Source organism: Liquorilactobacillus sicerae, assembly GCF_029916425.1.
Lineage (GTDB): Bacteria > Bacillota > Bacilli > Lactobacillales > Lactobacillaceae > Liquorilactobacillus > Liquorilactobacillus sicerae.
Genome location: NZ_JAHAVQ010000002.1, coordinates 57,672 through 115,342 on the forward strand (window position 1 = coordinate 57,672; position 57,671 = coordinate 115,342).

General features: G+C 38.5%; 51 protein-coding genes, 1 tRNA gene and 2 other annotated features (2 of these 54 cut by a window edge). Of the genes, 13 read left to right on the top strand and 39 right to left on the bottom strand.

Annotated elements, in window-relative coordinates; translation table 11 throughout:
* From KH893_RS01460 to KH893_RS01470, 3 genes are all read left to right on the top strand, one after another.
* Window positions 1–258, top strand: partial view of an ABC transporter ATP-binding protein gene (locus KH893_RS01460; protein ID WP_281164397.1) — the final stretch only. The gene continues 1,587 nt to the left of window position 1, outside the view; the window shows 258 of its 1,845 coding nt (coding positions 1,588–1,845); its start codon lies beyond the left edge, outside the window; it ends in the stop codon at window positions 256–258.
* A gap of 146 nt (window positions 259–404) precedes the next feature.
* Window positions 405–477 (top strand) — tRNA-Ala (locus KH893_RS01465).
* A 278-nt stretch (window positions 478–755) separates the two neighbouring features.
* A complete protein-coding gene (locus tag KH893_RS01470; RefSeq protein ID WP_281164398.1) occupies window positions 756–2,021 on the top strand; it encodes a type II restriction endonuclease in 1,266 nt (421 codons plus the stop codon).
* Between the two features lie 320 nt (window positions 2,022–2,341).
* On the opposite strand, the gene KH893_RS01475 is transcribed toward KH893_RS01470, so the two are convergent.
* Entirely contained in the window at window positions 2,342–2,653 is a 312-nt protein-coding gene (locus tag KH893_RS01475; RefSeq protein WP_281164399.1) for a hypothetical protein, read from the bottom strand.
* A gap of 636 nt (window positions 2,654–3,289) precedes the next feature.
* On the opposite strand from KH893_RS01475, the gene KH893_RS01480 reads away from it, so the two are divergent.
* The 3 genes from KH893_RS01480 (at window position 3,290) to KH893_RS01490 (ending at window position 5,904) form a co-directional block, all read left to right on the top strand.
* The gene (locus KH893_RS01480; RefSeq protein WP_281164400.1) at window positions 3,290–3,553 is read left to right on the top strand and encodes a hypothetical protein; all 264 of its coding nucleotides are present in this window, start codon (window positions 3,290–3,292) and stop codon (window positions 3,551–3,553) included.
* A gap of 88 nt (window positions 3,554–3,641) precedes the next feature.
* Complete coding sequence (locus KH893_RS01485) at window positions 3,642–3,989, top strand: hypothetical protein (RefSeq protein WP_281164401.1); 348 nt, start codon at window positions 3,642–3,644, stop codon at window positions 3,987–3,989.
* Between the two features lie 160 nt (window positions 3,990–4,149).
* Entirely contained in the window at window positions 4,150–5,904 is a 1,755-nt protein-coding gene (locus KH893_RS01490; protein ID WP_281164402.1) for a thiamine pyrophosphate-dependent enzyme, read from the top strand.
* Window positions 5,905–5,935: 31 nt separating this feature from the next.
* Here the strand turns inward: KH893_RS01490 and KH893_RS01495 are convergent, their stop codons facing one another.
* Both KH893_RS01495 and KH893_RS01500 read right to left on the bottom strand, forming a co-directional pair.
* Entirely contained in the window at window positions 5,936–8,551 is a 2,616-nt protein-coding gene (locus KH893_RS01495) for an AAA family ATPase (RefSeq protein WP_281164403.1), read from the bottom strand.
* Window positions 8,542–9,660: a metallophosphoesterase family protein gene (locus KH893_RS01500; protein ID WP_281164404.1), complete on the bottom strand. Its 1,119-nt coding sequence runs from the start codon at window positions 9,658–9,660 to the stop codon at window positions 8,542–8,544. The genes KH893_RS01495 and KH893_RS01500 overlap by 10 nt, the downstream gene beginning before the upstream one ends.
* A gap of 285 nt (window positions 9,661–9,945) precedes the next feature.
* Here KH893_RS01500 and KH893_RS01505 point away from each other — a divergent pair, with 285 nt between their 5' ends.
* A complete protein-coding gene (locus KH893_RS01505) occupies window positions 9,946–11,568 on the top strand; it encodes a peptide ABC transporter substrate-binding protein (RefSeq protein ID WP_281164405.1) in 1,623 nt (540 codons plus the stop codon).
* 108 nt (window positions 11,569–11,676) lie between these two features.
* Here the strand turns inward: KH893_RS01505 and KH893_RS01510 are convergent, their stop codons facing one another.
* The 26 genes from KH893_RS01510 to KH893_RS01635 all read right to left on the bottom strand — a co-directional run bounded on the left by KH893_RS01510 (window position 11,677) and on the right by KH893_RS01635 (window position 39,868).
* The gene (locus KH893_RS01510; RefSeq protein ID WP_345803721.1) at window positions 11,677–13,794 is read right to left on the bottom strand and encodes a heavy metal translocating P-type ATPase; all 2,118 of its coding nucleotides are present in this window, start codon (window positions 13,792–13,794) and stop codon (window positions 11,677–11,679) included.
* 182 nt (window positions 13,795–13,976) lie between these two features.
* A complete protein-coding gene (locus KH893_RS01515; RefSeq protein WP_281164539.1) occupies window positions 13,977–14,126 on the bottom strand; it encodes a hypothetical protein in 150 nt (49 codons plus the stop codon).
* A gap of 291 nt (window positions 14,127–14,417) precedes the next feature.
* A complete protein-coding gene (gene trpA, locus KH893_RS01520) occupies window positions 14,418–15,209 on the bottom strand; it encodes a tryptophan synthase subunit alpha (RefSeq protein ID WP_281164406.1) in 792 nt (263 codons plus the stop codon).
* Complete coding sequence (gene trpB, locus KH893_RS01525) at window positions 15,202–16,413, bottom strand: tryptophan synthase subunit beta (RefSeq protein ID WP_281164407.1); 1,212 nt, start codon at window positions 16,411–16,413, stop codon at window positions 15,202–15,204. The genes trpA and trpB overlap by 8 nt, the downstream gene beginning before the upstream one ends.
* Window positions 16,394–16,984, bottom strand: coding sequence for a phosphoribosylanthranilate isomerase (locus tag KH893_RS01530; RefSeq protein WP_281164408.1), 591 nt, complete (start codon window positions 16,982–16,984; stop codon window positions 16,394–16,396). Before KH893_RS01530 ends, trpB begins: the two co-directional genes overlap by 20 nt.
* Window positions 16,977–17,771 (bottom strand): indole-3-glycerol phosphate synthase TrpC, encoded by a 795-nt coding sequence (gene trpC, locus KH893_RS01535; RefSeq protein WP_281164409.1) that lies wholly within the window; start codon window positions 17,769–17,771, stop codon window positions 16,977–16,979. Before trpC ends, KH893_RS01530 begins: the two co-directional genes overlap by 8 nt.
* Window positions 17,768–18,793 (bottom strand): anthranilate phosphoribosyltransferase, encoded by a 1,026-nt coding sequence (gene trpD / locus KH893_RS01540; RefSeq protein ID WP_281164534.1) that lies wholly within the window; start codon window positions 18,791–18,793, stop codon window positions 17,768–17,770. Before trpD ends, trpC begins: the two co-directional genes overlap by 4 nt.
* 462 nt (window positions 18,794–19,255) lie before the next feature.
* Window positions 19,256–19,831: an anthranilate synthase component II gene (locus tag KH893_RS01545; protein WP_281164410.1), complete on the bottom strand. Its 576-nt coding sequence runs from the start codon at window positions 19,829–19,831 to the stop codon at window positions 19,256–19,258.
* A complete protein-coding gene (locus KH893_RS01550) occupies window positions 19,815–21,293 on the bottom strand; it encodes an anthranilate synthase component I family protein (RefSeq protein ID WP_281164411.1) in 1,479 nt (492 codons plus the stop codon). The genes KH893_RS01545 and KH893_RS01550 overlap by 17 nt, the downstream gene beginning before the upstream one ends.
* 561 nt (window positions 21,294–21,854) lie before the next feature.
* Window positions 21,855–23,156: an O-acetylhomoserine aminocarboxypropyltransferase/cysteine synthase family protein gene (locus KH893_RS01555; RefSeq protein ID WP_281164412.1), complete on the bottom strand. Its 1,302-nt coding sequence runs from the start codon at window positions 23,154–23,156 to the stop codon at window positions 21,855–21,857.
* Between the two features lie 33 nt (window positions 23,157–23,189).
* Window positions 23,190–24,347, bottom strand: coding sequence for a trans-sulfuration enzyme family protein (locus KH893_RS01560; RefSeq protein ID WP_281164413.1), 1,158 nt, complete (start codon window positions 24,345–24,347; stop codon window positions 23,190–23,192).
* Between the two features lie 315 nt (window positions 24,348–24,662).
* Window positions 24,663–25,541 (bottom strand): polyphosphate kinase 2 family protein, encoded by an 879-nt coding sequence (locus tag KH893_RS01565; protein WP_281164414.1) that lies wholly within the window; start codon window positions 25,539–25,541, stop codon window positions 24,663–24,665.
* Window positions 25,542–25,671: 130 nt separating this feature from the next.
* Window positions 25,672–26,820 (bottom strand): ArgE/DapE family deacylase, encoded by a 1,149-nt coding sequence (locus KH893_RS01570; protein ID WP_281164415.1) that lies wholly within the window; start codon window positions 26,818–26,820, stop codon window positions 25,672–25,674.
* Window positions 26,821–26,841: 21 nt separating this feature from the next.
* Window positions 26,842–27,546: a methionine ABC transporter permease gene (locus KH893_RS01575; protein WP_281164416.1), complete on the bottom strand. Its 705-nt coding sequence runs from the start codon at window positions 27,544–27,546 to the stop codon at window positions 26,842–26,844.
* Window positions 27,539–28,630: a methionine ABC transporter ATP-binding protein gene (locus KH893_RS01580; RefSeq protein WP_281164417.1), complete on the bottom strand. Its 1,092-nt coding sequence runs from the start codon at window positions 28,628–28,630 to the stop codon at window positions 27,539–27,541. Before KH893_RS01580 ends, KH893_RS01575 begins: the two co-directional genes overlap by 8 nt.
* A gap of 36 nt (window positions 28,631–28,666) precedes the next feature.
* Window positions 28,667–29,512 carry a MetQ/NlpA family ABC transporter substrate-binding protein gene (locus KH893_RS01585; protein WP_281164418.1) on the bottom strand — a complete coding sequence of 282 codons (846 nt, stop codon included), beginning with the start codon at window positions 29,510–29,512 and terminating at the stop codon, window positions 28,667–28,669.
* 132 nt (window positions 29,513–29,644) lie between these two features.
* Window positions 29,645–29,879 (bottom strand) — a binding site (T-box leader).
* 55 nt (window positions 29,880–29,934) lie between these two features.
* Window positions 29,935–30,465 (bottom strand): histidine phosphatase family protein, encoded by a 531-nt coding sequence (locus KH893_RS01590; protein ID WP_281164419.1) that lies wholly within the window; start codon window positions 30,463–30,465, stop codon window positions 29,935–29,937.
* Window positions 30,466–30,819: 354 nt separating this feature from the next.
* Window positions 30,820–31,479, bottom strand: a complete 660-nt coding sequence (locus tag KH893_RS01595) for an ABC transporter permease (RefSeq protein WP_281164420.1) — start codon at window positions 31,477–31,479, stop codon at window positions 30,820–30,822.
* Window positions 31,479–32,414, bottom strand: a complete 936-nt coding sequence (locus KH893_RS01600; RefSeq protein WP_281164421.1) for an osmoprotectant ABC transporter substrate-binding protein — start codon at window positions 32,412–32,414, stop codon at window positions 31,479–31,481. Before KH893_RS01600 ends, KH893_RS01595 begins: the two co-directional genes overlap by 1 nt.
* Complete coding sequence (locus KH893_RS01605) at window positions 32,411–33,055, bottom strand: ABC transporter permease (protein ID WP_281164422.1); 645 nt, start codon at window positions 33,053–33,055, stop codon at window positions 32,411–32,413. Before KH893_RS01605 ends, KH893_RS01600 begins: the two co-directional genes overlap by 4 nt.
* Window positions 33,055–34,230, bottom strand: a complete 1,176-nt coding sequence (locus KH893_RS01610) for a betaine/proline/choline family ABC transporter ATP-binding protein (RefSeq protein ID WP_281164423.1) — start codon at window positions 34,228–34,230, stop codon at window positions 33,055–33,057. Before KH893_RS01610 ends, KH893_RS01605 begins: the two co-directional genes overlap by 1 nt.
* Window positions 34,231–34,464: 234 nt before the next feature.
* The gene (locus KH893_RS01615; protein ID WP_281164424.1) at window positions 34,465–35,406 is read right to left on the bottom strand and encodes a hypothetical protein; all 942 of its coding nucleotides are present in this window, start codon (window positions 35,404–35,406) and stop codon (window positions 34,465–34,467) included.
* 184 nt (window positions 35,407–35,590) lie between these two features.
* Window positions 35,591–35,746, bottom strand: a complete 156-nt coding sequence (locus KH893_RS01620) for a hypothetical protein (RefSeq protein ID WP_281164425.1) — start codon at window positions 35,744–35,746, stop codon at window positions 35,591–35,593.
* Window positions 35,747–35,876: 130 nt separating this feature from the next.
* Window positions 35,877–37,013, bottom strand: coding sequence for a vitamin B12 independent methionine synthase (locus KH893_RS01625; protein ID WP_281164426.1), 1,137 nt, complete (start codon window positions 37,011–37,013; stop codon window positions 35,877–35,879).
* 48 nt (window positions 37,014–37,061) lie between these two features.
* Window positions 37,062–37,300: a binding site (T-box leader), on the bottom strand.
* A 76-nt stretch (window positions 37,301–37,376) separates the two neighbouring features.
* Entirely contained in the window at window positions 37,377–38,588 is a 1,212-nt protein-coding gene (locus KH893_RS01630; protein ID WP_281164427.1) for an NAD(P)/FAD-dependent oxidoreductase, read from the bottom strand.
* 92 nt (window positions 38,589–38,680) lie between these two features.
* Window positions 38,681–39,868 carry an MFS transporter gene (locus tag KH893_RS01635; RefSeq protein ID WP_281164428.1) on the bottom strand — a complete coding sequence of 396 codons (1,188 nt, stop codon included), beginning with the start codon at window positions 39,866–39,868 and terminating at the stop codon, window positions 38,681–38,683.
* A 322-nt stretch (window positions 39,869–40,190) separates the two neighbouring features.
* Here KH893_RS01635 and KH893_RS01640 point away from each other — a divergent pair, with 322 nt between their 5' ends.
* Entirely contained in the window at window positions 40,191–41,036 is an 846-nt protein-coding gene (locus KH893_RS01640; RefSeq protein ID WP_281164429.1) for a DUF72 domain-containing protein, read from the top strand.
* 151 nt (window positions 41,037–41,187) lie between these two features.
* Here the strand turns inward: KH893_RS01640 and KH893_RS01645 are convergent, their stop codons facing one another.
* The 4 genes from KH893_RS01645 to KH893_RS01660 form a co-directional block, all read right to left on the bottom strand.
* Window positions 41,188–41,400 (bottom strand): hypothetical protein, encoded by a 213-nt coding sequence (locus KH893_RS01645; protein ID WP_281164430.1) that lies wholly within the window; start codon window positions 41,398–41,400, stop codon window positions 41,188–41,190.
* 122 nt (window positions 41,401–41,522) lie between these two features.
* On the bottom strand, window positions 41,523–42,488 hold the full coding sequence (locus tag KH893_RS01650; RefSeq protein WP_281164431.1) for a M48 family metalloprotease: 966 nt from the start codon (window positions 42,486–42,488) through the stop codon (window positions 41,523–41,525).
* Between the two features lie 27 nt (window positions 42,489–42,515).
* Window positions 42,516–43,166, bottom strand: a complete 651-nt coding sequence (locus tag KH893_RS01655) for an HAD hydrolase-like protein (protein ID WP_281164432.1) — start codon at window positions 43,164–43,166, stop codon at window positions 42,516–42,518.
* Window positions 43,167–44,079: 913 nt separating this feature from the next.
* The gene (locus tag KH893_RS01660) at window positions 44,080–45,144 is read right to left on the bottom strand and encodes a DUF1002 domain-containing protein (protein ID WP_281164433.1); all 1,065 of its coding nucleotides are present in this window, start codon (window positions 45,142–45,144) and stop codon (window positions 44,080–44,082) included.
* A 214-nt stretch (window positions 45,145–45,358) separates the two neighbouring features.
* On the opposite strand from KH893_RS01660, the gene KH893_RS01665 reads away from it, so the two are divergent.
* Window positions 45,359–46,054, top strand: a complete 696-nt coding sequence (locus KH893_RS01665; protein WP_281164434.1) for a VTT domain-containing protein — start codon at window positions 45,359–45,361, stop codon at window positions 46,052–46,054.
* Window positions 46,055–46,062: 8 nt separating this feature from the next.
* On the opposite strand, the gene KH893_RS01670 is transcribed toward KH893_RS01665, so the two are convergent.
* A complete protein-coding gene (locus KH893_RS01670) occupies window positions 46,063–48,648 on the bottom strand; it encodes a YfhO family protein (protein WP_281164435.1) in 2,586 nt (861 codons plus the stop codon).
* Between the two features lie 95 nt (window positions 48,649–48,743).
* Window positions 48,744–50,522: a collagen-binding domain-containing protein gene (locus KH893_RS01675; protein ID WP_281164436.1), complete on the bottom strand. Its 1,779-nt coding sequence runs from the start codon at window positions 50,520–50,522 to the stop codon at window positions 48,744–48,746.
* A gap of 261 nt (window positions 50,523–50,783) precedes the next feature.
* Between KH893_RS01675 and KH893_RS01680 the strand changes: the two genes are divergently transcribed.
* Entirely contained in the window at window positions 50,784–51,872 is a 1,089-nt protein-coding gene (locus KH893_RS01680) for a helix-turn-helix domain-containing protein (RefSeq protein WP_281164437.1), read from the top strand.
* A gap of 61 nt (window positions 51,873–51,933) precedes the next feature.
* Here KH893_RS01680 and KH893_RS01685 read toward each other — a convergent pair whose 3' ends face one another.
* Entirely contained in the window at window positions 51,934–52,116 is a 183-nt protein-coding gene (locus KH893_RS01685; protein WP_281164438.1) for a PspC domain-containing protein, read from the bottom strand.
* A gap of 773 nt (window positions 52,117–52,889) precedes the next feature.
* Between KH893_RS01685 and KH893_RS01690 the strand changes: the two genes are divergently transcribed.
* Complete coding sequence (locus tag KH893_RS01690; RefSeq protein ID WP_281164439.1) at window positions 52,890–54,026, top strand: restriction endonuclease subunit S; 1,137 nt, start codon at window positions 52,890–52,892, stop codon at window positions 54,024–54,026.
* 44 nt (window positions 54,027–54,070) lie between these two features.
* Here the strand turns inward: KH893_RS01690 and KH893_RS01695 are convergent, their stop codons facing one another.
* Window positions 54,071–54,997, bottom strand: a complete 927-nt coding sequence (locus KH893_RS01695; RefSeq protein WP_281164440.1) for a site-specific integrase — start codon at window positions 54,995–54,997, stop codon at window positions 54,071–54,073.
* An 82-nt stretch (window positions 54,998–55,079) separates the two neighbouring features.
* Complete coding sequence (locus tag KH893_RS01700; RefSeq protein WP_281164441.1) at window positions 55,080–55,580, bottom strand: PASTA domain-containing protein; 501 nt, start codon at window positions 55,578–55,580, stop codon at window positions 55,080–55,082.
* 324 nt (window positions 55,581–55,904) lie between these two features.
* On the opposite strand from KH893_RS01700, the gene KH893_RS01705 reads away from it, so the two are divergent.
* Both KH893_RS01705 and KH893_RS01710 read left to right on the top strand, forming a co-directional pair.
* Window positions 55,905–56,147 carry a type II toxin-antitoxin system RelB/DinJ family antitoxin gene (locus tag KH893_RS01705; RefSeq protein WP_010581133.1) on the top strand — a complete coding sequence of 81 codons (243 nt, stop codon included), beginning with the start codon at window positions 55,905–55,907 and terminating at the stop codon, window positions 56,145–56,147.
* Window positions 56,140–56,421: a type II toxin-antitoxin system YafQ family toxin gene (locus KH893_RS01710; RefSeq protein WP_010581134.1), complete on the top strand. Its 282-nt coding sequence runs from the start codon at window positions 56,140–56,142 to the stop codon at window positions 56,419–56,421. The genes KH893_RS01705 and KH893_RS01710 overlap by 8 nt, the downstream gene beginning before the upstream one ends.
* Window positions 56,422–56,507: 86 nt before the next feature.
* Here the strand turns inward: KH893_RS01710 and KH893_RS01715 are convergent, their stop codons facing one another.
* Window positions 56,508–57,671, bottom strand: the 3' portion of a protein-coding gene (locus KH893_RS01715; protein ID WP_281164442.1) for a restriction endonuclease subunit S. 78 nt of this gene lie beyond the right edge of the window; only the last 1,164 of its 1,242 coding nucleotides appear in the window; its start codon lies off the right edge, out of view; it ends in the stop codon at window positions 56,508–56,510.

A 57,671-nucleotide genomic window follows, 5' to 3' on the forward strand; every position in this document is an offset into this window, starting at 1 on the left:
ATTTTGATTTTGGATGAGGCTACCAGTTCTGTGGATACCCGAACTGAAATCTTGATCCAGCAAGCCATGGATCGGCTTTTAAAGGGACGAACAAGTTTTGTAGTTGCTCATCGCTTGTCAACTGTCCGGGATGCTGATGAAATTTTAGTAATGAATCATGGCACGATCATTGAAACAGGTACTCACGATTCACTGATGAAGAAAAATGGCTTTTATGCTGACTTGTACAATAGCCAGTTTGCTGCTCCAATCAATTAAATTTAGATCTTATCAAAAGCAGAAAATCCTTTCCCAAAAAATTTAGCTGGGAAAGGATTTTCTGTTTATGTATTATCGGTCGACTGCTTTTTCTTGAATCTTCCATTTGAAATTTACTTTTTTTTAAGTTATAATTTCACTGTATTGGGTTATTAGCTCAGTTGGGAGAGCGCCTGCTTCGCATGTAGGAGGTCGCCGGTTCAAGTCCGGCATGATCCATAAAATGAATTTTAACTGGCGACAATGGTGTCTAAAATAGTGGTGTTGAAGCTGTTTTAATAATTGCTTTCAGGAATTAATAATAAAAGAAAACCACAAAATATCTTCTGGCAGTAAGTGGCTGTTGCTTAATTGAGCAACAGCTTTTTTGTAGCCGGCATTTTAAGATTGTAAAAATGTTGAATGGATATATAATTGGTTAAAATGACAATTGACACGGACCTTTAGCAGTTGCAAATTAAAAATACTTTAATCATGTCTGATTTGGAGAGTAAATATTGAATAACATTTATCTAACTGATCTTTTTAACCAATATTCCAGAAAAGAAGAATTACTATACCAGTCTTGGTTTATTCATAGCGAAGACCGTTTGAAGGCCTTCAATCAGGTTCGTAAAGGAACCAAGAAAATTATTATAACTATCAAAGATGGTACCTTCCCACGTGACCTTCATGGCTCAGCACTTGAAGAGGTGATGAATACAATTTCATCCCAACAGGAAATATTCAAGGGTGCTAAACATGCTTTTATGTGGAAGCCCAAGCTGAGAATACCGGACATCTATGAAAATAGGAAAAACCAACTGGCTTTCGCTGATTTGCTTGAAACTGTTATCAAAACAAAGCAAGAAGTAAAAATGCTTTTAGCAGTTAATCAATTAGCGGAATTAAAAATTAAGGGATTAGGTCCAGCTGTTGCTAATATTTTATATTTTTTGGAACCAACAATCTTCTGCCCTTTTAATACAGCTATCGTAAAAGGGTACAACTATTTAACCGATTCAAAAATTCGTTTAGGTAAATGGTCTGACTATTTTAAATTACGTGATGGCATCATAGAATTAAATCAAAGCGGTGAACTTTTTTCAAAAGATTTAGGTGCTATTTCATCCTTTTTATTTGATATTGGGAAATTGAATTATATTATTCCCGAAAACTCGAGTGATTATATTAAAGTAACTGAAAGTAGAACTCAAAAAGCATTGAGGAAAAAAAATCAAATAAATGATAATAAAGAATTACATTACAAAATTCAATATCTCTTGGCTGACATTGGAAATGCAATTGGCTATCAATCATGGATTGCTGCTAATGACCACGGAAGAAAATATCAAGATAAACGTTTAGGAGATTATTCCCTGGCGACATTACCCATATCAATGCAAAAACTGCCGTCACATTTATTTGAAACTATCTCGTTAATTGACGTGATATGGTTTTCAAAATCAAATATACCAATAGCAGCTTTTGAAGTTGAAAAATCAACATCGATTATGTCTGGAATGAATCGCATGGATGACCTATATCAAGTTAATCATAATGACATGATGCTCTATATTGTTTCACCTGATAATCGGGAAAAGGAAGTACTTGCGCAGTTTAACCGACCTCACTATATGCATAATCACGACTTACATGATCATATTAGGTACATCTTGTTCAAAGATCTTGTTGAAAATTACCAGTCACTCAAACGTTTTGGAAATGATTTTTCAATTTTGGGACCAATTTCACACTTTCCCAACGGAAAAATTGTACACTAAACATTTACCAAAATTATTCATAGTTTCTGCTAAGCCCATGAATTCCCAGCATTCTTGAAAACTTATCGGCTTGATATTGTTTTGGCTAAATGACATGAATAAAGTAAGTTAAATTTACGTTAGCTGTAGTTTACGAATCAAGTTAGTTTTACAAAAAACTTCCTTTCGACATTTCGGCACTCGACCAAAAACATTCGAAAGGAAGTTTTTATATTGTTTATTGATTACCAGACAGAGTTTGTCACTATCCTTGGACTTGGGATAATTTTTATTAACTGTTTAAAAGTCACCAAAGTTCCAACACAGATTGTTGCTTATCTTTATTCTTCGGGTGTCTTTTGGTGTGCATCATTGGCGGCTTGCAGATCATCCTGGATATCAGCAAATTTTACATCCGTTATTAAGTATGAGTAATTAATATCCAGCTTTGACATTTTTCCGCTAAATGGTTGACCATTCTGATGTTGGACCATTGCTAAACTAAACTTTGGGTCATAAGAAACAACAATCACATGACCTTGACCGCTAACAGTGTTACTACCATCAAGCGCTAATTCTTCCGATCCAATATAAGCTCCAAAATCTGGTTGATCAGCAACTATTAATTTTATTTCTCGAATTATTTTGCTCATAAGTTCCCCACTAAGTTGACAAAAGCACTGCCTGAACAGTGCTTTCTAATTAAAACAGTTATACTAAATTGTTCCGACATTCTATCACAAAAAAACAAATCAAATTCTAACTCTTACCAGCATTATCCCTACCTCTATAATGCCATTACAGTTCCTTGACTGCGCCTACTTTGTAAAAGATCAGCAAATTTAACCCGATCTGCAAATTAAATAACGTTTAATATAAAGATATTATACCACACTTATTATAATAATAAAAATAAGCCTTGCACAACGCAAAGCTCACCTGTCTGTTTTAATTATTGCTTCAATTTAGAATTCTAATATAAGTACCCGATATTTTCAAACTATTTAACTCTTAATTAGCAATTTTTTTCAAAATTTTACAATGTATTCAAATTTATTTAATTTAATGCTAATCAAATCATGCAACCGTTATTCAGTTTCAGATGAGCGACATTCTCTCCGAAGAATAAGTTTACTAACATACAGAAATTATCAAGCGCACAAGCAAAAAGGCGGCTGAGTACTATATAAAATTGTTTCGACATTTTTAAAATTTTATTAACTAATCTATTGATTTTTCTCAAAGTGTTAAAATATCGTCAAAATGAATTTTACGAAAGGACCTGGCAAATGATATTTAAGAAAAATCAACTTGACGGCATCTTAGAAGATCGCGGCTTAGCTAACTTTAATGATAACGAGCTGTTTCAAGTCAAAAATATTCTAAGTGAACTTAACGATCAACAGTTACTCAAAAATAGCAAAAAAATTATTTCAAGTGATTTGGTAGCTGAAAAAGCCACTGCTAATTATTTAAAGGCAATTATTGAACAAAACTGGGTGATCATTAACCAAAATGATCAAATCGTCAAACAACTAGCAGCTAAAAAGTAATTTTTTATTTAAGCCATTATTCCATCCATTTTTTCTTAACGATAATGTGGTATCATTATTTTTAATAACGTACAAAGGGTGACAAAGCATGAACAACTCTGATTCAAGAACGAAATATCTGCAAAATTATTATCACGCGCTTATTCAGCAAAAAGAAACTCTTAAAAAGTCGCTATCAAGATTTTGGTTTCTATTTTTAATTGCCGTTGTCTTGATCGTTTTCTACCCTTTTATCAGTAAGTTTCATCTGTTGTTGGATCTGCTTTTAGTGCTGCTCTTTGGTTTTGTTTTTGCTTTGGCTTTTTATCGGTTAGTAGTTTTGAATAAGATCGATTTAAAGCTGACACAAATCGATGCAGAATTTTACTCTTTGACGACTCAGCATCTGAAAAAAACTGCACCTGTTAGCAAAACAAAGAAACAAGCAGAAAAATAAGCACTTAATCGTCTTTTACCGGTCAATTTTTTGATCGGCTTTTTTATTTTCCATTTGTTACAAAAAAAATCACAAAAACTATTGCATTTTCAAAAAAGTCGTGTTAGAGTAACCAATGTAATAAAAAAAGTAACATGAAACTTGAAATGGAGGATTTAATATGTCAAAAATAAAAGCAGGACAAGCATTAGCCAAAGTTTTAGTAGATTGGAACATCGATCATCTTTATGGAATTACCGCTGATTCAATCAATAATACGGTTGATGGATTTTATCAAGAAAGAGAACATCTCAAATACATTCAAGTTCGTCATGAAGAAATCGGAGCATTGGCTGCAGCTGCCGATGCTAAACTAACTGGAACGATTGGTGTTAGTTTCGGTTCAGCTGGTCCTGGAGCTGTTCATCTTCTAAATGGTCTTTATGACGCCAAGATGGATCATGTTCCAGTTTTAGCAATCGTTGGTCAATCAGCAACTGCGATAATGAACACCAACTTTTTCCAGGAAATGAATCAAGATCCAATCTTCGCCGATGTAGCAGAATTTCACAAGCAAGTTACCAATGCTGAACAGATTCCTTATGTTATCGATGAAGCTATCCGTTCAGCTTACGCAACTCATTCAGTTTCAGTTGTGATCATCCCAGACGACCTTTCAGGTCAAGAAATCGAATTTAGCGGTTTTAAGACAGCTCCCATTAAAGCTATCAAACAAGCAATTGCTCCGAAAGCTGAGGATCTTCAAGCGGTTGAACAAGCTTTGAAATCTGCCAAGCATCCGATCCTTTGGGTTGGTAAAGGTGCCTTCAATGCGCGTCAAGAAGTCGTAGCTGTTGCTGAAAAATTCAGTTTGCCTGTGTTATCAACTGCTCCGGCTACTGGCGTGATGCCAACTGATCACCCAAACTTCATGGGTTCCCGTGGTCGGCTGGGAACTAAACCGGCTTTTGAAGTTTCACAAGCTGCTGATTTAGTTCTCTTCGTTGGTACCAACTTCCCATTTGCTCGTTATTTGCCAGCAGATATTAAATTTGTCCAAGTCAATAACAACTTAGCTGATCTTGGCAAACAGCGTGATGCTGATTTGACCGTTTTGTCAGACGCTAAGCTTTTCTTGCAGGCGTTGCTCCAATTAGATTATAGCGTTGCTCCAACACCATTTCTAAAAGCAGCCCAAGCTGATAAACGCAACTGGGACAAGTGGCTGCACTCTCTCGCTCAAGATGATCACGCTGGTTTGCGCGCAGAAAGTGTGATGGAAGCAATTAAAGAAAATGCTGCCGCTGATGCCGTCTTTGGTTTAGATGTCGGGAACAATACCGAATGGGCGATTCGCCAGCTGCCATTAAATCAACAACAGCGTTTCAGCATGTCAGCTTGGTACGGAACGATGGGCTTCGGATTGCCTGCTGGTTTGGCTGGTAAATTAAGTTTTCCTGACAAACAGAATTGGACTATCTCCGGTGATGGCGGTTTTGCAATGGTTATGCCCGACTTGTTGACTGAGGTCAAGTATCAGTTACCAGTCATCAACGTGGTCTTGGAAAATCAGGTTTTGGGTTTTATCCAGCATGAAAAATTATTAGCTAACCAAGCTCCTTATGGAATTGATTTGCAAGGTGCTGATTGGGCTAAAGCTGCTGAAGGTCTTGGTGCGATCGGCTTGCGGGCAACCAACTTAGCTGAATTAAAAGCAGCTATGCAAAAAATCAATCAGTTGCAAGCTGCCGGCAATCGGCTGCCAATCGTCCTTGATGCCAAAATCAAGAATGTTGATCCAATTGATACCAGCTTTGTTCCAGTTGAGCGGGCAGTCTTTGGTGATCAAATGGTCGATCAATATCGTCAGCAATATGATGTAGCTGAGGATCAACAACCTGCCTTCAGTCAATTATTAGCAAAATTTAACGCCTAGATTTAATTAACCAAAACAGCAGAACTGACAATCAGTTCTGCTGTTTTTGATTTGGGATTCGACTTGGATGACAAGTCAGATAAATCAACTGATGATGACGACCGAGCTCTTGCAATAACTTCAGACCACCTTGCAATTTTGCTTGATCCAGATTGACAAATGGATCATCAAAAATAATTAGTGGCTGTTCATTTGGATACATGGCATCAATTAATGCCATCCGCCGACAAATTCCAATCAGGTCTTGGTAGCCTTCACTTAAGAACTCAATCTCATGCCTAGTTCCCGCTTCTTTGGCTGTCATTTTTAATTTTGAATCCATTTGATATTCATGCTGATCATCGGTTGCTAATAAAGTATGATAGTGATCAAAGGCTTGTTTCAACGGCTGCATATAACGCGCTGAGAAATTATCTTTAGCTTTAGTCAAGTATTTATCAGTAGCCTTCACAATTTGATAACGCCTGGTTAATGTTTGCAGCTGAGCCTGTAATTGCTGTAACTGATCCTCAAGCTTTTCAAGGTCTTGTAATTGCTGCTGCAATTTTGTTTGCCGATCCAACAAAGTTTTGAAATGCTCATTTGCATCATCGAGCTGTTGTTGGTTAACCTCAAATAATTCATTTAACGCTGCTAAAGACCTAGTTTGATTGGTGTTTGTCAAAAGTGGTTGCGGTAAACTATTTTTTTGCTGAAAATCTTTAAGTTGGACCATTTGCCGCTGCAATGTTCGTTCAAGTTCTTGAATCTTAAGAACATTATCCCGCAAGCCTTGCAAGTCAATTTCTAGCGGCAAAGCATATTGAGTTAAGAAGGCTTGCTGCTGAGCTTGGAGAGTTTGCAGTTGCTGCTGAGCTGCTTTTAATTTAAGCACTTGCTGATTTAATTTACGCGCTTGCTGCCAATTGAAGTTCAGCGCTTGCAGACAAGTCGGAATTTCAGCTGGCGCAGCAGGACGCAGTTGATAAAGCCCTAAAAAGTCTTTGATTTCTTGTAGCAGTTGCTGGTTTTGAAAAATTGCGGGATCGTGCTGCAAAGTTTGCTGTCGTTGTAAAAGTTTTTGATATTGTTGATATCTGATTTTAACTAACGGCAGTTGCGTTGCGACCTCAGCCAGCGGCCAATCAAATTGCAAGCGCAGCAAATTACTTTGCAAATTGGCGGCAGCTTGCTGATTTAGTTTCTGGAATTGAACAAGTTGAGTTGATAAAGCACCCGTTTTCGCTTTGTTAGACTGATTTGAAAGCCTTTTGATCTGCCGGTTAAACCAGAATCCCCCCAGCGCTGCTAGCAATAAGAAAACCATCCCCAACATTCCTTGATGATTGATAAAGCTGATAAGTGCTAGCAAAATACTCCCTAGTGTGGCCCACAATCCCCACTTGGTTGGTGTAGGCTGAACAGGTCGTTGCGGCTGAGCAGCCAATTTTGCTTGGACCTTTTGAATTTGATTCAAACTAGTTTGATACTGCTGCCAGTTTTCCTCAACTTGCTGCAACTGATCAGTCGATAATTGATGCTGGGTAAAATATCGCCGATCAGTTTGCAGTTGCTGCTGTTCTTGCTGGGAAAGCTGTTGCTGATCAATTTTTTGCTGCTGATTTTGCCAAGTTTGATACTGCTGCTGTTGATTAGCTAGTTGTCTGGCTGTCAGCTCGTGAACGGAAAATAATTCGTGCCAAGTATGATAATCAGTCTGCTCTTGGTCTGAAAATTGCAGTTGGCTAACCAGTTGCTGTAAACTCTTAAGCTGATCATGTCTAGTCTGGAGTTGTTGAACGTCAGTTAGCTTCGGCACCCCTGCTGGAAATTGCTGCTTGATTTTGGTCAGCTGCTGCTTAGTATTTGTTAACTGATCTTTAAGAGCTTGATATTTATTTTGGATCAGCTGTTGATCTTTGAGTTGACTTGCCCGGCGAATCTCCTGTTGAATGACAGTTTGTTTAGTTTGCAATTGCTGTTTAACGTACTTTTCTTTTTGTAATTCATTACGAATAACCGTAGCTTGCTGCAGCAAAGTCGACTTGTTTGCTAAGTGCGACTTGATCTTAGCCGTCTGGATCGTCAACTGATTGATCTTTCCAGTCTTGCGTTTGGGAGTTAAATGATTCAAAACCTGTTTTAAATTATCCTTGACAAGCTGATAACTGTTGATATCTGCTTGCTCATCAGCCAAATTGCCAATCTTAGCACTAATTCCGGGAGTAACATCAGTTTGACAGTTCTGTTGGGCAATGTACAAAGTGCGGGTAAAAGACTCCCGGTCGATTCCAAATAGTTTCTCTCCCAACTGATTAGGAAAATCAGCTGAAGGCAAATTGGTCAGGGCATCAATCAAAACCACGGTATCTTGGCTTGGTTTGCTGCCAAAGGTTTTTTCCAGCCGATATTTTTTCCCTTGCTGCTCAAAAACTAATTGTCCACCATAAACTCCCTTTTGCCATGGAGCAAAACGCTTTCGTTCATTTTCAATTTTTTTTCTTTTATGCTCATTGATAAAACCATAAAACATCACCGTCAAAAAAGCCGTCAAAGTTGACTTGCCCCAGCCATTTTCCTCAAAGAAAATATTTAATCCTGGTTGAAAAGCTGTTTGAAAATCGTGCAAACGGCCAAAGTTTTCAATCTGACAACTGATCAATCGCATTCTTCTAACTCCTCTCCGTTTAAAGCCCGCAAACCGCAGTGTATTATTTGCGTCCTCTGCTGCTCATCTAAGGTCTGATCTTGCTGCAATAAACGGACAAATTCACCCTTCAAGGAAATATCACTCAAATATTGATGATAGTCGATGGTAATTTTACTTTGATCAACAACTTTGACAAAATAATAATCCATTTGCAGATCTTGCTGCAACTGAAGCAAACTGCGTTCACTTGTTTCACTAACACTACCAGTTAAAACGATTTTTAATAAGTCACGTGCGGAACAAGAACTTAACTGCAATTGTTGACGGACCTGTTTTTCAACCGCCATGGTCGTTTGACAACCAGTAATATCAACTCGAATTTCAAATAGACGCCGCTGAGCAAAAGGAATAAACTCCGACTGCCATTGATGCGTTTGCTCAGTGAGCGTTAACTCCACAAAACCATGTTCACCTAGTTCATCAAAACCCCGACCTTCAAGACAGCCAGCATAACAATATTTACCTCTGGGTGGCAGTGAGCCGCTTTGATACTGATGCAGATGACCTAAAGCCAGATAATCAATCGCCTGATTTGCTAATTGGTTCAAAGCAATATTATCAGCCAAATCGTTATTTTGATATTGAGAAATCTGACCATGTAAAACAACCAAATTAAAATCAGCGGCCTCAAGCTTGGGGGCTGTTAACGGCGGTTGAAACTGGGGATCATTTATGTTCAAACCCGACACCACTATGCGCCAGTTGTTCAAATTTGCTAATTCATAGCTTTGCCATTTAGTTCCAAAAGTCAACAAATTAACTGGCAAATGATCGACTGCTTCCAAAAAACTATCAGTTTCATGATTTCCAGGCAAATAATAAAATTTAATTTGCGGATGACTTTGAATTTCGTCAAGCACAAGATTTCGAGCAGTGGCGGAAATGATCGGCGTATCAAATAAATCCCCCGCAATAATTAAAGCTACAACTTGTTCATTTTGAGCATAATCAACCAAACGTTTAAAATTCCCCAATAATTCAGCTTTACGCTGTCGAGCAAGTTGTGAGGTTAAATGCGTTGTTAAGCGCGAATCCAAATGCAGATCCGCACAGTGAATAATTTTCATTCTGCTCTCCTTTCCATTGTTTAGCATCTTAATTTGATTGTACTACAAAATGGCCAGCAACATTTTGCAAGGCCTTCAAGTTTTTTATTTGAATATTCTTACTGCAAAATTAAAATCCAAGTTGATTTTTATAATTAAAGCGTTATAATATTAGTAATTATTTAATCATAATATTAATTGATTAAATAAAAGAGCTTTTAAGTTTGAAAATTAAAATTCAACTTAAAGGTTCTTAATGACCAGCATTAATTTGGGGGTCAAAGTAAAATCATAGGGGGAATTTTTATGAAGTTCAAACAGGTTGCAGCTCTATCAGCCGCAGCATTAGTTAGTCTTGCCTTTTTATCAGCTTGTGGCAGTAAAAAAGCTAACTCGACCAAGCAAGTCTTACATTGGTCAGAGCCGACTGAATTACAAACGCTGGATGTTTCAAAAGTTGTCGATACCGTCAGTTCAGATTCCATTAGTAACAGTACTGAAGGTTTATATCGGCTTGGCAAGGACAGCAAAGTTCAGCCGGGTTTAGCAACTAAAACTCAAGTCAGTGACCATGGATTAAAATACACTTTTACGCTACGCAAAAACAGCAAATGGTCTAATGGCGATCCGGCAACGGCTAAGGATTTTGTTTATTCTTGGCAGCGAACGGTTAATCCTAAAACTGCTTCTGAATATGCCTATTTATTCGATGGAATCAAAAATGCAACTGCCATTACCGCTGGCAAAAAGCCAGTTTCAACCCTGGGAATCAAAGCAATTGGTAAATATAAATTAACAGTTACTTTGGATAAAAAAATTCCTTATTTTAAACTGCTGATGGGCTTCACTGTTTTCTTCCCACAAGATCAAAAAGCTGTTAAGCAGTTTGGTTCAAAATATGGCACAGCCGCTAAGTATATGGTTTATAACGGGCCCTACAAAGTTGTCGGTTGGAATGGTTCGAACTTGAGCTGGAAATTAGTTAAAAATAATAATTACTGGGATCATAAAGCTGTCAAATTAAGTAAAATAACTTTCCAAGTTACTAAGAGCAATTCAACAGCTTACAATCTTTATCAAAATAAAAAGTTAGATGAAGTTTATCTAGACGCGGAACAAGCCAAACAACTGAAAAATAACAAAGATTATGTTTCCTTGAAACAATCACGAACCAATTATCTTGAATTCAATCAAACACAAAAATTATTTAAAAACAAAAAGATTCGCCAAGCTATTTCTTATGCTGTCAATCGCCAACAACTAGTTACTAAAGTTTTAGGCAATGGTTCAGTTGCTTCTAAAAGCATTGTTTCAACTGGCCTGGCTAAGTATCATGGCAAGGATTTTGCTACTGCAGCTGCAACCACTGCTGGTGTCAGTTATAATCAGCAAAAAGCTAAGCAGCTCTGGAAAGCTGGTCTCAAAGAACTAGGCCTCAAGAAAGCCAGCTTTACCTTGATGGGTGATGACGATGATGTTAGCAAAGCTGTTACTACTTATTTGCAAAGTCAGCTTGAGACACATTTGCCTGGTTTAAAAGTCAATGTTGAAAATCTGCCAAAGAAAACCCGAATCACCCGAGCAAGCAATGGCCAATTTGATGTCGTTTTATCTGGCTGGGCAGCTGATTTCTCAGATCCAATCAGTTTTTTAGACTTATTTACAAAAAACAATTCTTATAATGATGGTAAATGGGATAATTCAACTTATGACCAATTAGTTACTGCTTCGAAAACAACCGACGTCAATAATCAAGGTAAACGTTGGAACGACTTGGTTCAAGCTTCGAAGATTTTAAGCAAAGATCAAGGTGTCGCTCCACTGTATCAATTATCACAAGCACAATTACTGCGCAGCGATGTCAAAGGCGTTATTTACAATACCGCTGGTGTCCAATTCAATTTCAAAAATGCTTACATTGCTAAATAATAAAATTCTTTAATAACTAAAGAGAGTTGATCTCTGATGTAAATCCAAAGAGTTAGACAAAAATCTAACTTTGCGAATTCTGCTCAGTATTAAGATCAGCTCTCTTTTTTAACTATTTTTAGTAGAAAACTTGAAAATCGAATATTTTGCCATGATCATTCTGGCAGCATTTGCAATTGCCAATAAAGTAACACCCACATCAGCAAAAACCGCTTGCCACATGGTTGCCAAACCTAGCGCTCCGAGTAGCAAAAAGATTATCTTAATTCCTAAAGCTAGCATAATATTCTGCTTAGCAATTTGATGGGTTTTCTTAGCAATTTTAATTGCTGAGATCAATTTTGCTGGTTCATCAGACATAATCACGATATCAGCTGCTTCAATTGCAGCATCTGACCCTCCCGCACCCATGGCAATTCCAAGATCAGCCTGAGCCAAAACTGGTGCATCATTGATTCCATCACCAACAAAAGCAAGTTTCTTTTTAGGTGGTATCTGCTGAATAAGCTTTTGCAGTTGAGCAACCTTTTGCTGTGGTAATAATTCAGCAAAGATCTGCTCAACTCCTAAAAGATTGCCAACTTTTTCAGCAATCTGGCGCCTATCACCGGTCAGCAAAGCCGTCTTCAGTTTAAGTTTCTTAAGTAGTTTGATTGTTTGCTGACTGTCTGGCCTAATTTCGTCGGTAATTAAAATATAGCCAGCAAACTTTTGATCAATTGCTACGTAAACTACTGTACCGACTTTAGTTTGCTTAGAAAATTCAATGTTTTGATTAACAAGCAATTTTTCATTGCCAACCAAAACCTGGTGACCATTGACTTGAGCTTTGATCCCTTGACCAGAAATTTCCTGATAGTCGAACAATTTGACTGAAAAATTTTTTTGTCCAACAACTGTTTGCAGTGAAAGAGCGATTGGATGAGTTGAAAAGCTTTCCGCCGCTGCCGCAAACTTCAGCAATTCTTGAGCAGTAAAATTATTACTAGGTTTTAATTCCGTCACTTTGAAATTTCCTTTTGTCAATGTCCCAGTTTTATCGAAAACTATCATTTGCAAATCATTCAGTGCTTCCAGATAATTGCTGCCCTTAATAAGAACACCAATTTGTGAAGCGGCGCCGATTCCACCAAAAAAGGTTAGCGGGATCGAAACAACTAATGCACATGGGCAAGCAATTACCAAAAAAATCAAGCCACGGTTGATCCATTCTGCCCATGATGCATCCGGCCAAATCAATGGCGGAATAAATGCTAAAGCTGCAGCTGCTAAAACAACGATTGGCGTATAAATCTTGGCAAACTTCGTAATAAATTTTTCAGTTGGAGCTTTTTGGCTACTGGCATTTTGAACTAAATCTAAAATTTTGGTTACGGTTCCATCAGCAAATTTCTTAGTAACTTTAACTGTCAACAAGCCATTTTTATTGATCGAACCTGACAAAACCTGATCACCCTTGCTGACCCTTTGTGGCAAAGACTCCCCTGTCAAGGCAGCCATATCTAATGAAGACTCCCCAGCAACAACTTTTCCATCCAGTGGAACTCTTTCTCCCGGTTTTACGATAATCAAATCACCAATTTGAATTTCTTCAGGTTTGACCTGTTTGATACTTGTTGAGCTTTTCAAGTTAGCATAATCCGGCCGAATTGCCATTAACGCTGATATTGAAGCTTGTGATTTTTTAACTGCTATTGTCTGTAAAAATTCACCTAACTGATAAAAGACGATAACTGCTACTGCTTCTGAATATTCCCCCAACATCCATGCTCCAATTGTCGCCAACGTCATTAAAAAATTTTCGTCAAAAAACTTCCCTCGCAAAATATTTTTCCCAGTCGTTAAGAAGATTTGCCAGCCAGTCAGCAAATAAGCAGTTAAAAATACCACCAATTTAATGTCCGGTGAAAAGTTCCAACCAATACCAATTAAAAAAATAATTGTTCCCAAAGCTAAGGCAATTTTGGAAAACTTTTCAATAAGAAAGCTCTGGTGCCACGTCGTCAAAGCAAGCTTTGAATTGTACTTTCGCACAATTTTGTTGACTCGAATAGCCACCCTTTTTGAATTGCTTGAACTTTTAATCATCAATAATTTATTAGCATAATCAATTTTCACCAAATCAAGTCCGTTTAACTGGTTAAGTTCGGCCTCAATTGCTTTAGCACAATTAACACAGCATAATTTTTTAAATTTAAATTGGTTTTGCTTGGTCGTTGCAGTCATTGTTAATTACCTCCCATCAAGTCAGTTGTTTAACTATAAATGAGTATTTGCTCATATGCTCATTTATATTATAAAACTTACTGAATTAATGGTCAACAAAATTATTGCTCCACAATAAAAAAACTGAAACAAATTTTTGAATTGTCCCAGTTTCAGAAGCTTTAGATCAAGCCTACCTAATTTTAATGATGCAGAATGGATTGCAGCTTATCGCCCCAATTATCAATTTGTTTTGAAGCAAAAATTGTTGTGCCGATTAAAACTCCACCAACAATCAAACAGCCAGCCAGCAAAATTTTTAAAATTTGTTTAATCGCATCCACTTGCAACATTCCTTCCGTTCAGTTATTCTTTGGTCTGCCGTTTCTTTTGCCACTCACGATAAAGAGCAAAGATAAACTGGCTAAGAGTCAATAGTAACGATAACTTTGACCAAAAGCCAAATTTGTTGACTTTTTTCAACTAATTCACCACCTATTTGGGGCTAATTCTGCCATAGTTTCCTTATATATGTTTATTATATAGGAAACAGGCTGGCAGATGCCACTGACAAGGCTTGGCTTATAGCAAAAAAAGATCTGGTCAACCTTTTGACCAGATTCAAATTTTTATTCGTTTAGTCCCTAGCTAAGAGCCTTTTTCATAGCAGTTGCATATTCCTTTAGTTCAGTTAGGGTTTGCTGCTTATTTTGAGCAATAATTTTAACGATTGCTGACCCCACGATCACGCCATCAGCTACTTTGGCTACCTGGGCAGCTTGTTGGGGAGTGTGGATGCCAAAACCAACGGCCACTGGAACATCAGTTGCTTGGCGAATCTCAGCAACCATTTCTGCCAAATCAGTGTTGATCTGATCACGCATCCCGGTTACACCCATTGAAGATACTGTATAGATAAAGCCAGTTGCATCTTTGACAACTGAAGAGATCCGTTGGCCGGAAGTCGGTGCCACCAAAGGAATTAATGCAACACCATATTTTCTGGCAAAGGGCAAAACCTCAGCCCGCTCTTCAAAAGGCAAGTCAGGGATGATCAAACCGCCAACCTGTAATTCAGCACAACGTTTAAAGAATTTTTCATAGCCGTATTTAAATACATTATTTAGATAAACCAAGAATGCTAATGGAACTTGACTTTTTTGCCGCATAGCTGCTACCAATTCGAAAACCTTGTCAGTAGTTATTTCAGCAGCAAATGCCCGCAAATCGGCAGCCTGAATCACCGGGCCATCAGCTACTGGGTCACTAAATGGAATGCCAATTTCGATAATATCTGTTCCTGCTTCTGCTAAGGTCAGGATTTGCTCAACTGATTTTTCAAAGGTTGGATCGCCAGCTGTTAAAAAGGCGATGAAAGCTTTTGGCGTTTTTTTAAAAGCATTGGTCAAACTTGTTGCCGGTTTACTTTTAGTCATAGATTTCTTTCCCCCTATAACGTGCGATTGCCGCTACATCTTTATCACCACGGCCAGATAAATTGCAAACGATGATTTGATCCGGGTTCATCTTGGGAGCCAATTTTCTAACATAAGCTACGGCATGACAACTTTCAATGGCTGCTACGATCCCTTCTGTCCGTGCTAAATACTCAAAAGCTGCCACTGCTTCATCATCAGTAATACCAACATATTCTGCTCGCTTAGCTTCAGCTAAAGCTGCATGCTGAGGACCAATTCCAGGATAATCGAGCCCAGCAGAGATTGAATAAACCGGTGTGATCTGACCATCATCATTTTGCAGAAAAATTGATTTCATTCCATGAAAAATTCCAATACTACCGCGTTCAATCGTTGCGGCATGCTGATTGGTATTGACACCTTTGCCAGCCGCTTCACATCCGATCAGTTTGACAGTTGGTTCATCAATGAAATGGTAAAAAGCACCAATCGCATTGCTGCCACCGCCAACACAGGCAACAACTGCATCCGGAAGTTTCCCGGTTTCAGCTAAGAGCTGTTGCTTGATTTCTTGGCTGATCACTGACTGAAAATCGGCTACCATCTCTGGAAAAGGATGTGGTCCCATGACTGAGCCAATCACATAATGTGTATCTTCAGTTCGCCGACTCCATTCGCGCATTGCCGCATTGACTGCATCTTTGAGGGTACCTGTCCCAGTTTTGATTGAATTGACTTTCGCACCCAGCAATTCCATTCGATAAACATTTAAAGCTTGACGCTTAGTATCGAGCTCGCCCATAAAGATTTCACATTCCATCCCCATTAAAGCCGCCACAGTCGCAGTGGCAACTCCATGCTGACCAGCACCCGTCTCAGCGATTACACGTGTTTTACCCATTTTTTTAGCCAAAAGTATCTGGCCTAAGACATTATTGATTTTATGTGAACCAGTCTGGTTTAAATCTTCACGTTTTAGATAAACCTGAGCACCTTTTAAATCAGCAGTCATTTTTTTGGCATGGTAGAGCAATGACGGTCGATTGGCATATTTCTGCAGTAACGTCCGCAATTCAGTTTGAAACTCGGGATCATTTTTATAATGCTCATATGCAGCTGTTAAACGTTCAACTTCATGCATTAAAGTCTCTGGAATGTATTGCCCACCGAATTCACCATAACGACCAGCCTGCTGAGTTATTCTAGTTTGTTTTGTTGGCATTTCTGACTCTCCTTATAAATTCACTTATTTTTTTTACATCTTTTTCTCCATTAGTTTCAACCCCAGAACTAACATCAACCATGTCAGGGTTAACCATAGTTATTGCAGTCGCAACGTTTTTAGGGTTCAACCCACCGGCCAAAATAAAGGGATGGCCTTGATTATTGATTTTCTGCCAATCGGCTAAGCGGCCTGACCCTGGCTGCGGTGCATCAAACAGCCAGTATTCAGCCGCAGAATGCCGCGACCATTGCGGCTGAATAACTTGAAAAACTTTTAATCCCAACCGATGCAGCCAAGTCAGCTGATCAGCTGTCAGGGCTAAATGCAATTGAACAGCCTGAATAACTTGTGACTCAGCTAAACTGCGAATCAGCGCTGGTTCGAAAGTCGTTAAAACAGCAACTGTTTGAATCCTTGTATTCAAGGAATGTCTTAAACGAACAGCTTGTAAAAAATCAACTTGACGTGAACTCTTTGCTAACACCAAGCCAACATATTCCGGCTGTAAGGCATTTAAAACGACAGTCGTTGCAATGTCTTTAATCCCGCAAATTTTTATTTTAGTCATCGCTGGCAGTTCTCAACTCCTTAATCACAGTTGCTTTATCCGGTGCACGCATCAAGTATTCGCCAACCAAGATTCCATTGATTTGTGTCTGAGCTTTTAGTCTAGCAACATCAGCAGCTGAATGAATCCCACTTTCAGAAATTACTAAACGGTCCTTGGGAATCAGCGAACTTAACGTGATCGTTGTTTTTAAATCAACTTTAAAATTAGTCAAGTCACGATTGTTGATGCCAATAATTTTGGCTGGAGTTGCTAAAGCACGTGTTAATTCAGTTCGATTATGAACCTCAACGATCGCTGCTAGCTGCAGCTGCTCTGCCAAGGCCAAATACTCTGCTAACTGCTGATCTGTTAAAAGCACTGTAATCAGCAAGATAATTGCTGCGCCAGCTGCTTTAGCTTCATAGATCATATATGGATCGATCGTGAAATCTTTTCGCAACAGTGGAACCTGGCTGTGAGCTGCAACCGCTGTTAAATATTGCAAGTTTCCTTTGAAATGGTCTTCCTCAGTTAAAATTGAAATTGCACTGACCTTTGCCTGCTCATAAGCTTGCGCGATCTGCAAATAAGGCAGCTGTTTAACGATCAAGCCTTTCGAGGGCGAAGCTTGTTTAATTTCCGCAATGATGCTTAGCTCTGGTTGGCGTAAATCTGCTTCAAATTGTTGCTGGCCGCTAGTTGGCGACAGTTGGTCACAAATTTGCTGCAATTTTTGCAGTGGAACCATTTTTTGACGTTCATGAAGTCTTTGAGCAGTTGCCGCCGCTAATTCATCTAAAATCATACAACACCCACATCACTATTCGTTAATTTGACAAACTCATCTAATTTAGCAAGTGCTTGCCCATTATTTAAAACAGCCTGTGCTTTTTCAAATGCTGGTATTAAAGCCAGCTCAGGTTGAGCAACATGGATCGCAGCAGCTGAATTCAATAAAACAACATCACGTTTTGGCCCAAGTTTGCCGCTTAAGATCTCACGTGTAATTTGGGCATTTTCTTGCGGTGTACCGCCAATTAAATCAGCCGGCTGGCAACGGTGCAAACCGAATTCTTCTGGGGTTATTTGATATTTTTGTTGCTGGTTGCCTCTGATTTCAACTACATTGGTTGGACCAGTTAAAGTGATTTCATCCAAACCATCAGTTCCGTGAAAAACCATTCCCGCCGTCACCCCGAGCTTTTGCAACACGGCCGGCAAAGTCTCCAACAGTTGATCATCATAAACTCCAAGCAATTGCATTTTGGCTGCCGCCGGATTTGCCAACGGTCCTAAAATATTGAAAATCGTTCTAAAAGCCAGTTCCTTACGAGCTGGTGCAACGTAGCGCATTGCCTGATGATATTCTTGCGCAAACAGAAAACAGATTCCAATTTCATCCAGTGTGCGTGCCGAATTTTCCGGAGAGGTGTCGATATTAGCTCCCAATGCCTCTAAAACATCAGCTGCTCCGCTTAGCGATGATGCTGCCCGATTACCATGCTTAGTAACTGGAACACCGGCGGCTGCAATAATAAAAGCACTCGTTGTTGAAATATTGAAAGTATGTGCCTGATCACCGCCAGTTCCGACAATTTCTAAGGTATCTTGATGCTTAGTGGCAAAAGGCAAAGCATGTTGCCTCATGGCTGCTGCGGCACCAGCAATTTCATCAATTGTTTCGCCCTTAGCTGTTAGAGCGGTCAAAAATGCAGCGATTTGAATATTCGACGCTTTGCCGGACATAATTTCATTGATTGCTCCAGCAGCGGTTTCATAACTTAAATTTTTTCCTGTAACAGCTTGTTGAATTGCTTCTTTGATCATCATATTGTTCCTCCTTAATTTGATTACCACGTGATCTCGATTGTTGAAGAATTTTTTTTAAGAATTGCCATCGAAATTTTTCCATTTTTGCCTCCATAAAAAAATCCGCCCATAACAACCAAATGTTAAGGACGGATTTCCCGCGGTACCACCTTAGTTTGTAGCTTAAACAAGCCTACTTCAAAAACTGAAGCCTACTCACCAAACCACACTCTTTTTCAGGATGCTAACACATCCCTGATAACTGACGTATATCTCACGTTGCGGAGTACTAACAGATTCTTAATCTGCGTTGGCCGCACCCTCCGTGGTCCATTTAATAATCTGTGTTCAGCCGGATTCTCAGCATCGCCGGCTCTCTGAATAAGCATAATTATCTTGATCTCCACTTCAACGGTTTGTCTGGACGAATATTAAGTTAAGTTTAGATTAAACCTTGATTATAAAACTGTCAACCCTAAATTAATTTATTTTTAAAAAGTTTTCAATAAGTTGATTACCTGCTTTTTGATCAGTCATCACCGATTCTGGATGATACTGCAATGCATATAATTTATGTCGTTCATCAGAAAACGACATAATCTCTCGATCACTTGACAATGCGGTAATTTTAAAATTAGCTGGCAAGGTAATGGGATCAGCCACTAATGAATGATAGCGAGCAGCAATAAATTGCGATTTGACACCCACTAACAATCGATCTGTTTGACAGACCGTAATCAAATCGGTTTTGCCATGCATTAAATGTTTGGCCGGAATGATTTTAGTTTTAAAGGCCGCTGCAATAACCTCCAAACCCATACAGACTCCCAAAATTGGAATTTTACCAGCAAAGTTCTTAACGATATCAAGACACTTGCCAGCTTCAGCAGGAGTTCCTGGGCCGGGAGAAATAAAAATATGCTTTGGCTGCAAAACTGCAATCTGCTGACAAGTTAATTCATCATTTTTTTTAACGCAGATATGATTAGAGAATTCACCGATTTGTTGATAAAGATTATAAGTAAAGCTATCGTAATTATCAATTAAAAGTTCCATTTGCAGCCTCCTTTTGTAAAACTGCCTGAACTGCCAATTTCATCGAACGAGCTTTGTTGCAACACTCTTGATACTCATGATCTGCACAGCTATCAGCAACGATTCCAGCGCCCGTTTGCAGGCAGAGCTGCTGGCCAATTTGATAAAGCAGACGAATTCCAATTGCCAAATCCATCTGGCCGGAAAAGCTCAAATAACCAAATGTTCCGCCATATAGTCCCCGCTTTTGCTGTTCCAACTCATCAATGATTTGAATTGCCCGCAGCTTAGGTGCTCCCGACAAAGTTCCAGCTGGAAAAACGGCCGCAAGAATATCTAATAAGCTTTTCGTTGGATCAACCTGACTTTTAATTGTTGAAGCAAGGTGGACGACCGTTTCGAATTTCTCTAAATAAGCATGTTGCACGACCTTAACTGTTCCAAAACGGCTAACCTGTCCCAAATCATTACGACCTAAATCAACTAACATATTGTGTTCCGCCAATTCTTTTTGACTTGTCGTCAATTCCTTGATTCGCCGTTGATCCTTGAGCCGATCACCTGTTAATTTTCTGGTTCCCGCCAATGGATATCCAGCCAGTTCTTGCCGATCTTTGGTAACTAATGTCTCTGGCGAAGCCGCGACAGCACAAAAATCAGCTTGTTTAAAATAAAAATGATAAGCAGCTGGCTCAGCTACTAAAAGCTGCTGCAAAATCGGCAACAAACTGCCGCGCATTTTTCCCGTCTGCGGATTAGACATGATCAGTTGAAAAATTTCACCTTTGACAATTTGTTTTTGAGCAGCTTTGACCTTAGCGGCATAGCTAACTGGAGAAAAACGCATTTTAAAATCATCAGTTAACTCAAATGAAGGCAAGTCAAGCGGTTGACGCAAACTTGCTTTGAGCTGTTGGCCTTGCTTCTTTAAATTCAACTCAGCTGTTTGATAATTATTTTCTAGGTCAGCAGTTGCAATATTCTGAATAATCATCAGTTGCCGTTTAGTGTGATCAAATGCCAGCACATTCAAACAGCCAAATAAATTGAGATCTGGCAATTTAGCTAAGTCCTGCTGATGAAATTTAAGATGCTTTTGGTAATATTGGCTATATTCATACGCAAAATAACCAATCAATCCACCAGCAAACGGCGGCAATTTTGAAAATAATGGTTGACGATACTTGGCTAGCAATTCGGTCAAGTAACCTTGCGGATCAGCAACTTGAAATTGTCGCTGTTGCTGCTGAGAGCTAACAGTCATTTCGCCATCAAGTAATTTCAAGCTAAAAGTGGGTCGTACAAAATAGCTGAATTTTCCAAGGGCGTGATTACCGCCTGAAAAATAGGCCATTTCTTTTTGCTGAGCTAAATGCGCAATCAGCTTGATTGCTGAAAAATCATCAACTGTAAAACTGATTGCTACTGGGACATAAGAATACTGATTTTGATATTTTTTTAAATCTGTCAATTTAGGGTACATTTTTTGCCTCCATAAAAAAATCCGCCCATAACAACCAAATGTTAAGGACGAACTTTCCGCGGTACCACCTTAGTTTGTAGCTTAAACAAGCCTGCTTCAAATAATTGAAGTCTACTCACCAAACCACACTCTTTTCCAGGATGCTAACACATCCCTGATAACTGACGTATATCTCACGTTGCGGAGTACTAACAGATTCTTAATCTGCGTTGGCCGCACCCTCCGTGGTCCATTTAATAATCTGTGTTCAGCCGGATTCTCAGCATCGCCGGCTCTCTGAATAAGCATAATTATCTTGATCTCCACTTCAACGGTTTGTCTGGACGAATATTAAGTTAAGTTTAGATTAAACCTTGATTATAAAACTGTCAACTCAAAAACAATTGTTGCGTCTTAAAATTATAAACTAAATTAGTTTTAAAACTTGCCATCAAAATTTGCAAACGTTAACTGATCCTTTGTGAAAACTTTGAGCTAGCAACTTTTGGTACACTTTTTTTGCGAGCATCTGGATCAGCTAATTGTAGAATAGACAAATTTTTCAGCGAGGCTTTTTTCAGATTAATTTTCAAAGGCCTTCGTTAAAGCCTGGTCAAGATCAGCAATTAAATCCGTTACGTCTTCCAAACCAATTGATAAGCGAATAACTTGCGGATTCAAGCCATTCCGTCGCCGAAACTCAGCTGGAACTTCGCGATGGGTCGTTCGAGCTGGATTAACGATTAATGACTTTGCATCGCCAATATTTGGCAGATAACTGAAGATCTTAATATTTTTGATTAACTTAGCAACCCTAGTTTCATCCCCAGCTAATTCAAATGAAAGGATTGAGCCAACTCCCTTTGAAAAATACTTTTTTACTAACGGATCAGTTTTATTCAGACCACTATAAAAAACTTGGTTGACATATTGGTTATGGTTTAAGAACTCGGCAATTTTTGCCGCACTGGCTACCTCTTTATCCAAGCGTTCGGAAATCGTTTCAAGACCAAGCAAGACAAAATAGGCATCAATTGGACTTAAAACTGATCCTAGCAAACGAACATATTTCATTCGAATCCGTTTAATAAAAGCTTGATGGCCAAATTTACTAGCGAAACTTTCGTGAATTTGACGTTCCTCATCACCTAAAATGAATTCTTCACTGGTAAACTGTGGAAATTTGCCAGTGGTCCAATCAAATTGTCCATGATCAACAACTAATCCCGAAAGCGTATTGCCATGACCATTGATGCCCTTAGTTGATGAGTAAATAACAATGTCAGCACCAAATTCAAACGGCCGCAACAAATAAGGAGTTGGGAAAGTATTGTCAACAATCAGTGGAATTCCAGCTTGATGAGCAATGTTTGCTAAAGCTTCAAGATCAGCAATCTCAGTACTTGGATTAGCAACACTTTCAACATAGATTGCCTTAGTGTCCGGCTGAATCAAGCTTTTGACATGTTCAAGATCATTGATATTATCTACTAAGTCAAAATTTATGCCATAATTTGGAAAAAAGTTACGAAATTCATCAAGTGTTGAGCCATAAATATTGACCGGAGCAATGATTCGGCCACCGCATTCCGCAACATTTAAAATTGTAAAAGAAATTGCCGACATTCCCGAAGCAACAGCAACGGCTCCAACTCCCCCTTCTAAAGCTGCAATCCGTTGCTCTAATACCTCAACTGTTGGATTGCCGTCACGTGAATAATCAAAACGACCAGTGACTTGACCAGTTACGATTTGCTCAGCAACTTCAGTATTTGTTAAACCAAAAGCAGCTGTTTGATAAATTGGAACTGAAGAAGCATAATGGTGTTCTTCGGGACGATAGCCAGCATGAACTCTTTTAGTATTAAATTTACAATCAGACAAAATTTCCACTCTCCTTAATTTGTAAAAAAATTCTTAAGCTTGATCACTAACCGCAGCGGTTAATGCTTGTTTTAAATCGGCTTTTAAATCGGCTGCATCCTCAATTCCAACTGCCAAACGAATCAGTTGCGGAGTTATTCCGGCCGCCAATCGCTCTTCGGGTGGTAATTCAGCATGACTCATTTCATAAGGCAACTCAGCTAAACTTTCCACTGCTCCTAAACTAACCGCCAGCTTGAATAACTGGAAATGATTGACAAATTTAGCCGCATCCACATTTGGTGCTAGTTCAAAGGAAAATACTCCACCAAAACCATGACACTCAGCAACGGCAACTTGATGATCCTCATTACCTGGCAGTCCTGGATAGTGAAGACAGGCAATTTCTGGTAATGGTTGTAAAAACTTGATCAAAGCCACAACATTTTCCATTTGCCGATCCAGTCGCAATGCTAAGGTTTGAATTCCGCGCCGCACTAAACTGGCATCTTGCGGCGATAAAACTCCGCCCAGAGCATTTTGAATAAAATAAATTTTTTGACCTAGTTTAGCAGTTTTGGTAACTACTAAACCAGCAATTACATCTGAATGGCCGCTTAAATACTTAGTTGCTGAATGCACCACAATATCCGCACCAAGCAGCAATGGTTTTTGCAAATACGGGGTCAAAAAAGTATTATCAACGATCGTGAGCAAACCAGCTTGACGAGCTAGTTGCGAAATTTTTTTAACACTCGCTACTCGCAAAAGTGGATTGGAGACCGGTTCAAAATAAATCGCTTTAGTATTGGGTTGGATTGCTGCTTTGACCGCTTTTAAGTCACGGGGATCGACAGAAGTAAAAGTAATTTCCCGCTCTTTAAAATACTGATTCAATAATCGATAAGTTCCGCCATAAATCTGATCGCCAACAATCAGATGATCTCCTGGTTTAAAAATTGCTAAAACTGCATGAATTGCTGCCATGCCAGATGAAAAAGCAAATCCACAAGCACCCTCTTCTAACTGAGCAATCTGTTTTTCTAAAAATTCACGAGTCGGATTGCCTGAGCGAGCATAATCCCATCTAGCTGGTGTATGTAACGAACGATATTGGTAAGTTGAAGAATTATAAATGGGAATATTTACCGCACCAGTTTGATTATCATTAATTGTCTGACCGTGAACTAATTGTGTATTAAAACCTGTCATAATTAAGCCCTCTCCTTTACTTGAAGCTATCAAAAAAGCATTTTCGTCCATCACTAAAGAAACTAGCTAAGGACGAAAATGCTTTTCGCGTTACCACCTTAATTTGAATAGTTTTTGCAAACTATTCCTCAATAGGTACTTTGATCATACCTTGACTCGTTATCGGGAGTACCCGCGACTGCTTGATTACACACTGCAACTTATCAATCGAATTACTTAGTAAGACCATCTTCAATTGCTCATGATTATTGCCTTCCAGCGACTCAACAACTCTCTAAAAATCAATTTGTCAATTTACTCATCTTACCGTTTAAACTAATTTTCACTATTTAAAATATTTAAAGCTTCTCGTAATTTTTCCTGCTGTTCTGGCAACATCTTTGGATAACTTAATGGCAACTCCTTCATTCGTTCAACAATTATATTTGACACGCACATTCTTGAATACCATTTATCATCTGATGGAATCACATACCAAGGATTTTTTTCAGTAGCGGTTTTATTGATTGCATCCTGATAAGCTTTTTGATAATCTTTCCAATACTTGCGTTCCTTGATATCAGCTTCAGAGAACTTCCAATTGTGACTAGGCAACTCTATTCGCCGTAAAAAACGTTTTCGCTGTTCTTCTTTAGAGATATGCAAGAAAAATTTCAAGATTAAAAAGCCATTGCGTGATAAATATTTTTCAAAATAACAAATATCTTCATAACGCTGAACAAAGAAATGTTGATCGATCTTTTCCGGTTTGTTGATTGAGCCCAAGTGAGCATTTAAAACTATTTTTGGATGCACGCGACTAATTAGAACGTCTTCATAATATGATCGGTTAAAAATTCCAATCGTTCCTCTCGCGGGAACATGTTGATGGATCCGCCATAAATAATCGTGATCCAACTCTAAATTTGTTGGCTGTTTAAAACTTGTCACTTGGCAGCCCGCTGGATTGACCCCGCTCATTACATGTCGAATCATACTGTCCTTGCCAGCCGCATCCATCGCTTGAAAAACGATTAGAACACCATAGCGATTCTGAGCTGACAACATTCCCTGTAACTCGGTTAATTTGCCGATATTTTCAGCAATTTGGGCTTTGATCTGATCTTTTTCAACCTTTTTAGTTGCTGCGGTCAAAGCCTTCTTCAAATTACAAGTATCAAATTTATCATAACGATAACTATCAGCCAACGTCATTTTGTTTCCTCCTCTAAATTCCAACATTTTTTAGTTTATAAACTTTTAACATATATTTATCATACCACTAAGTTGGAAGAGGGTAATGGAAAAAAACGCAAGTTGAAACTGACATTAGTTGCTAATTAACTTAAACTGAAAAATAGGCTTTAACTAAATCACGATAGATCTTAATCATTGCCAAAAAACTTGGCAGAGTTGTAAATTCATTATTTTGATGAGCACTTTTCCAAGCATCTGGCCCTAAAACAATGGCTTTGATCCGAGGATTGCGTTCAACAAAGACACTAGCATCAGTTGCCCCATTAATCGTTGTCAATCCAATCACTTGATCAGCAAAATGTTCAGCTGAAATTGCCGCTGCTGTTTGGACAAACAAATCATCGGCAGCCGTCTTAACTGGATAAAAATTATGCAGTAATTTAAACTGCAATTGAAAGCGGCTTTGCCCATTGATGGCTGAAACTTGGTCCTTGATCAACTGGATAACTTTTTGATTAGGAAAAGCTGGCGTTGGTCGCAGGTTACCAAACAAGACTGCTTGATCGGGAATGATATTGATTTGGCTGCCACCAGAAATCATTGTAATGCTGTGCTTGAACGCACCTAAGTCTGGATCACGCGGTGCCTGATCGAATAAATGCTTCTCAACTGTCAGATAAGCATTTAAACCACTGATTGCATTAATCCCTGCTTCCGGTCGTGAACTGTGAACCGATTTGCCAAAACTTTGAATTTGATAATTGATTGTCCCAGCATGTGCATAAACAACTTGCCCGCTAGTTGGTTCACCGACGACCATTGCATTAACATCATCGACCAAGCCTTGTTTGGCCAAGCGATAAGCCCCAGGCGTACCAAATTCTTCGCCAGCAGTTGCTAACAAGCGCAGGGTCCCTGGTGGATTCCAACCAGATTCTGCCAACTCGGCCAATGCAATTATTTCAGCAGCCAGCCCACTTTTCATGTCCGCTGATCCACGACCATAAATCCGCTCACCGATAATCGTTGCTTTGAATGGATCGGTTTTCCATTTAACCTGATCTCCAACTGCTACGGTATCTTGATGACCCGTTAAGCAAAAAACTTGATCCGTCTGCTTTTCACCGATTTCAGCAATTAGGTTGGCACGTTGACCGTCAAAACGATCAATTTTAGCTTTGATGCCAAATCTTTCCAAAAATTTGGCTAAATATTCTGCAACTTTAAGCTCATGATCATTAACTGATTCAATCGCTATCAAATCTTCCAAAACTTTGATTTTTTCCTGTTGCCGCATCTGCTCATCCCTTTTAATTGGTTAACCAGCTGTTTTGTGATTAAAGACTTTGGCTAAAATATCACCAACCAGCTGAACGATCATTACCAAAACTAAGACTAATAAAGTAGCCATAAAGGTTGTATCATTGGCAAATCGATTATAACCATAAGCAATTGCCATGTTTCCTAAACCACCCGCACCAATTGCCCCGGCCATTGCCGTTAAGCCAATCAAACTGATCAAAGTAACGGTTGTCACGCGGATCAGCTCGGAACGTGATTCACGCAGATAAACGTCAAAAATCAAATCAGAGAAAGTCGCTCCAACCGATTGAGCCGCTTCAATAATTCCATGATCAACACTTTTTAAAGCCACTTGAACCTGCCGTGCATAAAAGGGAAACACCCCTAGTGATAAAGGTACCAAAGCTGCTGTGGTCCCAATTTGTGTTCCCACCAGCAATTTTGTAAACGGCGCAATGAAAGCTAATAAAATGATAAATGGAATTGCCCGGAAGAGCGAAACGACTTTATCGAAAATGCTGAATAAGGTATGATTGGGAGCAATACCATCTTCATCAGTCAAAACTAATCCGATCCCAAAAACCAAGCCAAGAATCCCACCAAAGATTGCGGACCAAAATGTCATATACAGTGTTTCGCCAATTGCCGGCAGCCAACCACCATCGCCGGTCCATCCCTGATAAACAACATTTGGAAAATATTTTGCAAATAAATCAGCCATTTTCAGTTTCTCCTTCCTGTAATTCGTCTTCAGCAATTTCAGTAATGATGACCTCTTGCTTTTGCAAATAATCTAAGGCTTTAATGCGACCTGCTGCTGTACCTTTAATGATCACAAACAAAGTTCCGACTGGCGTGCCATGTAAAATTTCAATATTACTGTAAATAATATTGGCCTCAACGTTAAAGTCACGATACAATTTGACCAAAATCGGTTCACTAACCGAATTACCCACATAGGTCAACTGAATGATCCTTTCGTCAGCACCTAGTTTGCCTAATTGATATTTTTTCAAGATCGAAATAGCCTTTAGTGAACCGCCACCAATAAATTCACGGGTCAGTTGCTGTTTAGCATGTGTGAAAATATCCAATAATTTTCCCCGTTCAATTATGCGTCCATTGTCCATTACGGCTACTTTATTAGCAATTCGTTTGACAGCATCCATTTCATGAGTGATCAATACGACCGTCAAGCCCAATTTTTGATTCAAATCTTTTAAAAGGTCTAGGATTTGGATCGTATTCTTAGGATCCAAGGCCGAGGTTCCTTCATCAGAAATCAAGATTTCAGGGTCATTAGCTAAAGCTCTGGCAATTGCCACCCTTTGCTGCTGACCACCAGACAGCTGTGCGGGATAAGAATCCGCACGGCTGTCAAGGCCAACTAATTTCAGTAATTTACGCGACTTTTCTTCAATTTGTTTTTCTTTCAAGCCGCTATGCTTTAAGGCAAAGGCAACGTTGTCGATGATCGTTTGTTCATTGAGCAGATTAAAATGCTGAAAGATCATTCCAATTTTGCGCCGTTCAAATCTTAGCTTTTTGGCATCAATAACTTTTTTTTGCTGACCATCACCTTGGTACAAAAGCTCGCCATTGACTTCCACGCGACCGGCAGTTGGAATCTGCAGCAGATTGATTACCCGCACTAGCGTCGACTTGCCAGCTCCAGAATAACCAACGATTCCATAAATATCTCCCTGTTCAACATGCAGCGTCACCTGTTTAACAGCTGCAACCCGTTTATCCTTTTGCTGAAACGTCACACTAACATCATCTAACTTAATAATTTCCTCGGCCATAATAACACCTCGCATCTTCTTTCACTCATGTTTCAATTATTTTAACTTGATATTCCAAGCTGGAATTTCAGCAGTTCCGTATTCTTTTTTCATCATCTGCTTGGTTTTAGCTGTTTGGTAAGCTTTAACGACCTCTTGATATTCCTTTTTATTTTTGTCCTTCTTATTAGCAGCAATCAAATTGATCCATTGTTCAGAATCTTTATTGACCGGTTCAACATAAATAGCTGATTTGTAATTCAAGTCAGCCGCTTGCGCATAGTTGGTATTGATGACCGCTGCATCAACATCTGACAACGAACGAGCGGTCTGGCTGGCATCAAGTTCTTTAATCTTCAAATTTTTAGGGTTTTTAGCAATTGATTTTACCGTAGCTAAATCAGTATCAGATTTCAAAGTGATTAAACCGGCATTCTTTAATAAAAATAATGCTCGTGATTCATTGGTTGCATCATTTGGAACGGCAATGGTTGCTCCATCAGGAATGTCTTTGACTTGTTTATACTTTTTCGAATATAATCTGATCGGCGTAATAAAAGTTTTACCAATTGAGACAATATTGGTTTTGTTAGCTTTATTCCAGGCATCTAAAAAGGCTTGATGCTGAAAGGCATTTAAATCAACATCTCCTTCAGCTAAGGCTTTGTTAGGCTGAGAATAATCAGTAAATTTCTTAAATTTCAATTTAATATTATATTTTTTCTTAGCTGTTTGAGCAACTGTCTTCCAAATTGCATCTTCTTGTTTAACCCCAGACATGATCCCGATTGTTACCGTTTTTGAGGCAGTTTTTTTCTGACCGCCACCAAAGCTGAAGTAAGCAGCAACAATTATCACAACTGCAACGACTAACCAAATAAATAAACTTTTCTTTTTTTTCATTTTTTCCACTCCTATTTTTTTATGCTTTTAACTAAATAACTGATCTGCTAGTTGCAGCAACACATTCGTTTGATCATTATTAATTCCCCCATTTTTTGAATTTTTGACCGAAAAAAAAGTTCGTCCTCAAAAATTAAGGACGAACTTTGTCGTGGTACCACCTTGGTTTGCAGTTAACTTAACTGCCTCAGTAGATTACACCATCTAAGTATAATCTTGCGTTTATAACGTTCGCAACCACGTCAACAGCTAAGCAATCACCGCCACCATTCCGAGTCCATCTTCCAAAATTTCATTCCACTTCATCACACCGACCTGAAGCTCTCTTAGAAAATTCATCTTGTACTCTACTCTTCAAAATGTTTTATTCGATCAAAAGTTTATATTTTGTATTATATCTGATTTCATAAATTTGTCAAGGCTCAAATTAGCTTGTATGTGTCAAGTTTTTGGATTTGGCAAAATTCAGTTCGCTCATTACCAGTGAACTGACGAATCAATTCTCCATGAGTCACACAAGCAATTGTCGCATAATCGGCTGCGTATCTTTGAAAAACCTTGACAGCGCGTTTTTTCAACTCACCAGCAGTTTCATAATCCAGCGCCGTCTGACAAAAGTTTGGTGCATGCCGATACGCTTGATAAGCTGCCACCGCCTGATCATCTGTGACTGCTTTGTTTTTGGCGGGCAACCATTCATGCAAACCTAATTCAACTTTTACCGGAAAAGCTTGATGGCGTGAAAGTTCCAAAGCCGTCTGTAAAGCGCGCGGATATGGCGATGAAATCAGCAACTCAATTTGATCAAAAATTGGATTTTTGGCTGCTTGTTGGGCTTGTCTTATACCGCGCTTGCTTAAACCTGCTAATTCACGACCAAAGCCTAAATAACCCGCTGTTTTGACGGCAGTATAATCCGGTTCGCCATGACGAATCAAGTAAATAATCAACATATCATCCCATTATCTAACTAATTTTTAAAAGTTTTCTATTTAAAATCTTCTTGAGAAATTTGGCAGTTTCGTTCACCGTTAAAATGACCATTCCCAATAAAACTGGCAAAATCCAACCCCAAAACAAACTGATCGAAGTTGTACGGAAAATATCCTGCAAAAATCAACAACTTCAAGACCAGCAAAGCACCAATGATTTAAAATTCCATTTTATTTTAAAAGATAGCTTTTGGAAAAACAAATTCCCTTATTCAAATTCCTCTAAAAGTTATTGAAATGCTTTAATTTTAGCACATTTTGTTGTCATTATATAAATGACTTTGGATAAAACAAAAATTAAATGAAATGATTTATTTAATTAAGCTTTTGCTTTGGAGTAATGACCTTTTGCAGTAAGCCTAACACAAAATCAGAAATGATCGCCATCAAAGCTGTTGGCAGTGCTCCGGCTAAAATAATCGCGCCACCATTCGTAGCATTTGTCCCGCGAATAATAATATCACCTAAACCGCCGGCTCCAACAAATGAACCAATCGCTGTAATGCCAATGGCAATCACCAAAGCATTACGAATGCCACCCATAATTACCGATAACGACAAAGGCAGTTCGATTAGATAAAGAATCTGAAAACGCGTCATTCCCATTCCTTTGCCGGTGTCTAAGATCGTCGGATCAATTCCTTGCATTCCAGCATAAGTGTTTTTAATGATCGGCAAAAGTGAATACAAAAAGACCGTAGCAATCACCGTATTAACGCCCAAGCCCAAGACCAGCATAATCATCGATAATAACGCCAAAGACGGAATCGTTTGAATCACATTGGCAAGACTGATCACTATCCCGCTCAAACGGCGATGGCGGGCAATTAAAATTCCAATTGGAATCCCGATAATCGCTGCAAATAAGACTCCATAAATTGAAATCAGGAAATGCCGCGAAAACTGAGCTAAAACATAATTACCGTTTTGGCTCAGATAATACCAAAACTGGTCCCATAAATTCATTTTGGCCATTATTGATCATCTCCTCGAAAATAATGATGCTTTACCAAAAAATTATGTGCAACAACTGACGGTTCAAGTAAATCATTATCAGCTTGATAATTCAAAGCTTGCATCGTTTTCAAATTGATCTTACCATCCAAACGATGCAGCAACGGTCCAAGTTTTGGATATTTTTTCAACAATGAATCATTGACCACCATTGAGCAATTATACGGAGGAAAGAAGTGCCGATCATCTTTTAAAAGCTTCAGGTCATAACTTTTGATACGCCCATCTGTCGAGTAACCTAAAACAACTTGCATTTTCCCGGCTTCAACCGCATCATAAACCAATCCGATCTGCATCGGTGAAACACGCTTAAATGCAAAACCATAGTATTTTTCAAAATCTCGATAACCATCGCCTTTTCGGTTCATCCAGGAAGAATCAACCCCAGCATTTAGTTGACCGGCAACTTTTTTTAAATCCGAAACTTTTTTTAGTTGATTTCGACGGGCAAATTTCTGAGTCGTCATAAAAGCATAAGTGTCTGCAAAACCATATGATGGAAACCAAGTTTGGTGATACCTTTTTTGAAATTCACGCGTAACGATCCGCGTTGCTTTTTTGGAGTTTTTAACATTATCCATTTGCAATGTGCCAGTCAGATCGGTTCCAGTATACCGGGTAGCTGAAATATCAGCATCACCGCGCAAAAGTGCTTGGTGAGCAACCGTTGAAGAGCCTAAATTATTGACAAGCGTTGTTTGATAGCCCAGTTCATGATGAATCAGTTCGGCAATAATATTTGCAACGATCTGCGACTCAGTCGAACTTTGCGAAGCAATTCGAATTGTCCCTTGATTAGTTGACCCACTAACTCCCGGCAGGCCACAGCTGCTAAGAATCAGTAAGCCACTTAAGGCCAGTAGCCAGCAGCTAAACTGTTTGATTTTTAATTTCATTTTTGCGCCCCCCCAGAACTTTTCTTCTCTGGAGTCAGGCGCTTTTCCAATAATCCCAGCAAGTAGTCGACAACAACTGCCATGATTGTAACTGGTATCGTGCCACCAATAATAAGATCCGGCTGGAAAAGATTCAGACCATTAAAAATAAAATCGCCTAACCCGCCACCACCAATAAACGAAGCTAAAGTCGCCCAGGAAATCACGTAAACGGCTGATAAGCGAATACCAGCCATAATTACCGGCATAGCAATTGGAATTTCTACTTGAATAATTGACTGTAAACTCGTCATGCCCATTCCTTTGACGCTGTCTTTTAGCTGCGGGTCAACACTTTCCATCCCTAAATACGTATTACGCAAAATTGGCAGCAGAGAGTAAATAAATAAGGCAACGATCGCCGGTAATTTACCAATTCCGAAGATTGGAATCATCAAAGCTAATAAAGCAAGCGAAGGAATTGTCTGCAACATACTAGCCAAACCGATGACCACTTTAGCAGTTTTTAAAAAACGCGTCAAAATGATCCCTAGCGGCACTGCCACCAGCATGCCCAAGACCAGAGAAATTGCTGAAATGTATAGCTGTTCCCAAGTTTTTAACAGTAACTGACTGCCATATTGCTGCAAAAACGTTATCATTACTGTTCACCGTCCTTATTGCTAGAAACCTGCTCCTCCTTATTGCCCCAAATAATGTCATAAACTAAATCGACAAGCGATGAGCGCGTGACGATTCCTTGCAGCTTTCCTTGATGATTGATTACTGGGACGTATTTAACATCTTCTTTTAAAATCCGATCAACACTATTGCGAATCAAAGTATCGGTGTAAATGGTAAATAGATCTGTTGATAATAAATCTGCTAAGCTTTTAGTACGATTATATTTGCTATCCAGATCGGCCAAATCAAGATAGCCTTGCAAATGCCCTTGTTCGTCAGTGACTAATAAGGTATCAACCCGACGTTGGCGCATTAGCTCCACTGCCCGTTTTAATGACTGATCAAGTGTAATTGCCACTGGATTCTGCAACATGATCTGCTGAGCAGTAGTAATGTCTGCTTTGGCTTGTAGCAAACGTTCTTCCCCAATGATTTTTTTCACAAACTGATTGGCTGGATGACGTAAGAGTTCGGTTGGCGGAGCCGTTTGAATGATTTTACCTTGATCCATTACCACAATTTTAGTTGCTAGTTTCAAAGCCTCATCCATGTCATGTGTTACAAAGACGACGGTTTTGCCTAATTTTTCTTGTAATTGTTTGACTAAATCCTGCAGACTTTCACGAGTAATCGGATCAAGTGCTCCAAACGGTTCATCCATCAAAATCAAATCTTGCTCAGCTGCTAAAGCACGAATGACACCGATTCGCTGCTGCTGCCCGCCTGACAGTTCTCCCGGATAACGATCCAAAAACTCAGGTGGCAATTCAACTAGCTTGATCAACTTTTGAGCTTGCTTGCGTTTTTTTTCTTCTGACCATTTCAAAAGCTTAGGCACCAAAGTAATATTCTCATAAATGCTCATATGCGGGATCAAACCAATATTTTGAATCACATAGCCGATTTTTCGCCGCAACTTAACTGGATCATATTTTTTTAAATTTTGGCCCTTAAAAAAAATTTCACCGGATGTTGGTGCCAGCATCCGGTTAATCATCCGCATCGTGGTCGTTTTCCCTGATCCTGATGTTCCAATCAAACAAATAAAATCTCCCTGATCAATCGTCAAGTTGATATCTTGAATCGCAGCTTGATTGCCGTGATAAATTTTTGAAACATTTTTAAACTCCAAAATTGGACCTACTTGATCCATTCTTGCGCCTCCTCAAAGATTTATGTGCTGCTAGCATAACAAAATTCCTATAAACATTATAGCATAAATATAAAATTTTTGCTAGAAGCTAATTTTAAGCTGAGCTATAGAAGGTTTCTCATCACCTAATTAAAAAGAATGGTAATCTAGCCATCAAAAAAATTTATAAAAAAAAAAACAACTGAGCAGTTTAGCTTACTCCGTTGTCAATAATATATTTGAATCATTTTCAGTTTATTTAGCTGAACGAACTGGATGATCCACACCAGTTAATTTAGCAACTGGCTTGAACAGTGCGTGGAAAGCAGCCGCAACCGTTTCTGGAGTCCGGTGTCGCTCGTAAAAATCTGCTAAGACCAGCATTACGATTGGTAAGTAAAAACAAATTCCTAGCACTTCAATGATTGGCGCACCATAGATCATGATTGGTTCCCAGAAATAAAAGCCATAATACCAGGTTACTCCCCAAATACCTGACCAAATTATCACTGGAATTGCCAACAAAATCACGACTTTCAACAACTTTTGGCGTGAGCCTTCTAAAAAGCGCCGACTTGCTGTCAAAGCCAAACGCTGTGATTGTCCTAAAAATTTTGGCTGGCGTTCACGATAAAGAAAAGCTGCCTGCGAATATTCTAATTGTTTCCAAATCAAAATAACAGCTGCAACTACCAGCAAAATATCTGCTACGATTTGATGACTGCCAAAAAAGTAATTGATAACTAAAATCGGCAATTGCCATAACAAAATAAATAAGTTTGCATATAGATAGAGACGTAACTGCTGGTTTTTATTTAATTGCCGAAACTCTTGCCAAATACTACGCAAACTGATTTTTTTATCACTTTGAATCAAAGTAGCTTGCATTTGGTATTGCAACGAGACATTTAGATAATAAACTAAAATTGCCAACCCGAAACTCAATAGGATTGCTGCAACAATTTCAAGCAAACCGATTAAAATCATCGCCGAAGATGAACCGTACATCAAAATCATTGTCAAATAGGATAATGACGTGGCTCCGACTTTTAACAGTTCAACGATCAACAAGCTGACCAAGGCGATGACGATAGTGGCAACTGTTAAAACGACTCCCGGAATAATCCCATTTTGACGATACTTTTGCCAAAGAGCAGTTAAATATTGCTGAATTGGTTTTTGCTTTTTTGCTTTCAAAATATGACCTCGCTTTATAATTTTTAACAATGGCTTAATCATAACATAAAAATTAACTGTCTAAGCCGAAAATCATAAATGTTCATCTGCAGTTCACAAAAATTTCTTAAAACAAAAAACATTTCATGAGGTAAATGATCAAAGCCTTTAATAACTTACAGCAAAAAATATCTTAAAAAATGAATTATTTAGTCGCGCCTTGACTATCACTATCACTGAGTTGCAACTTGGCAGCTTTTTCGTAAGCATACTGATATAAATACAACTTGGCATCGAGTGAAAGATCAGCTGAGGAAGAGTTGATAATTGCGAGGGCAAATTTTTCGGGATCAATTTTCATCAAAATCACCTGCTTTCTGTTAAGGATTATGATATCTTTAAAAATAAATTAAGATATGTCAAAAAATATTTACAAAAGCAAAAACTGTGGCCGAAAAACTTTCGAAACCACAGCTTTTACTAGATAAAGCCTAATTTTGTTGTCCCCAAACTTCCTTGGCAACTTCTTTGACGAGCTCAATTTTGGCCCATTGCTGTTCCTCGGTCAAAACATTGCCCTCTTCAGTCGAAGCAAAACCACATTGCGTTGAAACGGCTAAATTTTCTAAAGGCACATATTCACCAGCTTCTTTGATCCGCGCAATGATCTCATTTTTATCTTCCAACTGACCATCTTTGGAAGTTACCAAACCCAAGACAATCCGTTTTTCTAAACGATGGTTGAAAATTGTCTTTAAAGGCGCAAAATCACCAGAGCGTTCATTATCATATTCCAAAAAGAAACCATCATAGTTCAATTGAGCCAAATATTTGGCAACTGCTCCGTAGCCGCCCGCAAATAAGAAAGTTGAACGAAAATTGCCCCGGCAAATATGTGTCGTAACTGTTAGATCGCTTGGCAAGCCGGTCAGCAATTCATTGATGACAGAAACCGCCTCTTTAGCTAACGTCTCATATTTGACGTGTTCGACAGGTTGATTTTGCGTTTCATTTAATTTGCTGATCAAAAAAGCCCAAGTTGTATCATCGATTTGAACATAGCGCGCCCCTAAATCATAGAAATGCTGAATGGTTTGATGATAGGCGGTTGCCAAATCATGTAAATAATCTTCACGCTGGTCATAGAATTTTGGCCAATTATCAGAGCGATTGTCCCGGAAGAGCATCGTTGGCGATGGGATCGTCTGCTTGGGAACGATCCCAGCTGGAGTAACCGATTTTAAATATTCAAAAGCTGCAAAGAAGGGATGCGTTGGGTTATAGGCGACTTTGCCGCAAAGTTTGGCGTTATCTGTGCGCGTCTTGGCACCTTTAAATTTATAGCTTTGCTGATAATCATAATGAGCCACCCCATTTAGACCCCAGAGAAAATCTAGGTGCCACCAGCTGCGGCTGAATTCACCATCCGTTACATCCTGCAAACCATGTTTAACTTCTTTAGCCACCAAGTCTTTAATTTCTGCTTGGCGAAGAGCTAAAAATTCTGCGTCACTAATTTTTTGAGCACGTTGTTGAGCTAGCGCTGTTTTTAAAGCTGGCGTCCGTAAAAAGCTGCCAACTATATCGTAACGAAATGGTCCAACTTTTACTTCATTTTGTGCAGTCATTAAAATTCCTCCTTAAAAAATAACCGCCCTCATCCTGCAAAATTGCAAAATAAGGGCGAAAGTTCGCTTTACCACCTAAAATTTGAAATCTGACTCACATCAAATTTCCTCAGTAGGTACCCGTTCAGATACCTCATGCTATAATGGGCACTCCCAAAATTGTTGAAATTACTTCAACAACTTCTTGCTCCAAAACCATCTTCAACTGATTCAAACTGATTGCTTCTCAGCAGACAGCAATTCTCTGGGCAGCCGAATCAATTTACTCATTTCTTCAACGCAAAATAATAGGATTATCTTAAATCCTTAAAGGTAAAATGTCAACTGTCCCTCGAACTATTACTAACAATTTTCTATCTCTAATCAATCAACCTGCGTTAATGGCAAAACCTTTTTAAGCTCTGCCAATTGCGGATGTCGACTAAGCAAATTGCGCAAATGATTCAAATTGATTTTCACATTCCACTTCAAAATTCCTTGTAAAGTGTCGGCTTGATCAAAATAATACGTTATACTGCCCCTGGTACCAATCTTTTCTTGATACATCTTCAAATCCGTCTTGATTGTCCCAAGTGCTTCCCAAGTAACATCAAAAACCCAGCTGTAAAAATACGGCGTGTAATTGTAAGCTGTTACTTGTCCCGCCATATTTTGCCCAGCAGCAAAACCAGACTTAGTGGCGTGCATCACGTGCTCTGATTTGGTCTGTCCCAAAATTGGATCTGGATAAGAGATCAAATCACCAGCAGCGAAAATATCCTTAACTGAAGTTTGCAAATGCTGATCAACGACAACTCCTGCTTCGTCGATTATTACCCCAGCTGTTTGGGCTAATTGATAATCCGGTTGACTGCCTAAACCGAGCACCAAACCAGCCGCGCTCAAAACCGTCCCATCATCTAGAGTCAGTTCAACTTGTTGTGCCTTGATTTGAGCGCCAACTGCCCTTTTTTGCCGATAAAATTCAACACCAGCCTGAATGTATCTTTCTTCCAATTCTCGGCTCAGTTTGGTCGGTAATTTTTGATCTAGCAAATGCTGACTAGCAATCACGTAGGAAACTTTCGTCTGCGCTTGAATCAACCCGGCCGCAATTTCACTACCGATATAACCGTTGCCAACTACTATAACTTGTTTTTGCTGTCCGCTAAAGGCGCGAATTTTACGATAATCTGCCTTTGAACGTAGGGCGACGATCAAATCGCTAGCCGGCAGATTCGGCAAAGCTTTAGGTCTAACCCCAGTCGCTAAGAGTAGCTTATCATACGCATAAGTCGTTCCTTTTGCGGTTTCTACTTGATGAGCTGCAGGATCAATTTTAGTGACAACTGTTTGCAAATGGATCTCAACATTTTGTTTTTCAGCAGTCTTAAAATCTGTGTCACTTTCCTGAAAAGTTTCATCGACCCACAGCTTTTTACTTAAAGCCGGACGCGCATAAGGCTCATCAACATCGGCCGACAAGATCGCAATCGTCCCGCTTTGATCAACCGAACGAATCCCAGCAGCCGCTTGATCGGTTGCCATACCGCCGCCAATCAACAAATAATTGAAATGTTCTGCTTGTTTGGCCATTTTTAAAATTACCTGCTTTCTGTTTAATTTATTAATAGTAAGTTAATTATAAATTAAATTGTGGTCAATTTAAAAAAATTTGCCTAGTTTGTTTACCTTTTTGAAGCCACCGCAGATTTAAAAATTGCTAACAAAATGAGTAGCAAACAGCTACCATAAAGGCCAAAAGTCACCGCAAAACTTAATTTTTCAAGCAGCCAGCCAGTCAACGGAAATAAAATGATCATTACTAATGAGAACAGCAGATTGGCCACGCTCAAGAGAGTTGCTCGCTGGGTCGAATCGATCAAATCATTATAGTAACTGCTGAAAATTGGTTCATTCAATGAAGTCAAACCATTTGCTAACAAAAATACCAGCAGGTAGATGGTCATTTTGCCCAGCCAGTTCAACAATAATAAACCAGTTAAAGCTAGGCTGAGCCATAAAACCAGCTGGCGCTTAGAAACCTTTTGCTGTAGCCAAGGTGCAGCTTTCATTACTGCCATATTGATCATCGCTGAAATAGCCAGCAAAGTTGAAATCAGCCAACCAGCAAAATGCTGACTATCCATCAACGACTGAAAATAGAAATAATAGGTCGTGCAAAAGCTATCAAATAAAGCTTGGAAGATCATCAAATTGCGCAAAAGCGGCAAATCACGCAAGGTCTGCCATGAAAGCTGCAGCAGCTGCCAGAGTCCTAGATCAACAGACTGAGCTGCTCGATCTTCGGTCGTCCGTTGACTGGGTTCTTTTAGGAGACCAACGGAAACTAAAGCTAACGAGCTGACCAAAATTTCAATGACATACACCAAGCCAAAATGCCAGTGCACAAATAAACCAGCCAAAACTATTCCACTAGCATCGGCAAATTCAATGATCACATTCGTCCAACTAATGACCCGCGGATAACGTTTACTCTGCTGATCAAGTTTCAATGAATCATATAATAAAGCTTCCAGCGTCCCCGATTGGAGATTGTAAGAAAGGGCACTGATCACAAAACTGATCACATCCAGCCAAAAGTCATGGCTGAGCAACAGCAAAGCTGCTGACAAAATCGCCATTAAACGGCTGGCAAAAAGATTAGCTCGATAAGAAAAACGATCTGCCAATAAACCGCTGGGAACTTCAAACAAGAAACTCGTTAGGTGAAAAATACTCTCACACCAGCCAATTTCAACTAGGCTCAAGCCTTGCTGCTGCAAATAAATCACCCACAAACTGGTAATTCCCAAAAAGGCCAGCAGGCTGTAACTATAACTGCACCTAATGTTTCTTCGATATTTAAATTTCAAAATTAACACTCCAGTGACGGGATCATCGTCCCTTAAATTTTTATGCATTCACTAGAGTGCTAAAATTGTTATGATACTATGCTGCAGCGTGATCCAAGCTTGCAAGCTGCTCACCTCGAATTAAGATAATTGAAAAGTATATCAATGACCAAAAATATAATACTAGCTATAAAAAATAGCTCTGGTTGGCTATTAGAGGGGGCTATTCATCCCATAACTAAAGCCACGGGATTTCCGCCCAAACGTCATTAAATTTATCATATTTTGAATTAAAACCGAAAACTAAATTATGTTACAATCAGCAAAGAAGGAGCGAAAAACTATGATCACACTTGGCTTGACTACTTGGAGTGAACATCAAACACTAATTAATCAGCCACGGCCGACAACTTTGGCTGAATATGCTGCTTATTTTCCAACAGTTGAAGTCGACACTTTCTTTTATGGCATTCCAGCGGTAACAACGCTACTCAACTGGCAAAAACAAGTTCCGGCGACTTTTCAATTTGTTATCAAGGCTAACCAAGCATTAACTGGTCAGGAACAAGAACAGCTGACTGGTCAACAACTAATCGCACGTTTTCAAGCTTTTGCGCAAGCTTTAAGTCCTTTAAAAAAAGCTGGTCAGTTAAAGACGATTCTGTGTCAATTTCCACCAGCCTTTCAGGCAACCAGCCGAAACGTGGCCTATTTAAAATTCTTTCGTAGGCAGCTAGCAGATTGGCCACTGACTTTGGAATTACGGCATCAAAGCTGGTATCAAGGAAAAAATGCTGCTGCTTTAGTCAACTTTTGCCACCAAAATAATTATACATTGGCAGTTATTGATGAGCCAACTGGCTTGCTGGCCTCTGTCCCGCTTTATCCAGCCGTCACTACCAAAGAACTGATGTTTTGGCGATTGCATGGCCGAAATCAACTTGGTTGGCAAATTAAAGGACAAAACTGGCGTCAACAGCGAACCCTTTACCGCTATAGTCAAGTAGAATTAACTGATTTTAAACAAAAGATCCTGAGCTATCAAAATCAGGCAGCCGAAATTTGCGTGATCTTCAATAATAATTCTGGCGGAGATGCCGCCGATAATGCCCTAACTTTTCAAAAAATGCTTGGTGTCACATTTGCTGGACTGAATCCTAAATCTCCTCGACAGATCGATTTATTTTAAAAAAGTTATCAATAGGCCGTTCCAACATGTGGCTGCTACAAATGCTGTGGGAAAAATTCACATCAAACCTGGCAAAGCATTTCGAACAATAATGGTTCGCAAAACGCAAGGAAAAACTGGGACTGAGACATTTTCTAAACCTGCAGCATTCTCATTTAAAGATAAAAGAAATACCTGCAACTAACAAAACAATTCCTAGTAAAATTATAACAAAGCGAATAATCTCAGGATACAGACCGCCAAACAAAAAAGGAAAATAAATTGGAACCGCACTTTTAACAGGTTGACGCTTGCCATATTTAACTCCCACAAAAATTGCTGCCGCTCCAGCTAAAATGAAAATCAATCCGATCAATAGATTCATTTTATCATCTCCTTACATCATTCTAAATTTATACTCAAACTGGTCTTTTTCTAAATTATAATCCTATTTGAATCAGAAACAAGGTATTTTTGCAAGCCCTTACTTTTAGAGAACATCAACTATTAGTGCCTTTTAAGCTGCTTGCCAAATTCAATTTCTTCCAAGCGTTTAATCCGTTCTTCCAATGGGGGATGAGTATCAAATAAGTGCGCCAAACCTTTAACTTTTGGCAAGTAAAAATATAAACCCGTCACCGTTGAGTTATTGACTTTAGGTTGAAGATCAACTTTTTGCAGCTTGCGAAAAGCACTAATCAAGCCTGCTGGATTACGCGTCAGTTCTACACTGGAAACGTCAGCTAAAGACTCGCGCTGACGTGAGACTGCAAATTGCAACAGTTCAGCAACTGGGACCCCAATTATCAAGAACAAAAAACCGAGGATCCAAATAAAAATGCCAAAAATGCCAATATAAAGACTACCACCGCCCTCTTTTCGATCAGTTCGATCATCACTTAAAAACGCACTCCCCCAAAAGGTCCATTTACCAATTCCAACGAGCAGCGTCCCAATCAACATGACCAAAGCCGTTAATGCCACGGCAATCGTTGAGACCCGAATGTCATAATTTCTAATATGTGAAACTTCATGACCAATTACGCCTTCAAGCTCCTCGCGATTCATTAATTGCAACAGCCCAGTCGTCACTGCCACGGCCGCCTTCTGATAACTGGTGCCGGTAGCAAATGCATTGGGGCATGGATCATCAATGACGTAAACTTTTGGCATTGGGATATGTGCAACAAGTGCCATATCTTGAACAATATGGTAAAGCTGTGGGTACTGCTCTTCAGTCACCGATTGAGCTTTAGTCATTTTTAAAACAGTCCACATCGAAGTCAAATATTTAAACCCAATATACAATAAAACGAATAGCAACCAATCTAACAGAATCTTCCACAGTTCACGTGGATTCCCTCCACTAAAACTTTTGGCAAAAAAGTAACCAACCAGCATGATCAATCCGCCAAAAATTCCCATGATAATCACTGTGTTTCGTTTATTTTTTCTGATTTGCTCAAATAACATGCTTTTACACTTCCATTTAAACTAAAATCAAGCCGTCAAAACTTGGCTTAATTGATGAACATTGCTGACCAAATGATCCACCCCAGCAGCCGTCAGTTCTTGCTGACTTCCATAACCGTATAAAACACCGATTGCCGTTAAATGATTCTCTTTTGCGCCTTGAATATCATATGAACGATCCCCAACCATTGCTATTTGCTGGCTTGGAATCAGTTTAGTTTGTTGCAGTCCGTAGGTGATCACTTCCGACTTCTGCGCACGCGTACCATCTAAATTACTGCCAAAGATGCCATCAAAATATTGGCTTAAATCAAAATGATCTAAGATTTTAATGGCAAAGAATGTTGGCTTCGCTGTAGCAATAAAAAGCTGCTGATGCTGGTGCTTTAATTTTTTCAGCAAATCCGTAATTCCTGGAATCAGCTGAATATCATACATTCCTTGACGACTATAATATTCCCGATATTTTTTAATACCTTTGATGGCATCTGCTTCGCTGAAATTGTAAAACTTCATTAATGAATCCTTGAGTGCCGGGCCAATAAATTTAGTCAAACTATTTAAATCCCGCACTTCAATCCCAAAAGCTTGCAGTGCATAGGCAATTGATTTGGTGATTCCAGCTTGGGGATCAGTCAACGTTCCATCTAAATCAAAAAAAACACTTTGATAAGTCAATTGGTGTTCCTCCCTTATCCTTCGTTTCGATTACTCTTTGAATTTAAAGCCAAAGTGACCGACTGGCTCGAATTAATGTCAGGTGTCACCAGTAGCCATGTCGTCCAGTTTTTTTGAACAAACCCTATGTTCCAAAATATTTCGAATGTTGTTAATTAAGACTGGCGGGCACGATTCGTTGCAGTACCCCCACTTTCAGCAAAACTAATTACCAACTCTTCTATATGTCTATTATACTAAAGTATCTGCCGCAGTGTTGCCGACTTTGGAAAATATTCAGTATAAAAAAAGACTGGGAAGCAACTCAGTCTTTAAAAGATAATTATGCCGATTGAATGATCAGCTTAACGCGTAAAGTATTTAGTCATTTTCGAAGCTGTGGCTTTTGAAAATGATTTTATATCAAGCCACAGTTCTCATGTTTTTCATCCAGATTAAGAAATTATTGGTGATCTTAGGCTTGACTTTTACTAAAAAAGTCCACAAAAGCAGCCCGCATAAGATGAATTTTCAAGTTTCAAATACCTTCATTTAGAACGGCTAAGCACTGAAACTTTGTTAGCCCCATTCTCGTTTTTTATCCGCTTCATCTTACCGGACTGCTATTATAATAAGGGATTCCCAAACTCTAACCTCTTTTCTACTACCAAGAGATAGTCCTTTTTATGATCACAGCGTTTGCTATAACCCCTTACACTCCGTATTATATATTAATTTGTCTGTAATTGCAATCGCTTACAATCAATGGTGATCCACCTAAAAATTTACTTTTTTTAAACTAAAAAAGCCCCTGAACCAGCATTAACTAGCTGACTTCAAGAGCCTTAGCATTCACTTTATTATTAAATCAGTATTCGCTTCAAACAAAGTCCCAGCAGTTTCCAAAGTTAATTTAGCAACAGCCACTGAAGCCTTAAAATAAATTTCGCAAATCAGTTACGATATTGCTAAAAAATTGTTTAACCTTAGCCCATAAGCCTTTATCATTTTTCAATTTATTAAAAATATTTTTAGCATTGGCTTGAATATTCTGTGATAGTTTACCTGCTTGATCTTTAAATGATTGACGATTCATAACTCCAGAAGCAGCAATTTTTTGCAGTAAACTAATAATTTTATTTTTTTGGTTTTGCGTGAGGACATTGTTCAGCTCATTTTTCTTAAGTTCCTTATCAACAATATCAGCAATCTCCTGCCGACTTAAACTAGCTGGGTTCTTTGTATCCGCTATTTCCTGCTTAGCTCCAGCAACAGCATTGTTCAACTGACTATCAGTATAACCATCTTTCCCCTTATTAGCTTGCGTAATACTACTTAGCAAGTTTTGTTCATTTTGTGCATTATTGATGTTTTTTTGACTCAGAGAATTTCCCGCAGCACTGTATGCGGCATAAACCCCCGCCAAGGCTCCAGATCCATCAATTGAGCGTGGACTGGTAACATAAATATTAGCATTTGTGATTCCGGCAGTTAAAGCCGCATTTCGATACTGATTTTGTGTAATGGTAGTGATATTATTCGAGCCATTATAGTCAACGATTTGAACATTTATCCCACCATTATCAGTTTTTTGAATTAAAGCTGACGACCAAACACCTGAATTATCAGTGAAGCTGTCCCCGCTTGGATTTAGATATTGAACTAAATCAGCTCCATCAATGGTAATTGCTTGAACATTGCTGCTATCAACATTAGCAGCATTCTCTAAGGTCTGAGCAACCTCACTTCTTTCAGAACTGGTCAACGATGTTCCGAGGGTCAAAATCGGTTGACTCAAAGTTACTTCACTTGAACTTGATGAACCAACACTGTCGCTGCTCGAGTTAGCTGCTGAAGAATTGCTGCTATTATTATTAATATTGACATTGACATTCGCATTTGTATTGTTATCAGCCGAAACATACATTTCTTTAATTGAAACTGCACCGCCCATTATTAACCCAAGCGACATCGCAAAAATCATTCTTTTGAAGTTCATTCAAATTACTCCTTTTTCATTCCTCAATAAAAACTTAAAGGATTTATTTTTATCAGAAGATCTTTTTTCCCTTATATCTTAAAAAAGTTTTTGTGTCAAGTTTTACCAGCAGCTTTTTAATCAAGCTTTAAGGAATGCTACTCAAAATTAGTTAGAAACCCTAAACAGTGTATAATAAACATATGAAAATTGTCCACTAAAAGAGGAAAAATTTATGCGATTTAAATTTCTTAAAGGCTTGTTAATATTAATCAGCGGAATTATCTTTTTGATTACTTTTTTAGCAATTTTTTCCCAAAATGTCAATCTTAATTTACCCAAAATCTTTGATTCAACTACCGATCGACAATTTTTGATCAGTCAATTCCGAACAATTGGCCCACTAAGTTTTATCGCCTTTATTATCATTCTGGCAATTGTCTCAGCAATCCCGGGATTTCCAAACTCAATTGTTGCCATAACCGCCGGAATTTACTTTGGTCCCTGGCTAGGTTCTTGCTTAAATCTGATCGGATTGGTGGCTGGTAGCGTCTTATCCGTGTCAGTTATTCAACTGACTTATGATTTCAAGGAAAAGCGGACCATTAAACGCAATCGGGTTTTAAATGATCTGTTGCAAATGAAACACAAGAAAATTGGCTTAACGATTGGCTATGCCGTCCCATTCATCCCGACAGTTCTGACCAATCTGGCTGCTGTCAAACTGAAAACGAAACTGCCAGTCATTTTCACCTGTGCTTTGATTGGCAGTCTCCCCTCGGCGGTAATTTATTCATTTTGCGGCAATTCGTTGCTCAGCGGCAATTACAAACAAAGCTTAGTGATCATCTCGATCATCTTGATTCTAGCTTTGCTGTTGGTTTTCATTCGCTACGACCGAAAGGAACAGCAAAAAATGTCAAGAGGTTGAAAAATTTCTCAACCTCTTTTTTGTTGCCATTTTGTTTTCAACCAGCCAACTGCAAAGAGCAGCAGTCCCAAAATCGTTAAAACAACGCCCAACTCAAATCCTGGTGGAATAAAGGTCAATTTGATATGGTTAGTACCTGCTTTCAGCGGCAATGTCAAAAAGATTCCCGCGACTGATCTAGTTTTGATCCGTTGGCCATTGATTTTGACCTGCCAACCGGGATCAGCCGGAATTGAAGTGTAAAGCCAGCCAGCTTGCCGCCGCTTAACGACCCCCTGGGCTTGATTTTGTGAAATCCTTAGGGGCACCGTTTGCTTCAGCATTTTTTTAGCCGCCGCTTGATATTGATGCGTTTTTAAAAAGATCACCTGTGGCTTGGCAAACGTCATTTGATGACTGCCATATATTTTAGTTGTAAAGGTAATTGTTTGTGCTTGACGATAATAACCTAAGTCAAAAAATTGACCGACTAAATTCAAATCAGCATTGGTCGTCAAATCCTGCTGTGGGAGATTGAGCACAACTTGACAGCCATTTGCTCCTTGATTACTCAGCAATGACAAATCAAAGTAGGCTTGCGAATTCGCCGGCACATTAACTTTCCAAGTCAATGTTTGCAAAGAGTTATCTTGACTGGCATTCAAATAAAAATGCTGTCGATCTTTTGTCGCTTGCGTATTATTAACTAAGGTCAACTGCGGAGTCTTTTGACTAAAGTATTGCTGAGTGTGACTTGAATCACTGACTGCATTTAACAGTGCTGTTTGATTTGCTAAAATCTGGTTGTCAAAATGCAACTGTGAAAGATCCTGATTTGTCTGAATAGCCAAGCCTGGTGCCAATTGATTGTGATAAAGATGGAAGGTGTTGCCTTGTGCTGACTGCAATTTAAAACCATACTTATTCAATCGCCCCTTAGCCAGATTTAATTTGATTCCCATTAAGCCATCCATAACCAAAGTATTGTTAGCATAAGCAAAGTTTAAATTGTTGCCGCCGGATTTGAAGCCCAACTGATTGATCCGGGCCTGAAACGGCCGATTGCGCATTGAAGAAAAGAAATCAGCGGCACTGTAATTGTACTGCAAGCTGTCATTGCGTGAGATCTCATCTAAATTCGCCGCTCGTAAAACGGTATCCGATTGCCGATCGATTTTCAAATCCGCTTCAATCTCCGCAGAGTTTTGTGTAGCTAGCCGACTTGCAGGGTAGTGCCATTCCAAATTAGTATCGCGAAGTAAGCAAAAAGCATTAAAAGTAACTTCAAAGCTAACTAAGACTGAAAATAAAATAATTTGCATAATCCGGTGCTGCCGAATTGGCTGACTTAGCAACAGACAATAAAGCAGCAGCAAGACTAAAGTCAAACTAAAATTAAATACTCCGGCATAATGATAATGTCCAAAACTACCTAAAAAAGCAACCACTGTAATCAGAAGATAGATCAAAGCAACTTTGATCAACAAATGCGGCTTGGTCAATTTCTCCCAAGCTTTACCGGCCAAAAGGAAAATCATAAATGACCACAAAAAACTGTAACGATACAAAAACATCGATGGCGCATGCCAGCCTTGCCAGGTCAAATCAACTACCTGCAGGTAAAATCCCAAAAGCAGTGCCAACAACAGCCCCCCATAGCCCAACTTCAAACGCCGGACATTTTCCGGCTGAAAAAAGAAATAGATCGCCAGCAACAGCGGCAATAAACCGACATAAACGAATGGAACTGTTCCATATTTGGTCGTATCGTAAACGCCGACCATGTTTTTGATGACCAGATCCCAGATTCCTGAATTATTAGTAAAGAGGCCAGTCACCCGTGATAAGGGCTCATGGGTGCGTTGCATAAATAAGATAACCGGTAAGACTAACCAGCTAGCTGCCAATAATGAACAAACTGTCGTCCAGCAATACCCCACAAATTGCCACAATGAAAGACGTTTAGTTGCCCAGTTGATGGCTAGATAATAGAGAAAAGAGAAAATTCCGACCATATAAGCTAAATAAAAGTTCATGATAAACAAAAGGCTATACATCCAAAACAAGCCGCCCTTTTTGCCAGTCGAGCTGAAATGGTTAACCCCAGCAATCACTAGCGGCAAAAGGTAGAGAATATCCAGCCACATTGTTTGTTCGGCATACGCTACGCCAAAAGCCATTAAACTGTAGCAAAGTGCCAGCAGGTGTCGTTGCCAACTCGCTAAAGCAAAAGTCCGCTTAGCAAACCAGTAGGAACTCAGACCCGCTAAGCCAAATTTAAGCAAAGTCAGCAAATAGACTGCATTTTCCATTTGATTTTTTTTAAAGAAGTAAACCAGCAAGGTGACTGGACCGCCCAAATAATAACTGTAAATGCCTAAATAATTGACGCCAAATGCTGCATTCCAATTGTAAAAAAAGCTTGATTTTCCATGCAAAACATCATGAAAACTATCATAAAAGTTTAGTGTCTGCGTAAAAGCATCACTCGCTAAAATGCTACGCTGGCTATCCCAATAAATTCCGTTTAAATAATAAGCCAGCGCAATCAGCACAAATGACAGCAAAAATGCTGCTAAATAATCGCAAACTGTTAAAGATTTCTTGAAATGCATATTGAATTCCTTTCAGTTTTAACTGCAAAAAGAGCCAACAATTATAAATTGATAATCATTCGCTCTCTGTTCTTTTTGATAAAACCATCAATTGATTAATTTTGCTTTTCACTCTTTTGCAGTATTACCAAGCCAGCGATTGCAGCAATAATTGCCATAACTCCTACAATGATTGCCCAGTGATTAGCTGTCTGATCTGTCTGCGGTAAAGAACCAGAATTGTTATTGTCGTCAATTCCATTGCCTAAACCAAATGCTGAGTTCGAGCTTGTTTGGCTAGAACTAGCATTCGTAGAAGTAGTTTGGCCGTTTTGCGTGGTATCAGTTTTCTGAGTTGAGCTGAAACTTGAACCGGTCGTTGTCGTGCTGCTATTACTGCTTGATCCAGTCGTTGTTGTCCCGGTTGTGTTGCTTGTGCTTGTGCCAGTTGTCGTCGTCCCGGTTGTGTTGCTATCACTGCTTAATCCAGTCGTTGTTGTCCCAGTCGTACTGCTGTCACTGCTTGATCCAGTTGTTGTCCCGGTTGTACTGCTATCACTGCTTGATCCAGTTGTTGTTGTCCCGGTTGTACTGCTATCACTGCTTGACCCAGTCGTTGTCGTCCCGGTTGTGTTGCTATCATTGCTTAATCCAGTCGTTGTTGTCCCAGTCGTACTGCTGTCACTGCTTGATCCAGTTGTTGTCCCGGTTGTACTGCTATCACTGCTTGATCCAGTTGTTGTCCCGGTTGTACTACTATCACTGCTTGACCCAGTCGTTGTTGTCCCGGTTGTACTGCTATCACTGCTTGACCCAGTCGTTGTTGTCCCGGTTGTACTGCTATCACTAGTTGTAGTACTGTTCGATTGCAAATCCCAGCGATGTGTCTCAGCATTAACAACAACTTTTCGACCAACGATGTTACCATCAAGATTTTGATTAATCGTCAAATTAGCATTTGGAGCCAAAACACTACCTTGGAATGGAGCATTAAAATCAATTTCCTGGTCCTTTTGGGTGTTAGTGAAATTCCACAAAAGATGGGCATCACTAAAATCCTCTGTCTCATGATTACTTCTTGTTGAATCATCAGCATAAGTTAAAATAATCTTTGAATTAACCACATATAGTTGTCCATCATTTTCAACATTGAAAACGATCATTGGTGCATCTTTAGCTTTAGAAATACCTGTAATCGTTAACGGAGTATTACTTGCTAATACATCACTAGCGAGATTGATCACAATTTGATTGTTCTGATTAGGTGTCAAACTGGCAACATTGATCACTCGTTGATTTTGATCTGGAAAATCAGCATTCTGGTAAGTTTTAGCTGGAGTTTCTGCCGCTAACTTATCAGAATTTTCGTTTAACTTAGCAAACTCCTGGTCAAAATCAATATATTGTTCAGTCTGACTGTCTTGATAAACTTCATTGACTTTCAAGTGGTCCATTTTTTGACCATTAACACTGACAGCATTGCCATTATCGGTTGTTCCAAGCTCAACGTCTTTGCCAAAAATCACTTTATTAGTTTGATCGCCTTGATCAGCCACAAAAGAACTAGCAGCGATTGATGTTACTTGCTGAATGTAGCTAACGTCTTGTTTAACAAGTCCTTCATGAATATTAGTTCCAAAATTTGCTTGACCATCTAAGTTTTGAACTGCTAAGTTGCCATCGGTATGAGCATTTAATTCTGCTTCCTCAGCAAAAATATGAAAAACTGAGGCAATATCCAAGGGATTATCCTGAACCCCGGGAAAATCTTGGACAGCTGTTCCGCCACTGGAAAAAGTTGTGCTGTTAGCATTAATTGTCTTATTATTAAAAATAAACAAGCCTGAAAATAAACATATCAACCCGAGCAAAAATTCACGTCTTATTTGTTTCATTTTTCCTCCCTGAAAATGTAAAAATATTTAATATTCCATGGAAACTTAGTTGTACATAATTAGTGAACTTAAAAATTAATTTGCTATAAAATCCTTACAGAACCGTATTTCTGATTTGCATATGAACTTAAATTGTTCTAAAATGAGCCTTGCATGATAATAAAATATATAGTAATTATAAAGTATTCCTTAATACTGAACATTAAGAATTCTTGCAATTCATCAAGATATCTTGCAAAAATTTTTTGAGAGGAAAAGCAGATGATAAAACTAAATCAGAATATTACTTTATTATCCCAAATAATTTCGAGTGACATTTTTATCTATCAACAAAGAATAATTCAAAGTACCATCAAGGAAGAATCGTTTAATCTACAACGAATCGTTGAAAAATCAGTCAAGCTAAATTTAAAGGAAAACATTCTCTTGGTTTCAACTAATGATAACTTTCATGTGATTGAATTCAGAATCGATGAATTTTTAATTCTAGTTGTACCGCATTTGAATACCACCAATATTCCGCTCGATTTTCATGGATTACTCGAATTTGGCGTCAAAATCAGCGAATCTTGTTCACTGTTATATCAATTACTCTGTGATCTTCCCGCTCCAAAATGGAAATATGAATTCCAAGCAAATAACTCGCAGGCTAAAATCGAGTTTGTTGGCAAAGATAAACTGGAAAAGCTTTATAGTAATGAACAAAATGTTTTTTCAGCTGTGGCACGCTTAGATGAAGAAGAGTTCACTCATGCTTTGCATTTACCAACATATACGGGCTATTTAGGTAGCATTTTTGAAGAAAAAGGCTATGAACGGGGAATGAAGGATTCTTTGATTCATTTCATATCGATCCTATTCCATGAAGGAATGGAAAATAACAAATTAGCTGTTGATTTAGTCTTAAAGCTCCAAGATGATCTACTAGGACGAATTGAATTTCGAACTTCGCTCAAGCCATTTATCCAGACAATGCAGGAGCTGGCAACTGAATGCTTTATCGCTTTACAAAAAGTTAAAAATATGACTAATTTATCACTAGCAGAACAATGTGCACTTTATATAAAAAATTGTGTTTATCGAAAAGTTACGTTGCAGAACATCTCAGCTTATCTAGGATACTCTCCTAGTACGATCAGTCACAAATTCAAACGTGAATATAATATGAGCATTAAATCATACATTAACTTACAAAAAATTGAAGCTGCTAAACACATGCTGGCGACTAATGTTTTAAGCCCTAGTGAAATTGCCAATTCGCTGCATTTTAGCAGTCAAAGCTACTTCAACTATGTTTTTAAGGATCTCGTAGGAGTTTCGCCAACTGAATATCGTGGACAAATTCGATAAAAAAAGCTCTTAAGTTGCCGCAAAGCAACCTAAGAGCCGTTTTTTTTATTGCGCAAGAATATTAATCATTTTCCATCAATAACCACAACACCAAATAAATAATCAGACCAGGAAATGGTGTCAAAGTCAAAATCACCCAAATGACTCGCAGGACAGTTGGATCCCAGCCATACTTTTCAGCAATACCACCTAATACTCCGGCAAAGACTCGGTTTGTCCTAGAACGTTTGATTGGGATATGCATCAAACTTTCCCCCCTTTATTTAAGAATAAGCTATTTACTGTCATAAAGCACATATGTGGATTCCAAATTTTTAACTGAAAATTCAAAAAAAGCCAAAAAAATAGCCTGATAGAATGGACTTTTAGCTCTAAATTGCTTTCGTTTTAAATCGGCTAGTCATCTGCTAGCTCAATTTCTGTTTAATTTATCCATCTCATCAGACTATTATATAGATAAGGGATCTTCAAACTCTAACCTCTTTTCCATTAAAGAAATAGTTTTTGATCACAGCGTTTGCTATAACCCCTTACACTTTGTATTATAATGGATTCGGTCAGTTTTTGCAAGCGATTACAAAAAATGTTACCACTAAGAATTCTAAAGTGGCTATTAATTTGCAAACTTAGCTGTTTCTTTCGACAATTTTTTGAATAACTTGACTTTGGTTTGATTGCCGAGAGAATACACTTTTCTCCTATATTCGCACTTTGTTGGTCCGTCACACTTTTTCTTAGATGATTCAGTTGCATTTGATTAAATTTTCATTGCTAAATCCCTTTGAATTTCATTTTTAATTGTATCTTACATTGTAGAACTGTAAAGATCTTAGACATTACAGAAAAATAGTTCTTAGGGAGTGGCGAAAGCTGCTCTTTTTTGGGTTTAATTAAGGTAAATGGATTTACGCTTTAGTTCAGGTGCGAGCTTAAATACATATTGGGGAAATTAATGATAGTTTATTACCGGGGTTGAGAAGTGATAATGATGATTGGGAACAGCGTGAGTTATCTAGTTTGTCAGAACGAGTTACTAGGAAAAACAAGAATAATGAATCTACTCGTCCACTAACAATATCTGCACAAGATGGTTTGGTGGATCAAAATAATTTTTTCAATAAACAAATTGCAAGCCGTGATGTTACTGGATATTTTTTGGTCAAGAATGGTGAATTTGCTTATAACAAAAGCTATTCGAATGGATATCCATGGGGGGCAATTAAGCGATTAGACAAGTATGAAATGGGGGTGTTATCAACTCTTTATATTGTTTTTAGACCAAGTACTATTAATTCACAGTTTTTAGTTTCTTATTATGACACAACTAAATGGTATAAGGAAGTTTCCAAGAATGCTGCGGAAGGTGCACGTAATCACGGACTATTAAACATTTCGCCTGTTGATTTTTTTAATACTTTGTTAACAATTCCTATATCAATTGGTGAGCAACAAAAAATCGGCACCTTCTTCAAGCAACTCGACCACCTCATCGCTCTTCATCAGCGTAAACTAGCTGTATTGAAGAAGCTGAAAAGAGGTTATTTGCAAAAAATGTTTCCAAAGCAAGGTAAGAGTATACCTGTTTTAAGATTTGCTGGATTTGATCAAAATTGGGAACAGCGTAAGTTAGGGGATTTGGGATCAGTCGCTATGAATAAGCGTATTTTTAAAGATGAAACATCAGATAATGGTGATGTTCCATTTTATAAAATTGGTACTTTTGGTAGCAAACCTGACGCGTATATTTCTCGTGAACTATTTGAAGAATACAAAGCGAAATACCCATATCCAGAAATTGGTGACATACTAGTTTCGGCATCTGGAAGTATTGGGAGAACCGTTGTATATGATGGTGCAGACGAGTATTTTCAAGATAGTAATATCGTCTGGTTGAAACATGATGAAAGACTTGATAATAAGTTTTTGAAACAATTTTATTCAATGGTAAAGTGGCATGGTCTTGAAAGAAGTACAATTAAAAGACTTTATAATAAAAATATTTTAAATACAGATATTCGTGTTCCTAGTCCTAAAGAACAAGCAAAAGTGGGTGAGTTCTTTGAAAACCTCGACCACCTCATCACCCTTCATCAGCGTAAACTAATCTCATTACAAAAACAGAAAAAAAGTTTTCTCCAAAAAATGTTTATCTAAACTTAAAAGGCACTCAAATGATTTTTCATCTGAGTGTCTTTCTTTTACATTAAAACAGACATTTCATGCATAATTTTGTCACTATCTTGAGATTCAAGTTCATTAATAATATGCAAATAAGTTTTTTGTGTTGTAGTGATGCTTGAATGTCCTAATCTGCGAGCAACAGAAGCAATTGACACTCCAGCAAATAGTAATAACGATGCATGTGTATGTCGTAAACCATGAATCGAAATTACAGGAACTTTAGCTTTTTTGCATAAAACAGCCAATCGATGATTAATGGTTGAATTAAAAACGCGTCCATTAACAAAAATCGGCTTATCTGGTGGACAATTTTTAATTAATTGTGAAAATTGCATTGCTGTTTGCCAGTCAAGTTCAACTTTCCTGACAGAAGAAGTATTTTTGGTTGGTTGAAATCCACCATCAACCCTACGATAGTTCCATGTTTTGTTGATTGTTAGCAGACGTTTTTCAAAGTCAAAATCTTGCGGTGTGGCTCCTAATGCTTCGGCAAAGCGCAATCCTGTTTTGGCAACAAGTAAAATAAACCAGTCCCAATTAAGTACTGTTCCCAGTTCAAGCTGCTTGATCAATGATTGGAGTTGTGACTGGCTCAAATATTTTATTTTCTTAGGGCGTGGATTTCTGCCTTTAATTGTAACTTTGCGAGTTGGATTTTGTTTGATTAAGCCTTCGTCTAAAGCATCCAAAATAGCACATTTAATTTGATGATGAAAATCCATAGTGGTTTGCCGTTCATGCTCAACTGCAAAATCATTGATCAACTTCTGATAAGCCCTTCGATCCAACTGGTTTAACTTCAAAGTTGGTGCCAGCACCCTAACCCAGTGAAGTGTTAAATAATATTTATCCAAAGTCACTTCTCGGACAGCATTGACTTTATATAAGCCGATCCATTCTGCATAATAACGATAAAAAAGCTGTGTTGATTTTTTTGAAGCCATAAGAAAAACACCTTCCAATAATTTTTTCAGCATTTAAGCTGATAAGTCAATTATTTGGGAAGATGCTTAATATTTAAACAAACTATTTAGCTGGTCCATTGTTCTTACTTTTATGAAAGTTGAATTTCTTAGCTAACTTAGTTGTTTGTTCAATAGTTTCATTAGTTAATTTATTTAGAGTTTCTTGATGCTTTTGTTTGGCGAATTTCTTTTCCTGATCGGCTTTTAATTTTAAAGACTTGCTTTTTTCAATTATTTCATCATTAGCATAGAAAATTTTCACATAGGTTTTAGGATCGACGGCCCAGCCAACTTTAGGTGACAAGTCTATAACAGTAAATGATCTTTTGTTTGCATATTTAATATCTGGAGTAACCAAAACCTTGCTAAAATTAAATCCATACTGGCTTAAAATCTTTTCAGCTTCCTCGACAGATATTAAAGTGACATCTGGAATGTGTACATAGTCCTTACGCTTTTCTAGCTGATCTCCTACAATTTTTGTAGCTGAGTCAACAAAATCTGGTGCAACTGCATCTAAAACAGTTTTTGTTACTTTACTGAATATTTTCTTTTTAGACATAATCTCATCCCCATTAGAGTATCCCTTTTCATTTATAACACTGGAGGTTAAAACTGTCTATAAATTTATTCATGATTTCTCATTTTTTGAAGACGATTTTTTTAATGCTGTTTCCCCATATTTAAAAACTGTTTGATATGAAAATGGTACTCCCACAAGTTCGCATTCCTTTATGATATTTTTAGACTGTCCTTGGCATATATACAAATAATTAATAACTTCTAAAATTACCATTGATATCTTGGTGACGAAAATTGTTTTTTTAAAAGAAATGTTTGTAGTTTTATGGTACCATGTGGTACCATAAAACTGGAGGTGCTATTTATGACTAGTCAAGTGCATTTTAGAATGGATGATAAAGAAAAAAAAGACTTTGAAATCGTCCTTAAACGCGTGGGATTAACCCCAGCTGAGGCTTTTCGAATTTTTGCTAAGAAGTCTATTGAAGCGGGTGGAATTCCATTTGAAGTATCTCAACCTACTCCACGTTTAGAAAAAGCCATAAAAAGTCAAGATTACGTTGAATTTAATGATTCTGAGAAAGGCTTGGACTGGTTGAATGACTGATTACGTTTATAATCCAGCTTTTGAACGGCAATTTAAAAAACATTATAAAACAATTTTAAAGGGTGGCCGCTATGAAAAAAAAGATTTTGAAACTGTTTATCGTCAGCTATTACAAGATGAGCCGCTAGAACCACATTATAATGATCACGCTCTGGTTAATCGTAAACCAGAACGTGAGTTACATATCAAACCAGATTGGCTTTTAATTTATAAATATGATGGCAAGTTTATTCGTTTTATCGATACTGGTTCACATTCAGATCTTTTTAAGTAAAGCTTTATTTGTTAAAGAGAAAAAATCCGTCAATAAAATTATAATTTCCATTCAATTTTAACGCCTTAAAGCTCTACTTTAACCACTTAACAAAATATCTTTTGCAAATAACCTCTTTTCAGCTTCTTCAATACAGATAGTTTACGCTGATGAAGAGCGATAGTATCATCGAGTCGTTGGAAAAACCGACCAATCTCTCGCTGCTCCTCCATTGATGGAATATTTATTGGCATCTTGGCCATAGTTTTCCCAGAGACTTCAACAAACGTAGATCCGGCTCCGTTGACCTCTCCGTATCTTTTTAGTTCCTCGGTTCGAGAAAAGATAAAGTAGGAATCTAGTTCATTCTTGATGGGCACGATTGACTGAAAACCTTGATTTGTACTTGCTTCCGTTGCAAGAATAGCAGTTTTCCCAATGCCGGCTCTTGAGGTAAAAAGGACAGTGCCTACTGGAAGCATGCGTGCGGAACTACTCTTAAGGCCTGCGTCAGTAATCTTCTTTTGACTACTCCGAACATATCTTTGTGTCCCAATCTCTGCGGGTGCATACCAGTCGATATGTCCGTCCCAATATTCTGGTTTGGTAGTACTTGGGGTCCCACCGCCAACAATTTCGGCAATCTGCCCAAGCTTACGCTGTTCCCAATTTTGATCAAATCCAGCAAATCTTAAAACAGGTATACTCTTACCTTGCTTTGGAAACATTTTTTGCAAATAACCTCTTTTCAGCTTCTTCAATACAGCTAGTTTACGCTGATGAAGAGCGATGAGGTGGTCGAGTTGCTTGAAGAAGGTGCCGATTTTTTGTTGCTCACCAATTGATATAGGAATTGTTAACAAAGTATTAAAAAAATCAACAGGCGAAATGTTTAATAGTCCGTGATTACGTGCACCTTCCGCAGCATTCTTGGAAACTTCCTTATACCATTTAGTTGTGTCATAATAAGAAACTAAAAACTGTGAATTAATAGTACTTGGTCTAAAAACAATATAAAGAGTTGATAACACCCCCATTTCATACTTGTCTAATCGCTTAATTGCCCCCCATGGATATCCATTCGAATAGCTTTTGTTATAAGCAAATTCACCATTCTTGACCAAAAAATATCCAGTAACATCACGGCTTGCAATTTGTTTATTGAAAAAATTATTTTGATCCACCAAACCATCTTGTGCAGATATTGTTAGTGGACGAGTAGATTCATTATTCTTGTTTTTCCTAGTAACTCGTTCTGACAAACTAGATAA

Excerpts from the sequence above, each read along its gene's own strand:
- KH893_RS01665 (WP_281164434.1), top strand. The coding sequence starts at position 45,359 with ATGCGATTTAAATTTCTTAAAGGCTTGTTAATATTAATCAGCGGAATT.
- KH893_RS01490 (WP_281164402.1), top strand. The coding sequence starts at position 4,150 with ATGTCAAAAATAAAAGCAGGACAAGCATTAGCCAAAGTTTTAGTAGAT.
- KH893_RS01575 (WP_281164416.1), bottom strand. The coding sequence starts at position 27,546 with ATGGCTGATTTATTTGCAAAATATTTTCCAAATGTTGTTTATCAGGGA.
- KH893_RS01650 (WP_281164431.1), bottom strand. The coding sequence starts at position 42,488 with ATGTTATTTGAGCAAATCAGAAAAAATAAACGAAACACAGTGATTATC.
- KH893_RS01570 (WP_281164415.1), bottom strand. The coding sequence starts at position 26,820 with ATGCGGCAACAGGAAAAAATCAAAGTTTTGGAAGATTTGATAGCGATT.
- KH893_RS01565 (WP_281164414.1), bottom strand. The coding sequence starts at position 25,541 with ATGACGTTGGCTGATAGTTATCGTTATGATAAATTTGATACTTGTAAT.
- KH893_RS01580 (WP_281164417.1), bottom strand. The coding sequence starts at position 28,630 with ATGGCCGAGGAAATTATTAAGTTAGATGATGTTAGTGTGACGTTTCAG.
- KH893_RS01695 (WP_281164440.1), bottom strand. The coding sequence starts at position 54,997 with ATGGCTTCAAAAAAATCAACACAGCTTTTTTATCGTTATTATGCAGAA.
- trpB (WP_281164407.1), bottom strand. The coding sequence starts at position 16,413 with ATGCCAACAAAACAAACTAGAATAACTCAGCAGGCTGGTCGTTATGGT.
- KH893_RS01610 (WP_281164423.1), bottom strand. The coding sequence starts at position 34,230 with ATGGATCAAGTAGGTCCAATTTTGGAGTTTAAAAATGTTTCAAAAATT.
- KH893_RS01545 (WP_281164410.1), bottom strand. The coding sequence starts at position 19,831 with ATGGAACTTTTAATTGATAATTACGATAGCTTTACTTATAATCTTTAT.
- KH893_RS01505 (WP_281164405.1), top strand. The coding sequence starts at position 9,946 with ATGAAGTTCAAACAGGTTGCAGCTCTATCAGCCGCAGCATTAGTTAGT.
- KH893_RS01495 (WP_281164403.1), bottom strand. The coding sequence starts at position 8,551 with ATGCGATTGATCAGTTGTCAGATTGAAAACTTTGGCCGTTTGCACGAT.
- KH893_RS01485 (WP_281164401.1), top strand. The coding sequence starts at position 3,642 with ATGAACAACTCTGATTCAAGAACGAAATATCTGCAAAATTATTATCAC.
- KH893_RS01585 (WP_281164418.1), bottom strand. The coding sequence starts at position 29,512 with ATGAAAAAAAAGAAAAGTTTATTTATTTGGTTAGTCGTTGCAGTTGTG.
- KH893_RS01550 (WP_281164411.1), bottom strand. The coding sequence starts at position 21,293 with ATGTACCCTAAATTGACAGATTTAAAAAAATATCAAAATCAGTATTCT.
- KH893_RS01700 (WP_281164441.1), bottom strand. The coding sequence starts at position 55,580 with ATGTCTAAAAAGAAAATATTCAGTAAAGTAACAAAAACTGTTTTAGAT.
- KH893_RS01640 (WP_281164429.1), top strand. The coding sequence starts at position 40,191 with ATGATCACACTTGGCTTGACTACTTGGAGTGAACATCAAACACTAATT.
- KH893_RS01515 (WP_281164539.1), bottom strand. The coding sequence starts at position 14,126 with ATGTTGCAAGTGGATGCGATTAAACAAATTTTAAAAATTTTGCTGGCT.
- KH893_RS01675 (WP_281164436.1), bottom strand. The coding sequence starts at position 50,522 with ATGAAACAAATAAGACGTGAATTTTTGCTCGGGTTGATATGTTTATTT.
- KH893_RS01475 (WP_281164399.1), bottom strand. The coding sequence starts at position 2,653 with ATGAGCAAAATAATTCGAGAAATAAAATTAATAGTTGCTGATCAACCA.
- KH893_RS01620 (WP_281164425.1), bottom strand. The coding sequence starts at position 35,746 with ATGAAAATTGATCCCGAAAAATTTGCCCTCGCAATTATCAACTCTTCC.
- KH893_RS01500 (WP_281164404.1), bottom strand. The coding sequence starts at position 9,660 with ATGAAAATTATTCACTGTGCGGATCTGCATTTGGATTCGCGCTTAACA.
- KH893_RS01660 (WP_281164433.1), bottom strand. The coding sequence starts at position 45,144 with ATGAACTTCAAAAGAATGATTTTTGCGATGTCGCTTGGGTTAATAATG.
- KH893_RS01685 (WP_281164438.1), bottom strand. The coding sequence starts at position 52,116 with ATGCATATCCCAATCAAACGTTCTAGGACAAACCGAGTCTTTGCCGGA.
- KH893_RS01710 (WP_010581134.1), top strand. The coding sequence starts at position 56,140 with ATGACTGATTACGTTTATAATCCAGCTTTTGAACGGCAATTTAAAAAA.
- KH893_RS01560 (WP_281164413.1), bottom strand. The coding sequence starts at position 24,347 with ATGACAGGTTTTAATACACAATTAGTTCACGGTCAGACAATTAATGAT.
- trpC (WP_281164409.1), bottom strand. The coding sequence starts at position 17,771 with ATGATTTTAGATGAATTAGCGGCGGCAACTGCTCAAAGACTTCATGAA.
- KH893_RS01705 (WP_010581133.1), top strand. The coding sequence starts at position 55,905 with ATGACTAGTCAAGTGCATTTTAGAATGGATGATAAAGAAAAAAAAGAC.
- KH893_RS01630 (WP_281164427.1), bottom strand. The coding sequence starts at position 38,588 with ATGGCCAAACAAGCAGAACATTTCAATTATTTGTTGATTGGCGGCGGT.
- KH893_RS01600 (WP_281164421.1), bottom strand. The coding sequence starts at position 32,414 with ATGAAATTAAAAATCAAACAGTTTAGCTGCTGGCTACTGGCCTTAAGT.
- KH893_RS01590 (WP_281164419.1), bottom strand. The coding sequence starts at position 30,465 with ATGTTGATTATTTACTTGATTCGTCATGGCGAACCGGATTATACTGCC.
- KH893_RS01510 (WP_345803721.1), bottom strand. The coding sequence starts at position 13,794 with ATGACTGCAACGACCAAGCAAAACCAATTTAAATTTAAAAAATTATGC.
- KH893_RS01480 (WP_281164400.1), top strand. The coding sequence starts at position 3,290 with ATGATATTTAAGAAAAATCAACTTGACGGCATCTTAGAAGATCGCGGC.
- KH893_RS01625 (WP_281164426.1), bottom strand. The coding sequence starts at position 37,013 with ATGACTGCACAAAATGAAGTAAAAGTTGGACCATTTCGTTACGATATA.
- trpD (WP_281164534.1), bottom strand. The coding sequence starts at position 18,793 with ATGATCAAAGAAGCAATTCAACAAGCTGTTACAGGAAAAAATTTAAGT.
- KH893_RS01680 (WP_281164437.1), top strand. The coding sequence starts at position 50,784 with ATGATAAAACTAAATCAGAATATTACTTTATTATCCCAAATAATTTCG.
- KH893_RS01670 (WP_281164435.1), bottom strand. The coding sequence starts at position 48,648 with ATGCATTTCAAGAAATCTTTAACAGTTTGCGATTATTTAGCAGCATTT.
- KH893_RS01645 (WP_281164430.1), bottom strand. The coding sequence starts at position 41,400 with ATGAATCTATTGATCGGATTGATTTTCATTTTAGCTGGAGCGGCAGCA.
- KH893_RS01595 (WP_281164420.1), bottom strand. The coding sequence starts at position 31,479 with ATGGCCAAAATGAATTTATGGGACCAGTTTTGGTATTATCTGAGCCAA.
- KH893_RS01530 (WP_281164408.1), bottom strand. The coding sequence starts at position 16,984 with ATGACTAAAATAAAAATTTGCGGGATTAAAGACATTGCAACGACTGTC.
- trpA (WP_281164406.1), bottom strand. The coding sequence starts at position 15,209 with ATGACTAAAAGTAAACCGGCAACAAGTTTGACCAATGCTTTTAAAAAA.
- KH893_RS01605 (WP_281164422.1), bottom strand. The coding sequence starts at position 33,055 with ATGATAACGTTTTTGCAGCAATATGGCAGTCAGTTACTGTTAAAAACT.